This window comes from Streptococcus mitis, assembly GCF_946190065.1.
GTDB classification, from domain to species: Bacteria; Bacillota; Bacilli; order Lactobacillales; family Streptococcaceae; genus Streptococcus; species Streptococcus mitis_DE.
In genome coordinates this window covers 1-56,822 of the sequence record NZ_CAMHZD010000002.1, presented here as the reverse complement: position 1 = coordinate 56,822, position 56,822 = coordinate 1, and the positions used below count along the sequence as shown (strand labels likewise).

Genomic DNA, 56,822 nt, shown 5'->3' with positions numbered 1-56,822 from the left:
GGTTGAAATTGGAGTGTATCCATGTGAAGTTTTGGGATGGAGTAGCAGTGAGATAACGTTGTTGCCAGAGTTGACTTACCAGCACCAGAATATCCGATAATTGCGATTTTCATTTTCTATCTTTTCCAATTTGGAGACAAAAAAACAGCCTCTATGGACTGTTTCTTATTTAGCAAGTTTAGCTGAAAGACGAGCTTTGTCGCGGCTTGCTTTGTTTTTGTGAATCAAACCTTTAGTTTCTGCTTTATCGATAGCTGAGCTAGCAGCACGGAAAAGTTCTTCAGATGGGTTTGCTTCGAAAGCTTTGATAGCAGTACGCATAGCTGATTTTTGAGCTGAGTTCTTTTCGTTTTGTTTAACGTTCAATTCAGCGCGTTTGATAGCTGATTTAATGTTTGCCAATGTTCTTACCTCCATATTTACTAACTATACCATTATATCTGAAAACTTACGTTTTGACAAGGGAAAATTATTTTTTTAAGTAAATTTCATCGATTTCATGGTTCTTTGTTTTATGAAGAATCACTTCCGCACGATTTCTAGTTGGTTCAATATAATTTTGCAGATTTGTGAGATTGATACTGGTCCAGACCTGATGAGCAAAGGCCTCCACTTCCCCAATCGGCATTTGAGTAAAACGATAATAGTAGCTATCAGGGTCGTTTTGGGCTAGGCTCAGCATTTTCAAGAAACGATCAAGATACCAACTCTCGATGTCATCTACTGAGGCATCAACATAGATTGAAAAGTCAAAAAAGTCAGTGATATAGAGACGCTCGTTTTGTGGATTCTGAAAAACATTAATCCCCTCAACAATTACAAAGTCTGCAGCTTTGACGCTTTGTTTTTCCTCAGGTACGATGTCGTAGACTTCATGAGAATAGACAGGAATATCCACATCTTGTCCATTTTTGATGCGGTCCAAGAAGTTGAGAAGAGCTTCCATATCATAGCTTTCAGGAAATCCCTTACGATTTAAAATCCCTTGTTCAATCAAGGTCTGGTTGGGGTAGAGAAAGCCGTCAGTTGTTACCAACTCAACTGTAGCATCTGTAAGGGTACGGGATAGTAGGATTTGAAGTAAGCGGCTGGTTGTAGATTTTCCAACGGCAACACTACCAGAAACTCCAATGATAAAAGGCTGGGATTTACTTTCACGTTGAAGGAAAATCCCTTTTGAAAAGGCCAAATCATCCTTGGTACGCTTGTAAATCTGGATGAGATGGGCTAGGGGAAGATAGACATCGGTTACATCCTGCAGGCTAATCTGGTCATTAAAACTCTTGATGGATTCTAATTCCTCTTCTGTCAAAGGAGGTGTCGTCTTTCGATGTAAAGATTGCCAAGTCTGGCGACTGATTTTTTCAAAATGTAAAAATTCGTTGGTCATGTGTTTTCCCCTAGATATTTTGTCTATCATACCATAAAAAGCTAAAAAAATAAAGCGGTTTCTTGATGATAGTAATCAAATATCGTATAATAGAGATAGATAGAGACTGAACAATTTAATGATGAAGTAGGAGATAGATTCTACTGATTTATGAGCTAATAAAAGGAGGATTTTTAGTTCACAACATATAGGAGGTGTACTATGAAAATCTTAAAACATTACATATTGGAACTCTGTTTTATTTTAAGTTTTGCACTACCTTTTTTAAAAGGGGCGAATGCGGATAATGGTAGACGCTTTGTGGAAATCTATTACGGTTTTACTTTTTTGATGGAACATGCTATTGTAACAGCTGTCTTTATCTGTTCGCTCTTGCTTGCTTTCTTCCTAAAAAAACGGTGGACGAAATGGCTTGCTGCTGGTAGTTATGCCTTTTTAGTCCTATGGATTGCTACAGAGGGTTATTTCTTCCGCATGTCACTGGAAGATTTGATACGACTTTGGACAAGTTGGGAAATCCTGACACAAACGTATCAGTTGGGCTTTTATCTAAACATCCTGTTGGGAATTTTGTTGATAATAAAGTATTTGAATGTTAAGCATTAGAAATAATATAGGTGATAAACTTTTTGTTTTTATCTGGACTATGATATTTCTAGTTCTAAAATGCTTTATCATTTACTTATAAGTGTTGAAAGAGATTGAAGAAAAGGTCTTCTTGACTAGCTTTTTCAGTCTTTTTCGTTTTATTAGCAATTTGTAAACGATTTACAATTTAAGTCAAATTATGGTAAAATAGTTTCATGAGTAAAATGTATTATGCAGAGAATCCTGACGCTGCTCACGACATTCATGAGTTGAGAGTAGAGTTGTTGGGACAAAAAATGACCTTTTTGACGGATGCGGGTGTTTTTAGCAAGAAAATGGTTGACTTTGGAAGTCAACTATTGCTCAAGTGTCTTGAGGTCAACCAAGGTGAGACTGTCCTTGATGTAGGCTGTGGTTATGGGCCTCTGGGCTTGTCCTTAGCTAAGGCTTATGGAGTTCAGGCGACCATGGTCGATATTAATAATCGTGCCTTGGATTTGGCGCGACAAAATGCTGAACGAAATAAAGTAGAAGCGACGATTTTCCAGTCTAATATTTATGAACAAGTGGAAGGAAAATTTGACCATGTCATTTCCAACCCCCCTATCCGTGCAGGCAAGCAAGTGGTTCATGAAATCATTGAGAAAAGTAAAGATTTCTTGGAAATTGGTGGAGATTTGACCATCGTTATACAGAAAAAACAAGGGGCTCCAAGTGCCAAGTCCAAGATGGAAGATGTGTTTGGTAATTGTGAAATCGTCAAAAAAGATAAGGGATACTATATCCTTAGAAGTGTGAAAGAATGAGAGCAGTTGATTTAATCCAAAAAAAACGAGATGGTCAAGAGCTGACTTCAAGTGAAATTGAATGGCTAGTTGAAGGCTATGTGTCAGGAACTGTTCCTGATTATCAGATGTCTGCCTTTGCTATGGCTGTTTATTTCAAAGGAATGACGACTCGAGAAATCTCTGACCTAACTATGAAAATGGTTCAGACAGGTCAAGAGTTTGATTTATCTGCTATTGATGGGGTTAAGGTTGACAAGCATTCTACTGGGGGTGTTGGTGATAAGGTGACCTTGATTTTGGCTCCTCTTGTTGCAAGCTTTGGAGTTCCAGTCGCGAAAATGAGTGGTCGTGGTCTCGGTCATACTGGTGGAACAATTGATAAATTGGAGTCCATTAAGGGATATCAAGTAGAACGCAGTCAAGAGGATTTTATTGCACAGGTGCAAGATATTGGAGTATCTGTCATTGGGCAATCAGATCAGCTGGTCAAAGCGGATAAGCTTCTCTACGCCCTCCGTGATGTGACCGCAACTGTCGACACGATTCCTTTGATTGCGAGTTCGGTGATGAGTAAGAAAATCGCGGCAGGAGCGGATGCTATTTTGCTAGACGTGACTGTCGGTGAGGGTGCCTTCATGAAGACGGTTGATGAGGCGCGTGAATTGGCTCAAACCATGGTGGAACTTGGTAAGGCAGTTGGTAGAAAAACGGTAGCAGTCATTACGGATATGAGTCAACCTTTGGGACGAGCGATTGGAAATCGTCTGGAAATCCTTGAAGCACTTGAGATTTTACAAGGACAAGGCCGTCAGGATATTACCCACTTTATCTGTGAATTAGCTCAGATTATGCTTGGTCTGGCAAATGTAAACAAGACAGTTGAGGAAGTTCGCCAACATCTTGAAAATGGACAAGCGCTTGCTAAGTTTGAGGAGATGGTGCAAGCTCAAGGTGGAGATTTAGAAGATCTCTATCGTCCAGTCAATGTGTCCCATGTGGTGGAAATCCCTGCCCAGGAAACAGGTGTCATTTCAGCTCTTCCGGCCATGGAATTTGGCCTCTATGCTATGAGACTGGGTGCTGGCCGTGCAGTCAAGACTGATGATTTGGACTATGAAACTGGAATTGTTTTTGAAAAGAAGGTTGGAGACTCCGTTCAAAAGGGAGAAATTGTGGCAAAAGTATACACAAATGGAAAAATTTCTCCTCAGCTAGTTACAGATTTTCAAAAATATGTTAAAATAAATGATAGGGTGCAAAGTTTACGAGAAATTATAGAAATTATCTCATAAACGACAGGAGAATCCGTATATGAAATTAAATAAATATATCGATCATACGCTTTTGAAGCAAGATGCGACAGGAAAACAAATTGATTGTTTGTTGTCTGAAGCTAGAGAGTATGATTTTGCCAGTGTTTGCGTTAATCCGACCTGGGTTGAACATGCTAAAAAAGGGCTTGAAGGCACAGATGTCAAGGTCTGTACAGTGGTTGGTTTCCCACTAGGAGCAACAACTTCAGCCGTGAAAGCATTTGAAACCAAAGAAGCTATCCAAAATGGCGCAGATGAGATTGATATGGTGATCAATGTTGGTGCTCTCAAATCAGGAAATCTTGATTTGGTTGAATCAGACATCCGTGCTGTTGTAGAATCAAGTGGTGACAAGTTGGTTAAAGTCATTATTGAAGCTTGCTTATTGACAGACCAAGAAAAAGTTGTGGCTTGTCAATTAGCCCAAAAAGCGGAAGCTGATTTTGTCAAAACATCTACTGGCTTTTCAACTGGTGGCGCTACGATAGCAGATGTTACATTAATGCGTGAAACAGTTGGACCTGATATGGGTGTCAAGGCTGCTGGTGGAGCTCGTTCTTATGCAGATGCTCTTGCCTTTGTCGAAGCAGGTGCGACCCGTATCGGAACGTCAGCTGGTGTAGCCATTTTAAAAGGAGAATTGGCATATGGCGAGTACTGAGTTGATTGAACTAGCAATTGAAACCAGCAAACATGCCTATGTCCCCTATTCTCACTTTCCTATCGGAGCAGTTTTAGTGGCAAAAGACGGAAGTGTTTACACGGGAGTGAATATCGAAAATGCTAGCTATCCTTTGACCAATTGCGGTGAGAGAACAGCCATTTTTAAGGCTATATCTGAAGGACAAAGAGAATTTTCAGAATTGATTGTCTATGGACAGACTGAAAAACCAATCTCACCATGTGGTGCTTGTCGCCAAGTAATGGTCGAATTTTTTGAACAAGATCTAAAAGTGACTTTAGTCGCAAAAGATAAATCGACGGTCGAGATGACGGTCGGGGAGTTACTTCCATACTCTTTTACAGACTTAAACTAGTCTGAGTCGCTCTCTGAGTGGCACGGTCCTTGTGGCCAACCAATCCATACTTGCAACATCGTTGCACATCTTATTTAGGAGGTTCAGTAATGAACAAGAAACAATGGCTAGGCCTTGGTCTAGTTGCAGTGGCAGCAGTTGGACTTGCTGCATGTGGTAACCGCTCTTCTCGTAACGCAGCTTCATCTTCTGATGTGAAGACAAAAGCAGCAATCGTCACTGATACTGGTGGTGTTGATGACAAATCATTCAACCAATCAGCTTGGGAAGGTTTGCAAGACTGGGGTAAAGAACACAATCTTTCAAAAGATAAAGGTTTCACTTACTTCCAATCAACAAGTGAGGCTGACTACGCTAACAACTTGCAACAAGCGGCTGGAAGCTACAACCTAATCTTCGGTGTTGGTTTTGCCCTTCACAATGCGGTTGAAGAAGCAGCAAAAGACCACTCTGATTTGAACTATGTCTTGATTGATGATGTGATTAAAGATCAAAAGAATGTTGCTAGCGTAACGTTTGCTGATAACGAAGCTGCTTACCTTGCGGGTGTTGCAGCAGCTAAAACAACTAAAACAAAACAAGTTGGTTTTGTAGGTGGTATTGAGTCTGAAGTTATCTCACGTTTTGCAGCTGGATTTAAAGCTGGTGTTGAGTCAGTAGATCCATCTATCAAAGTACAAGTTGACTACGCAGGTTCATTTGGTGATGCTGCTAAAGGTAAAACAATTGCAGCAGCACAATACGCAGCTGGTGCAGACGTTGTTTATCAAGCAGCAGGTGGAACAGGTGCTGGTGTCTTTGCAGAAGCAAAATCACTCAACGAAAGCCGTCCTGAAAATGAAAAAGTTTGGGTTATCGGTGTTGACCGTGACCAAGTAGCAGAAGGTAAGTACACTTCTAAAGATGGTAAAGAATCAAACTTCGTTCTTGTATCTACTTTGAAACAAGTTGGTACAACTGTAAAAGATATTGCTAACAAAGCAGAAAAAGGTGAATTCCCTGGCGGTCAAGTGATCGTTTACTCATTGAAAGATAAAGGGGTTGACTTGGCAGTAACAAACCTTTCAGAAGAAGGTAAAAAAGCTGTTGAAGATGCTAAAGCTAAAATCCTTGATGGAAGCGTAAAAGTTCCTGAAAAATAATGGATGGAAGTCATTTCTTAGGAAGCGGCCCTCGGCCGCTTTTTTAAGAGTTGAGACAAAGTCATTTTGTCTCAGTAAAGCTTGCTACTAGGCAAACTAGCAAGTTTTATTGAAATAAAATAAGACTCTGAAAGGAAGAGCACATGGCACACGAAAATGTCATTGAGATGCGTGATATTACCAAGGTGTTTGGTGAATTTGTTGCCAACGACAAAATCAACCTGCACCTACGAAAAGGTGAAATTCATGCACTTTTAGGAGAAAATGGGGCTGGTAAGTCCACGCTCATGAACATGTTAGCAGGGCTTCTTGAACCAACTAGTGGTGAAATTGTGGTCAACGGTCAAGTTGTCAATCTCGATTCACCATCTAAAGCGGCTAGCTTGGGAATCGGAATGGTTCACCAGCACTTTATGTTGGTAGAAGCCTTCACAGTGGCTGAAAACATCATTTTAGGTAGTGAATTGACTAAAAATGGTGTGCTAGATATCGCTGGAGCTAGCAAAGAAATCAAGGCTCTTTCTGAACGTTATGGCTTAGCTGTTGACCCTTCTGCCAAGATAGCAGATATCTCAGTTGGAGCCCAACAACGTGTAGAAATTTTAAAAACCCTTTATCGGGGGGCTGATATCCTTATCTTTGACGAACCAACGGCTGTCTTGACTCCATCAGAAATTGATGAGTTGATGGCTATTTTGAAAAATCTTGTCAAAGAAGGAAAATCAATTATCTTGATCACCCACAAGTTAGACGAGATTCGCGCAGTTTCTGACCGCGTTACAGTTATCCGTCGTGGGAAATCAATTGAAACTGTCGAAATTGCAGGGGCTACCAATGCTGATTTGGCAGAAATGATGGTAGGTCGTTCTGTTTCCTTTAAAACAGAGAAGCAAGCCTCTCAACCAAAAGAAGTAGTCTTGTCTATTAAAGACTTGGTGGTCAATGAAAATCGCGGTGTCCCAGCTGTGAAAAATCTTTCCTTGGATGTTCGTGCTGGAGAGATTGTTGGTATTGCAGGGATTGATGGAAATGGTCAGTCTGAACTGATTCAAGCCATTACAGGTCTTCGCAAGGTTGAATCTGGTAGCATTGAGCTAAAAGGAGATTCAATTGTAGGATTGCCCCCACGTCAGATTACAGAATTGAGTGTTGGGCACGTTCCAGAAGACCGTCACCGTGATGGCTTGATTTTGGAAATGATGATTTCTGAAAATATTGCCCTTCAAACCTACTACAAAGAACCACATAGTAAAAATGGAATTTTGAACTATTCAAATATTACTTCTTATGCTAAAAAGCTAATGGAAGAGTTTGATGTTCGTGCTGCCAGCGAATTTGTTCCTGCAGCTGCACTCTCAGGAGGAAATCAACAAAAAGCAATTATTGCTCGTGAAATTGATCGAGATCCTGATCTCCTTATCGTCAGCCAGCCAACTCGTGGTTTGGATGTCGGTGCCATTGAATATATCCACAAACGCTTGATTGAAGAGCGTGATAATGGTAAGGCTGTTCTTGTTGTCAGTTTTGAATTGGATGAGATTTTAAACGTCTCAGACCGTATTGCCGTTATCCACGATGGTAAGATTCAAGGTATTGTATCACCAGAAACAACCAATAAACAAGAACTTGGTGTCTTGATGGCTGGTGGAAACTTGGGAAAGGAGAAGAGTGATGTCTAAAAAATTACAACAAATTTCGGTTCCCTTGATTTCTGTCTTCCTAGGAATTTTGCTCGGAGCCATTGTCATGTGGATCTTCGGTTATGACGCTATTTGGGGCTATGAAGAATTGTTCTATACAGCCTTTGGTAGTCTGCGTGGGATTGGAGAAATCTTCCGCGCCATGGGGCCTTTGGTCTTGATTGGTCTTGGCTTTGCCGTTGCCAGTCGTGCAGGTTTCTTTAACGTTGGGCTTCCTGGTCAGGCTTTGGCTGGTTGGATTCTCAGTGGTTGGTTTGCCTTGTCGCATCCAGATATGCCACGCCCCTTGATGATTTTAGCAACCATCGTGATTGCCTTGATTGCTGGTGGAATTGTCGGAGCTATTCCAGGTATTCTGAGAGCCTATCTAGGGACGTCAGAGGTTATCGTAACTATCATGATGAACTACATCGTTTTGTATGTAGGGAATGCCTTTATCCATGCCTTCCCTAAAGACTTCATGCAAAGTACAGATTCGACCATTCGTGTTGGATCTAATGCAACCTACCAGACACCTTGGTTGTCTGAGTTGACTGGTAACTCACGGATGAATATTGGTATTTTCTTTGCTATCATTGCCGTTGTAGTTATTTGGTTCATGCTCAAGAAAACGACTCTTGGTTTTGAAATTCGTGCAGTTGGTCTTAATCCACATGCTTCAGAATATGCTGGTATTTCTGCAAAAAGAACGATTATCCTCTCAATGATTATTTCAGGTGCTTTGGCAGGTCTTGGTGGAGCTGTTGAAGGGCTTGGAACCTTCCAGAACGTCTATGTTCAAGGGGCATCTTTAGCTGTCGGATTTAACGGGATGGCGGTTAGTCTGCTTGCGGCCAACTCACCAATTGGTATTCTCTTTGCAGCCTTCCTATTTGGTGTTCTCCAAGTTGGAGCCCCAGGTATGAATGCGGCGCAGGTACCGTCTGAGCTTGTCAGCATTGTAACAGCGTCTATTATCTTCTTTGTCAGTGTTCATTACCTTATCGAACGCTTTGTCAAACCGAAAAAACAAGTTAAAGGAGGTAAGTAAAGATGTCTATTACAACCTTGCTCACCCTCTTGGTGTCTTCTATGCTGATTTACTCAGCTCCCCTCATCTTTACAAGTATTGGTGGTGTTTTCTCTGAACGTGGTGGTGTGGTAAACGTCGGCCTTGAAGGAATTATGGTTATGGGTGCCTTTTCTGGAGTTGTCTTTAACCTTGAATTTGCTGAACAATTTGGAGCAGCAACTCCATGGCTATCCTTGCTTGTAGCAGGATTGGTTGGTGGTATTTTCTCTATCATCCACGCAGCAGCGACGGTTCATTTCCGTGCAGACCATGTTGTCAGCGGTACGGTATTGAACTTAATGGCGCCAGCCTTGGCAGTTTTCTTGGTTAAAGTTCTTTATAACAAAGGACAAACCGACAACCTAAGTCAGACTTTTGGACGCTTTGATTTTCCAGTCTTGGCTAATATCCCAGTCATTGGTGATATCTTCTTCAAGTCAACTAGTCTACTTGGTTATCTGGCCATTGCCTTCTCATTCCTTGCTTGGTTTATTCTCTTTAAGACTCGCTTTGGTCTTCGTCTCCGCTCTGTCGGTGAACACCCTCAAGCAGCGGATACCTTGGGAATCAACGTCTACAAGATGAGATACTTAGGAGTTATCATTTCAGGTTTCCTAGGTGGAATTGGTGGAGCGATTTATGCTCAATCCATCTCAGTTAACTTCTCAGTGACAACTATTGTTGGACCTGGATTTATCGCCCTTGCTGCAATGATCTTTGGGAAATGGAATCCAATCGGAGCCATGCTATCTAGTCTCTTCTTTGGACTTTCACAAAGTTTGGCTGTTATCGGCTCTCAATTGCCATTCCTACAAGGAGTGCCTGCGGTTTACCTTCAAATCGCACCTTACGTTTTGACAATTCTTGTCTTGGCAGCCTTCTTTGGGAAAGCAGTTGCACCAAAAGCAGATGGTATCAACTATATCAAATCAAAATAAGCATACAAAAAACGTCAGTACTGTACTGACGTTTTATTTTTTAGGATGTTGATGGGTTAGGTTCAATCCCCAAGGGACCAAATTTTCAGTTTTATTTTTTATACGCGTGATATTATCCTTATGTCGAATGATAATCAAGCTAGCAAGTGCTAGGATAATAGCGATGAAGAGAGGATCATAGTGACTCAGGATAAAACCAAAAAGTGGAAAGAGTAGAACTCCAATGACAGCCGCGATAGATGCTGTGACACTAGACAGTGAAATCATACTACCAAGATAGAGGGTTCCAAAGAAAACAACCGCAAGGTAGAGACAGAAAACAGGCGCAAATCCGAAAATCACTCCCGCACTGGTTGCGACAGCCTTACCACCTTTAAATCCTGCAAAGATAGGGAAAGTATGACCAATAACAGCCAAAAGTCCAAAGATAAGAGGTGAAACACCTTGCAGATGAAAAATAATCGGAAGAAGCGTTGCTAGGGTTCCTTTGAAAAAGTCAATGACAAAGGTTGCCATGCCAGCTTTCTTACCTAAAATGCGGAAGGTATTGGTCGTTCCAGTGTTACCAGAACCATGTTCGCGCAGATTGATTTGAAAAAATACTTGTCCAATCCAGAGACCAGACGGAATCGAACCCAGCAGATAGGCTAGGATTAATAAAACTATTGTAATCATACTCCTATTATATCATGAAATGGAGAAGAAAGGCAGAGAATCTCTTCTGAAATTGTCACAGCGGAGAAAGAAAAATTTTGCAAAATCCTTAGAAAACTTGTAGAATAGTAAAGATGAACGAATAGGAGGTTCCTTGTGTCAAAAAAGGAAATCAATATTAATAATTATAATGATGACGCCATTCAGGTGCTAGAAGGGTTGGATGCGGTTCGAAAACGTCCGGGGATGTATATCGGATCGACCGATGGTGCTGGTCTCCATCACCTGGTCTGGGAAATCGTCGATAATGCTGTTGATGAGGCCTTGTCTGGATTTGGTGACCGTATTGATGTGACCATTAATAAAGACGGCAGTTTAACGGTTCAAGACCATGGTCGTGGGATGCCGACAGGTATGCACGCTATGGGAATTCCAACTGTAGAGGTTATCTTTACCATCCTTCATGCCGGAGGAAAATTTGGTCAAGGTGGTTATAAGACATCAGGTGGACTTCACGGGGTGGGTTCTTCCGTCGTTAATGCCCTATCTAGTTGGCTGGAGGTTGAAATCACACGTGATGGTGTAGTTTACAAGCAACGTTTTGAAAATGGTGGCAAACCTGTTATGACTTTGAAGAAAATCGGTACGGCGCCTAAGTCTAAGACGGGTACCAAGGTTACGTTTATGCCTGATGCGACGATCTTCTCTACGACAGATTTCAAGTACAATACCATTTCAGAGCGCCTCAATGAATCAGCTTTTCTCTTAAAAAATGTGACCTTATCTCTGACGGACAAACGAACAGATGAAGCGATTGAATTCCACTATGAGAATGGGGTTCAGGACTTTGTTTCTTATCTGAACGAAGATAAGGAAACCTTGACGCCTGTTCTCTATTTTGAAGGTGAGGATAATGGTTTTCAAGTGGAAGTCGCCCTTCAGTACAATGATGGATTTTCAGATAACATCTTGTCCTTTGTCAATAACGTTCGCACCAAGGATGGTGGAACACATGAGACAGGACTCAAGTCTGCTATCACTAAGGTCATGAATGACTACGCGCGTAAGACAGGTCTTCTCAAGGAAAAAGATAAAAACCTTGAAGGCTCAGACTATCGTGAGGGACTAGCGGCCGTTCTTTCTATTCTTGTTCCTGAAGAACACCTTCAGTTTGAAGGTCAGACTAAGGATAAACTAGGCAGTCCACTAGCTCGCCCAGTTGTTGATGGGATTGTAGCTGATAAGTTGACCTTCTTCCTTATGGAAAATGGGGAATTGGCTTCTAACCTCATCCGCAAGGCTATCAAGGCGCGTGATGCTCGCGAAGCGGCACGTAAGGCGCGTGATGAGAGCCGAAATGGGAAGAAGAATAAAAAAGACAAAGGCTTGTTGTCTGGGAAATTGACCCCAGCCCAGTCTAAGAATCCAGCCAAGAATGAACTCTATCTAGTCGAGGGGGATTCTGCCGGTGGCTCTGCCAAACAAGGCCGTGACCGCAAGTTCCAGGCTATTCTGCCTCTTCGTGGTAAGGTTATCAATACAGCCAAGGCCAAGATGGCGGATATCCTCAAAAATGAAGAAATTAACACCATGATTTATACCATCGGTGCGGGTGTCGGAGCAGACTTCTCTATTGAGGATGCTAACTACGACAAGATTATTATTATGACCGATGCGGATACCGACGGTGCCCACATCCAGACCTTGCTCTTGACATTTTTCTACCGTTACATGCGTCCGCTAGTTGAGGCAGGACATGTTTATATTGCCCTTCCACCTCTTTACAAGATGTCAAAAGGGAAAGGAAAGAAAGAAGAAGTGGCCTACGCTTGGACGGACGGTGAACTAGAAGAACTCCGCAAACAATTTGGTAAAGGTGCTACACTCCAACGTTATAAAGGTCTCGGTGAGATGAACGCCGACCAGCTCTGGGAAACAACCATGAATCCAGAAACTCGCACCCTCATCCGTGTCACCATCGAAGACCTAGCACGTGCCGAACGCCGTGTCAATGTCCTCATGGGAGACAAGGTTGAACCACGCCGTAAGTGGATTGAAGATAATGTCAAGTTTACGCTGGAAGAAGCGACAGTGTTTTAAGTCACTTTTTAATGAATGGGTATTGACATGAGAACTGAAACAGAAATGCTCGATGTAATTTTACAAACTGCTAAAAACTTAAAAGTAGAAGCTGTGGCCATGTCTGGTTCACGGATAAACCCAAAGGCCCCAAAAGATGAATTTCAAGACTATGACGTGGTCTATGTCGTGGATGATTTAGATAATCTGACGAGCGACCTTTCTTGGTTGGAGCAGTTTGGCAAACGCATTATCGAGCAAGAGGTTAGATTGGGACATCGCCGTTTATTTCTTATGCTCTTTGAGGATGGTAACCGCATTGATTTGACCCTCTGCCCCAAAGAGCATATCAAGGAGTGGGTGGATAGTGAGGCAGGATTCACTGTTTTGGAAGACCCAGAACATTTATTTGAACCCTATTCCCCAAATCTAGAGCGTTTCTGGATACATCAAGCTAGTGAGACGGATTTTAAAAATTCTTGCAATGAATTTTGGTGGGTATCAGCCTACGTGATCAAAGGAATTTATCGAAAGCAACTTATCTATGCGACCGACCATCTCTACGGTATTTGTCAACAAGAACTCTTGAAGGTCTTGACTTGGCAAGTGGTAAGTGACAGGGGAAAGGTCGACATTGGAAAGAATTATAAGTATCTCTTTAACTATTTACCTGATGAGAAAGAGAAGGAATTCTTTGCTCTACTTGATTTTTCAAGTATAGAGAAACTTACTCAGTCTTTGTTTGCTACGATGCAACTTTTTCATCAAGAAGCTCAATTCTTTGCTCAAAAGATGGGTTTTGACTATGATACGGAAGTGGCTGAGAATATGATTGAGTATGCTGAGGAAAGAGTGAAGAAGTTTGGGAATAACTAGAAAAATGAAAAAGCGAGAGGAGAAGACTCATGATTGAAAAAGTGGAACGCCTCATTACAGAGGTTAATCGTATTCATAGAGAATATTCTAAAGATTATTTTGAAACGGGTAAGGTGGAAAAAATCAATCTCAAGCATACATTTTCAAAAGTTCCGACTAAAGCGATTTTGGCCTACCGTCTGAATTTACATGAGTCAATTAATGATTATCTGATGAAAGCGGATGTCCAAGATATTGCCTATGTATATCGTGTCAAAACTTCTGAGTCTATTTTAGATAAAATTACACGTTTTTCAGAGCGTCAAGAGGGCTATCCTGTGAATTCAATTCTTAATGATATTTTTGGTGCTCGTATGATTTTAAGTTCCAAAGAGATAGCTCAAGTCATGGATAAATTAGATGATTGGCAAGAGATTTACGGACTAAAAAACTGGTATTTACGTGATAAAGATGGCTATGTCGGCATTCATATCTATTTTAAAAATAAAAGTAATTTTTATTACCCATGGGAACTCCAACTTTGGGATAAGAAAGATGTAGATAGTAATATTGCCAGCCATATCAAATATAAACGAGGATTTGTGGAGTAGACATTTCAAGTGGAAATGACGATACAGGAATTGGATGAAACTCACTTACTCTATATTTTTTCTTTTTCCATAATATTTACTCTCCATTCTTCGAAAGGAGTTGAACACGCCCTAAATGCTATGCGAAAACTCCTTATTACTAACTGAAGCAACAAATTTTAAATACTTTAAACTACAGAAAGGATAGTTTAGTTACTTATCGTAACTGAACACGGGACTAAGACTTAAGAAAAAAGAGAAATCGACTTGGGTTCATAGAACCTTACATCGATTTCCTATTTTTCTACAGAAATTTTCGGCAAGCCGAATTGTCCCTTTGTATCTTATGTCTAACATTCAAAACATGTCCCTGGAGGACATCATGGGAGAGCGCTTTGGTCGCTACTCCAAGTACATTATTCAAGACCGAGCTTTGCCAGATATTCGTGATGGGTTGAAGCCGGTTCAACGTCGTATTCTTTATTCGATGAATAAGGATGGCAATACCTTTGACAAGAGCTATCGTAAGTCGGCTAAGTCTGTCGGTAATATCATGGGGAATTTCCACCCACACGGTGACAGTTCTATCTATGATGCCATGGTCCGTATGTCTCAGGACTGGAAGAACCGTGAGATTCTAGTCGAAATGCACGGTAATAACGGTTCTATGGACGGAGATCCGCCTGCGGCTATGCGTTATACTGAGGCGCGTTTGTCTGAGATTGCGGGTTATCTTCTTCAGGATATCGAGAAAAAGACCGTTCCTTTTGCTTGGAACTTTGACGATACCGAGAAAGAGCCGACAGTCTTGCCAGCAGCCTTTCCAAACCTCTTGGTCAATGGTTCGACTGGGATTTCGGCTGGTTATGCCACAGACATTCCTCCCCATAATTTGGCTGAGGTCATCGATGCAGCGGTTTACATGATTGACCACCCAACTGCAAAGGTTGATAAACTCATGGAATTCTTGCCTGGACCAGACTTCCCGACTGGAGGGATTATCCAGGGTCGTGATGAAATCAAGAAGGCCTATGAAACTGGGAAAGGGCGCGTAGTTGTTCGTTCCAAGACGGAGATTGAAAAGCTAAAAGGTGGTAAGGAACAAATTGTTATTACTGAGATTCCTTATGAAATCAACAAGGCCAATCTAGTCAAGAAAATCGATGATGTTCGTGTCAATAACAAGGTAGCTGGGATTGCTGAGGTTCGGGACGAATCTGACCGTGACGGTCTTCGTATCGCTATCGAACTCAAGAAAGACGCCAATACGGAGCTGGTTCTTAACTATCTCTTTAAGTACACAGACCTGCAAATCAACTATAACTTTAATATGGTGGCGATTGATAATTTCACACCTCGTCAGGTTGGGATTGTCCCAATCTTGTCCAGCTATATCGCCCACCGCCGTGAAGTCATTTTGGCGCGTTCACGCTTTGACAAAGAAAAGGCTGAGAAACGTCTCCATATTGTCGAAGGTTTGATTCGTGTGATTTCGATTTTAGACGAAGTCATTGCCCTTATCCGTTCATCCGAGAATAAGGCTGACGCCAAGGAAAACCTCAAGGTCAGCTATGATTTTACAGAGGAGCAGGCTGAGGCTATCGTAACCTTGCAACTTTACCGTTTGACCAATACAGATGTGGTTGTCTTGCAGGAAGAAGAAGCAGAACTTCGTGAGAAGATTGCTATGCTGGCGGCTATTATTGGTGATGAACGAACTATGTACAATCTCATGAAGAAAGAGCTTCGTGAGGTTAAAAAGAAATTTGCGACTCCGCGTTTGAGCACTTTAGAAGACACTGCGAAAGCAATCGAGATTGATACAGCTAGTTTGATTGCCGAGGAAGATACCTACGTCAGCGTGACCAAGGCAGGTTACATCAAGCGTACCAGCCCACGTTCCTTTGCCGCTTCAACGCTGGAAGAAATTGGCAAACGTGATGATGACCGTTTAATCTTTGTTCAATCTGCCAAGACAACCCAGCATCTTTTGATGTTCACGACTCTTGGAAATGTCATTTATCGACCAATCCATGAATTGGCAGACATTCGCTGGAAGGACATCGGAGAGCATCTGAGCCAGACTATTACAAACTTTGAAACTAACGAAGAAATCCTTTATGTGGAAGTCGTGGATCAGTTTGATGATGCGACAACCTACTTTACTGCGACTCGTCTTGGTCAAATCAAACGTGTAGAACGCAAAGAATTCACCCCATGGCGGACCTACAAGTCTAAGTCTGTTAAGTATGCTAAGCTTAAAGACGAGACAGACCAGATTGTGGCAGTGGCTCCAATTAAACTGGATGATGTTCTCTTGATTAGCCAAAATGGTTATGCACTGCGTTTCAATATTGAAGAGGTTCCGGTTGTCGGTGCCAAGGCAGCAGGTGTCAAGGCTATGAACCTGAAAGAAGATGATGTCCTCCAATCGGCCTTTATCTGTAATACCTCGTCCTTCTACCTCTTGACTCAGCGTGGAAGTTTGAAACGTGTTTCTATTGACGAAATTCCAGCAACCAGCCGTGCCAAACGAGGATTACAAGTCTTACGTGAGTTGAAAAACAAACCGCACCGTGTCTTCTTGGCTGGTGCAGTTGCAGAACAAGGTTTCATCGGTAATCTCTTCAGTACAGAAGTAGAAGAGAACAACCAAACTCTGCTTGTTCAATCAAACAAAGGAACAATCTATGAAAGCCGATTGCAAGACTTGAACCTGTCAGAAAGGACTAGCAACGGAAGCTTCATTTCTGACACGATTTCAGATGAAGAAGTTTTTGACGCCTATCTTCAGGAAACTTATACAGAATTTGAATCTAAAAAATGATAAAAACAATGAAAAGCTTTTCATTGAGAAATTTGTTAAGTTATAGATTTAAGAATTGAATTTGATTATATATACAAAAACGAACAGTGCTGATTCCCAACTGATAGAGACTGAAGCCTGTTCGTTTTCTTGTTTTTAGTGGTATAGACCGCTTTGTATTTAGATGTGAAATTATTAACATATGAACAACTATACAAATTGAGCTAATAAAAAATAATATTTTTTAAGAAAACGCTTGCATCTATAATATTTTTTATGTTATACTCTTATTGTTTCAAGAAAGCGCGTTCAAGAAATAATTCGTTTAAATATATATAGGAGTTTTGTATGTCTCGAAACAAACAAGATAAAGGATTTCGTTTTTCTATTCGTAAACGTAGCGTTGGAGTATGTGGTGTTGCCATTGCAACATTTTTGCTAGGTTCTGGCCTTGTATTTCAAACAAATGTAGTAAAAGCAACAGAACCAAGCGTTGCTGCAGTTGCTGGTGAAAATATTGCTGCTCATAAGTCTGCAAGTCAGAGTTCGACTGCTTATGAAGGGGAGGCTTCTAGAGCAGTTGACGGTAATCGTGATAATGCCTGGAACAATCGTTCAGTTACTCATACAGATTTTCAAGATCATTCTTGGTGGAAAGTTGATCTAGTAAAAGAAGAAGGTGTGGGAACTGTTCGTATTTACAATCGTGGAGATGGAGTTGTAGCTAATCGTTTATCTAATTTTGATGTTATTTTATTAGATAAAGATGGTAAGGAAGTAACTCGTCAACATGTCGATAGCTTAAACAATCAACCAACAGTTGATGTTCAATTCTCAGGAGTTAATGCACGGTATGTAAAAATTGAATTAAATAAATCTAAAACTCCTCTTAGTTTGGCAGAAGTTGAAGTATATCGTGCTGTAAAAGAAGAAAAAGTAGTAACAGATAAGAAAACAGAAAACCAAGTTAAAACAGAAAGTAAAGATAAAAAAGATTATACTGCAGAGCTAAATAACTATTTATTTGGTTTAAATTACGATAAACTAAATATTTTAACTAGAAAAGGCGAAGCATTAGAAAATTACACTAATACAAGCACAAAACAACAAGGAAATGAATTTGTGGTTGTCGAAAAAGTGAAGAAAAACCTTTCTAATGGTTCTGCAGATGTTGCCATTAATGGTAACGGAGATATTTTCCTAGGTGCTTTGTTTAAAGCAAATCAAGACCTTCTAGAAAATAAACCACAACAAATTAGTTTAGATCGTAGCAAAGGTAGAATTAGTGTTGATTTACCAGGAATGGTAGGCGGAGATAGCTATGTAGATGCTAACCCAACTGCAAGTGGTATGCAGGAAGGTGTGAATACCTTGTTAAACCGTTGGCATGAAAAATATGCTGCGAAAAATCCTGCTCCAGCACGTATGCAGTACGAATCAACTTCTGCTTACAGCATGAATCAATTGAAAGCAAAATTCGGAAGTGATTTTGAAAAAGTCGGTGTTAATTTGAAAATTGATTTTGAGGCTGTGAACAAGGGTGAAAAACAAATCGAAGTTGTTGATTTTAAACAAATTTACTATACTGCTAACTTTGATGCTCCAAAAAATCCATCAGATGTATTTGCTTCAGGAGTAACGGTTGATCAATTGAAAGCACGTGGAATTGATGAAAAAACACCTCCTGTATACGTTTCAAGCGTTTCATACGGACGTCAAATGTATGTCAAATTTGAAACAACAAGCAAGAGTACAGAGTTGAAAGCGGCAATCAATGCTGTCATCAAAGGAGTGCCTATTAAACCAGAATCTGAATGGGCACGTGTCTTGAAGAACACAACTGTAACAGTTTCAATCGTAGGTGGAAATGCTGATGGCGCTGCACGTGTTGTGACAGGTACAGTAGAAGATTTGAAGAAATTGATTCAAGAAGGAGCTACTTTCAGTACACAAAATCCTGCTGTTCCAATTTCTTATAAGACTGCATTCTTGAAAGATAATCAAGTAGCCACAATTCAAAGTAATACAGACTACATTGAAACTAAAGTGACTTCATACAAAAATGGTTACCTCAATTTACAGCATAAGGGAGCTTACATTGCTCGTTACTATGTTTACTGGGATGAAGTAACTTATGATAAGGATGGAGTTGAAAGCATTCGCTCACGTCAATGGGAAGATAATGGTAAAAACAGAACAGCTGGCTTCCAAACTGAACTTCAATTTAAAGGAAATGTACGTAATATACGCGTGAAGATTCAAGAAAAAACAGGTCTTGTTTGGGAACCATGGCGTACAGTTTATAATCGCACAGACCTTCCTCTTGTTCAAAAACGTACAATTATTAATTCAGGTACAACACTAAGACCAAAATACGATGAAAAAGTTGAAAATAACTAATTTTTCACTTGTAAAAGGAATCAGTTCTAAGAGCTGGTTCTTTTTATTGAAGAAATTTTCTGAAAATTACAAAATATGCTTGCTATTTTAGAAAAATAGTGTAGAATATAAGAAATAGGTTTTTAGAATAAGGAGTGGAATATGACAGTAACGATTGATTGGGAAAACCTTGGTTTTTCCTATATGAAATTACCTTATCGCTATATTGCTCATTTTAAAAATGGACAATGGGATCAAGGAGGGCTTACAGAGGATGCGACTTTGCATATTTCAGAGTCTTCTCCAAGTCTTCACTATGGACAACAAGCATTTGAAGGTTTGAAAGCTTATCGTACTAAGGATGGCAGTGTTCAACTGTTCCGTCCTGATGAAAATGCCAAACGCTTGCAACGTACCTGTGACCGTCTCTTGATGCCACAAGTTCCAACAGAAATGTTTGTTGAAGCTTGTAAAGCAGTTGTCTGTGCGAATGAAGAATACGTACCACCATACGGAACAGGTGGAACCCTATATCTTCGTCCTCTTTTGATTGGTGTCGGAGATATTATTGGGGTAAAACCAGCAGAAGAATACATTTTCACCATCTTTGCTATGCCAGTTGGAAATTACTTTAAAGGTGGATTGGTTCCAACCAACTTCTTGATTCAGGATGAATACGACCGTGCAGCACCAAATGGTACAGGTGCGGCTAAGGTTGGTGGAAACTATGCTGCAAGTCTCTTGCCAGGGAAATTGGCCAAGTCACGTCATTTCTCAGATGTTATCTATCTAGATCCTTCAACACATACAAAGATTGAAGAAGTCGGTTCAGCTAACTTCTTTGGAATTACGGCTGATAATGAATTTGTAACACCATTGAGTCCTTCTATCTTGCCATCTATTACTAAGTATTCTTTGCTTTATTTGGCAGAACACCGCTTGGGCTTAACTCCTATTGAGGGAGATGTCCCAATTGATAACCTTGACCGTTTTGTAGAGGCAGGTGCCTGTGGTACAGCAGCAGTTATTTCACCAATTGGTGGAATTCAGCACGGTGATGATTTCCATGTATTCTATAGTGAAACAGAAGTTGGCCCTGTGACTCGTAAACTCTATGATGAATTGACAGGTATTCAGTTTGGTGATATTGAAGCGCCAGAAGGTTGGATTGTAAAAGTAGATTAAAATAAACTAAAGGAGATTTTTTATGAAATCGAAAAAGTGGCTCTTAACAGCAGGAGTGGTCCTGAGCACAACAGCTCTTTTAGTAGCTTGTGGAAAAGCTGATAAAGAAGCAGATGCACCGACAACATTCTCATATGTCTATGCAGTAGATCCTGCATCTTTGGACTATAGTATAGCGACTCGTACTTCTACAACAGATGTCATCGGGAACGTGGTTGATGGTTTGATGGAAAACGACCAATACGGAAATGTTATTCCTTCCCTGGCTGAAGATTGGTCTGTCTCAAAAGATGGTTTGACTTATACCTATAAACTACGTAAAGGGGTTAAATGGTACACTTCAGAAGGTGAAGAATACGCCGAAGTAACAGCCCATGACTTTGTAACAGGACTAAAACACGTGGCCGACGGTAAGTCAGACGGTGTCTCTCTTATCCAAAATTCAATCAAGGGATTGGATGCCTACATGACTGGTGAGACGAATGATTTCTCTACAGTTGGTGTCAAAGCTTTGGATGATTACACAGTTGAATATACCCTAAACAAACCTGAAAGTTTCTGGAACTCTAAAGTCACAACAGCAACGATGTTGCCTGTAAATGAAGAGTTTTTGAAGGCATCAGGTAAAGATTATGGAGCAGTTACTCCAGCAGGGATTCTCTACAACGGTCCTTATATCTTGAAGACCCTAACTTCTAAATCGTTGATTGAATACGAGAAAAATCCAAATTATTGGGATAAAGAAAAGGTAAAAATAGAGAAGATTAAATTGACTTACTACGATGGTTCTGATCAGGAATCCTTGATCCGTAGTTTCTCATCTGGTGCCTATACGACAGCTCGTCTCTTCCCAAGTAGCTCAAACTTTGCTTCAACTTTGGAACAATACGGAGATAAAATCACTTATAGCCCACAGGATTCAAGTAGTTATTACTTCACCTTTAACGTAAATCGTCAGTCATATAATAAAACTGCGAAAACAAGTGAAGAGCAAAAAACTTCAACTAAAGAAGCTATGCTGAATAAGAACTTCCGTCAGGCTATCAACTTTGCCTTTAACCGCCATTCTTATGCTGCACAGCTAAATGGTGAAGACGGTGCGGACAAGATTATTCGTAACAGTCTAGTTCCAGATAACTTTGTGCAAGCAGGTGGTAAGAACTTTGGTCAAATCGCTCAAGCAGAGTTGGTGAACTATGGTGACCAATGGAAAGGTGTTGAGCTAGTTGACGGTAAGGATTCTATCTACAACCATGACAAGGCTAAAGCAGCCTTTGAAAAAGCTAAGAAAGACTTGGAATCTAAAGGGGTAACTTTCCCAATTCACTTGGATGTCCCAGTTGAACAAACAGATACTATTGCTGTTCAGCAAAGTAACTCTTTCAAACAGTCTATCGAATCAACTCTTGGTGCTGAAAATGTTGTCATCGACGTTCTTCAAATGACAGATAATGAAAAGGAAACAATCACTTCACAAGCGCGTGTTCCTTCTCAAAAAGACTATGATTTGAACAGTACAGGATGGGCTCCAAGTTATCAAGACCCAGCATCTTACTTGAATATCATGGATCCTAAATCAGGTTCTGCTATGAAACACCTTGGTATTACTAAAGGGAAAGATAAGGATGTTGTAGCTAAACTTGGTTTGGACCAATATAAGAAATTATTGGATGATGCAGATTCAGAAACTACAAATCTTGAAGAACGCTATGAAAAATATGCCAAGGCTCAAGCTTGGTTGACAGATAGTTCATTATTGATGCCGACAGCGTCATCTGGTGGTTCTCCAGTTGTAAGTAATGTCGTGCCATTCTCAAAACCGTACTCACAAGTTGGTATTAAGGGTGATCCATATATCTTTAAAGGAATGAAATTGCAAAAAGATATCGTTACAACAAAAGAATATGAAGAAGCACTGAAAAAATGGCAAAAAGAAAAATTGGAATCAAACGGTAAGTACCAAAAAGAACTAGAAAAACACATTAAATAAAGCAGAAAACTCTATATCAGACTTGGAATGATATAGAGTTTTTTCTTGCTAGTTTTGGGATTTTCTTGTAAAATAGAAAAAGTGAAGAGAGGTATGAAATGAGTAAGAAAGATAAAAAAATCGAAATTCAAGTAGCAGATGCCAAAGTTAAGGTAGGAAAAGACAGTTTTGAAGGTTATACATTGACCATTGGTAAAAAAGTTATCGGAGAAATTGCCGAATTAGATGGACAATTTGCCATTATAAAGAATGGGAATGTCGATAGTTTTTATAAAAAATTGGAAAAAGCTGTGGAAATTTTGATTGAAAATTATAATTTAGCAAAATAAGTCTTGTTTTTTTGAAATTTTCATGATATAATAGTTCATGTTGATTGTAGGAGAGATAGCGAAGAGGCTAAACGCGGCGGACTGTAAATCCGCTCCTTCGGGTTCGGGGGTTCGAATCCCTCTCTCTCCATTTCATCAATGGGGTATAGCCAAGCGGTAAGGCAAGGGACTTTGACTCCCTCATGCGTTGGTTCGAATCCAGCTACCCCAGTTCTTAGGTAATGATCAAGATAAAAAGCAAAATATCTTAGGGTATTTTATTTTTATAATTGAAAGACGTGAACGATATGAACATGTCCTTGCGGGTGCTTAGGAAAAAAATTATAAGTATGTCAAGTTTAAGAAAAACTTGATTGTTGGAGGATTTTTTAGATGAACGAATTTGAAGATTTGCTAAATAGCGTTAGCCAAGTTGAGACTGGTGATGTTGTTAGTGCTGAAGTATTGACAGTTGATGCGACTCAAGCTAACGTTGCAATCTCTGGAACTGGTGTCGAAGGTGTCTTGACTCTTCGCGAATTGACAAACGATCGCGATGCAGATATCAATGACTTTGTTAAAGTAGGAGAAGTATTGGATGTTCTTGTACTTCGTCAAGTAGTTGGTAAAGATACTGATACAGTTACATACCTTGTATCTAAAAAACGCCTTGAAGCTCGCAAAGCATGGGACAAACTTGTTGGTCGCGAAGAAGAAGTTGTTACTGTTAAAGGAACTCGTGCCGTTAAAGGTGGACTTTCAGTAGAATTTGAAGGTGTTCGTGGATTTATCCCAGCTTCAATGTTGGATACTCGTTTCGTACGTAACACTGAGCGTTTTGTAGGTCAAGAATTTGACGCTAAAATCAAAGAAGTTGACGCTAAAGAAAACCGCTTCATCCTTTCACGTCGTGAAGTTGTTGAAGCAGCTACAGCAGCAGCTCGCGCTGAAGTATTCGGTAAATTGGCTGTTGGTGATGTTGTAACTGGTAAAGTTGCTCGTATCACAAGCTTCGGTGCTTTCATCGACCTTGGTGGTGTTGACGGATTGGTTCACTTGACTGAATTGTCACACGAACGTAACGTATCACCAAAATCAGTTGTAACTGTTGGTGAAGAAATTGAAGTGAAAATCCTTGATCTTAACGAAGAAGAAGGACGTGTATCACTTTCACTTAAAGCAACAACACCTGGACCATGGGATGGCGTTGAGCAAAAATTGGCTAAAGGTGATGTAGTAGAAGGAACAGTTAAACGTTTGACTGACTTCGGTGCATTTGTTGAAGTATTGCCAGGTATCGATGGACTTGTTCACGTATCACAAATTTCACACAAACGTATTGAAAATCCAAAAGAAGCTCTTAAAGTTGGTCAAGAAGTTCAAGTTAAAGTTCTTGAAGTTAACGCAGATGCAGAGCGCGTATCACTTTCTATCAAAGCTCTTGAAGAGCGTCCAGCTCAAGAAGAAGGACAAAAAGAAGAAAAACGTGCTGCTCGTCCACGTCGTCCAAAACGTCAAGAAAAACGTGATTTCGAACTTCCAGAAACACAAACAGGATTCTCAATGGCTGACTTGTTCGGTGATATCGAACTTTAATCAAATTGAAAATTCATAAAATCCTTTGTTTCCTAAACAAGGGATTTTTCTTTTGTCTGTAAGTCTTTTTTGATATAATAGTTCTATGTTAGAATCAGAAAAACAATCACGTTATCAAATGTTAAATGAGGAGTTCTCTTTTTTATTGGATGGTGAAACCAATGTTTTGGCTAATCTTTCCAATGCCAGTGCTCTTCTAAAATCACGCTTTCCTAATACCGTATTTGCAGGCTTTTATCTGTTCGATGGAGAGGAATTGATTTTAGGTCCCTTCCAAGGAGGTGTTTCCTGCATCCGTATTGCACTGGGAAAAGGTGTTTGTGGGGAGGCAGCTCATTTTCAGGAAACTGTTCTGGTTGGTGATGTAAGGACTTATCCCAACTATATTTCTTGTGATAGTCGAGCTAAAAGTGAAATTGTTGTGCCGATGGTAAAGAATGGTCAATTACTTGGAGTTCTGGATCTGGATTCTTCAGAGATTGATGATTATAATGCTATGGATCGAGATTATTTGGAACAATTTGTCGCTATTTTGCTTGAAAAAACAGAATGGGACTTTACAATGTTTGGGGAGAAAGCCTAATGTATCAAGCACTTTATCGAAAATATAGAAGTCAAAACTTCTCCCAGTTGGTTGGTCAAGAAGTTGTGGCTAAGACTCTTAAACAAGCAGTAGAACAAGAGAAAATAAGTCATGCCTATCTTTTTTCTGGTCCACGTGGAACGGGAAAAACCAGTGTAGCCAAGATTTTTGCCAAAGCTATGAACTGTCCAAATCAAGTGGGTGGTGAACCTTGCAATAACTGCTATATTTGTCAGGCAGTGACGGACGGTAGTTTAGAAGATGTCATCGAAATGGATGCGGCCTCTAATAATGGGGTAGATGAAATTCGTGAAATTCGTGATAAATCTACTTACGCTCCTAGCCTTGCTCACTATAAGGTTTATATCATAGATGAGGTTCATATGCTGTCTACAGGGGCTTTTAATGCTCTCCTAAAGACACTAGAAGAGCCAACACAGAATGTGGTCTTTATTTTGGCCACTACTGAATTGCACAAGATTCCTGCCACTATTCTATCCCGTGTGCAACGTTTTGAGTTTAAATCAATTAAGACACAGGACATTAAGGAGCATATCCACTATATCTTAGAAAAAGAAAATATCAGTTCTGAACCAGAGGCTGTGGAAATCATTGCCAGACGGGCGGAAGGTGGAATGCGAGACGCCTTGTCTATTTTGGATCAAGCCCTGAGTTTGACACAGGGAAATGAATTGACGACTGCTATCTCTGAAGAAATTACAGGGACTATTAGTCTATCAGCCTTGGATGATTATGTGGCTGCCTTGTCTCAACAGGATGTTCCCAAGGCTTTGTCTTGTTTGAATCTTCTTTTTGACAATGGTAAGAGCATGACTCGTTTTGTGACCGACCTTTTACACTATTTAAGAGACTTGTTAATTGTCCAAACAGGTGGAGAAAACACTCATCATAGTCCAGTCTTTGTAGAAAATTTGGCACTTTCTCAAGAAAATCTGTTTGAAATGATTCGCTTAGCGACAGTCAGTTTAGCAGATATTAAGTCTAGTTTGCAGCCTAAGATTTATGCTGAGATGATGACTATCCGTTTAGTAGAGATTAAGCCTGAACCAGCTCTTTCTGGGGTAGTTGAACATGAAATTTCTGCATTGAGACAGGAAGTTGCCCGTCTCAAACAAGAACTCGCAAATGTGGGAACTGTAGCTAAGCCAATCAGTCCAGTACCTAGTCGTCCAACAGCAGGCAAAACAGTCTATCGTGTGGATCGTAATAAAGTTCAATCTATCCTACAAGAGGCCGTCGAAAATCCTGATTTAGCACGTCAAAATCTGATTCGCTTACAGAATGCCTGGGGAGAGGTGATTGAAAGTCTAGGTGGGCCTGATAAGGCTTTGCTAGTTGGTTCTCAACCGGTTGCGGCCAATGAACACCATGCTATTCTTGCTTTTGAGTCTAACTTCAATGCTGGTCAAACCATGAAACGAGACAATCTCAACACCATGTTTGGCAATATCCTCAGTCAGGCAGCAGGTTTTTCACCTGAGATTTTAGCCATTTCCATGGAGGAATGGAAAGAAGTTCGCGCAGCCTTTTCAGCCAAAGCCAAATCTTCCCAAACTGAAAAAGAAGCAGAAGAAAGCCTGATTCCAGAAGGATTTGAATTTTTGGCTGATAAAATGAAGGTAGAGGAAGACTAAAGAAAGATTTCATGATACAATAAGTTTATGCATAGACAACAATTTATTATCATCGCGCTGTTTACAGCTGCTGAGACCTATTTTTTCAATGAAGCCTGGATGACTGGTCGCTATATTATGGCAGCCTTTTGGGCCATTTTGCTTTTTAGAAATTTCCGAGTCAGTTACTTGATGGGCAAGATTGTAGATGTCATTGACCAGCACTTGAAAGGAAAAGACTAGTCCTCAGCTTCTAGACAAAATCAAAGCCTTTTAGGCTTTTTTTTGTTATACTATAAAAGTATATTTATTGACCTTTTACCGTATTTGCTAGGGAAATCAAGTATGTTTCCAGTAAGAACTGTAAAGGCTTTGAAAAAGAAAGGAACTATCATGTCAGTATTAGAGATCAAAGATCTTCACGTTGAGATTGAAGGAAAAGAAATTTTAAAAGGGGTTAACCTGACCCTTAAAACAGGAGAAATTGCCGCTATCATGGGACCAAATGGTACTGGTAAATCAACTCTTTCTGCCGCTATCATGGGAAACCCGAACTATGAAGTAACAAAGGGTGAAGTCTTGTTTGACGGTGTTAATATTCTTGAGTTGGAAGTAGATGAGCGTGCGCGAATGGGACTTTTCCTTGCTATGCAATACCCATCAGAAATTCCTGGAATTACTAACGCTGAATTTCTTCGTGCAGCCATGAATGCTGGTAAAGAAGACGATGAGAAGATTTCAGTTCGTGAGTTCATTACTAAACTGGATGAGAAAATGGAATTGCTCAACATGAAAGAAGAAATGGCTGAGCGTTACCTCAACGAAGGTTTCTCTGGCGGTGAGAAAAAGCGTAATGAAATTCTTCAACTTTTGATGTTGGAACCAACTTTCGCTCTTTTGGATGAGATTGACTCTGGTCTTGATATTGATGCTCTTAAAGTCGTTTCTAAAGGTGTGAATGCTATGCGTGGTGAAGGCTTTGGTGCTATGATTATCACTCACTACCAACGTCTTTTGAACTACATCACACCTGATGTAGTACACGTGATGATGGAAGGTCGTGTTGTCCTTTCAGGTGGTCCAGAACTGGCAGCGCGTTTGGAACGCGAAGGATACGCAAAATTAGCTGAAGAACTTGGCTACGACTACAAGGAAGAATTGTAATTCCCTCGTATCTTTTAGGAGAAGTAAATGACTAAAGAAAATATTAAACTTTTTTCAGAAATGCACGCTGAACCAAGCTGGTTGGCTGACCTCCGTCAAAAAGCTTTTGATAAGATTGAGAGTTTAGAATTACCAGTTATTGAGCGTGTCAAATTCCACCGTTGGAATCTGGGGGATGGAACGATTACAGAAAATGAGCCATCAGCAAATGTTCCAGATTTCACTGCACTAGATAACCACTTGAAATTGGTGCAAGTAGGAACTCAAACTGTTTTTGAGCAAACTCCAGTTGAGTTGGCTGAACAGGGTGTCGTCTTTACAGACTTCCACTCAGCTTTAGAAGAAATTCCAGAGCTTATTGAGGAATTCTTCATGTCATCTGTTAAGTATGACGATGATAAATTAGCAGCCTACCATACAGCTTATTTCAATAGTGGTGCTGTTCTCTACATTCCTGATAATGTTGAAATTAAAGAGCCAATCGAAGGCATTTTCTACCAAGATAGTGATAGTGATGTGCCGTTTAACAAGCATATTATGATTATCGCTGGTAAGAACAGTAAAATTAGCTATCTTGAACGTTTAGAGTCACGCGGCGAAGGAAGTGCCAAAGCAACTGCTAATATAACAGTAGAAGTCATTGCTCGTTCAGGTGCTCAAGTCAAGTTTGCTGCGATCGACCGTCTAGGTGAAAACGTCACTGCCTACATTAGCCGTCGTGGTAAATTAGGCAACGATGCAAGCATTGACTGGGCGATTGGTGTTATGAACGAAGGCAACGTCGTTGCTGATTTTGATAGTGACTTGATTGGTAACGGTAGCCATGCTGACCTTAAAGTCGTAGCTCTATCAAGTGGCCGTCAGGTGCAAGGGATTGATACTCGCGTAACCAACTACGGCTGCAACTCAATTGGTAATATCCTACAACATGGTGTTATTCTTGAGAAAGCGACTTTGACTTTCAATGGTATTGGCCACATCATCAAGGGTGCCAAGGGAGCAGATGCCCAACAAGAAAGTCGTGTTCTTATGCTTTCAGACCAAGCGCGTTCAGATGCCAACCCAATCCTTTTGATTGATGAAAATGACGTAACTGCAGGACACGCGGCTTCTATCGGTCAGGTAGATCCAGAAGACATGTACTACCTCATGAGCCGTGGCTTGGATAAGGCAACTGCAGAGCGTTTGGTTGTTCGTGGTTTCCTTGGCTCTGTTATCGTTGAGATTCCAGTCAAAGAAGTTCGTGATGAGATGATTGCAACTATCGAAGAAAAATTGTCAAAACGCTAAGGGGAAGCCTATGTTAGATGTAGAGATGATTCGTAAGGATTTTCCAATTTTAGACCAGATTGTCAACGATGAACCATTGGTCTATTTGGACAATGCTGCGACGACACAAAAACCACAAGCAGTTCTGGAAACGATTAATCGCTACTATGAACAGGATAATGCAAATGTTCACCGGGGTGTTCATACCTTGGCAGAACGGGCGACAGCTTCTTATGAGGCGGCTCGTGAAACCATTGCTAAGTTTATCAATGCAGGTTCTACAAAGGAAGTTCTCTTTACCAGAGGAACGACAACCAGTCTTAACTGGGTGGCGTGCTTTGCGGAGGAAGTCTTGACTGAGGGAGACCAGGTCTTGATTTCTGTTATGGAACACCATTCCAATATCATTCCTTGGCAAGAAACTTGTCGCAAGACAGGAGCTGAACTTGTCTATGTCTATCTCAAGGATGGAGCTCTGGATATGGATGATTTGCGAGCTAAATTGACTGATAGAGTCAAGTTTGTTTCCCTTGCTCACGCCTCAAATGTTCTGGGTGTGGTCAATCCAATCAAAGAAATCACTCAATTAGCTCATCAAGTTGGAGCCATTATGGTGGTGGATGGTGCTCAATCTACGCCTCATATGAAGATTGATGTTCAGGACTTGGATGTGGACTTCTTTGCCTTTTCAGGTCACAAGATGGCTGGTCCGACTGGAATCGGTGTTCTTTACGGCAAAGAAAAGTATCTGGAACAAATGTCACCAGTAGAATTTGGCGGCGAAATGATTGATTTCGTTTATGAAGAATCTGCTAGTTGGAAGGAATTACCTTGGAAATTCGAGGCAGGAACTCCTAACATGGCAGGTGCGATTGGACTTGCTGCTGCAGTAGATTATCTTGAAAAGATTGGTATGGATGCCATTGAAGCCCATGAACAGGAACTGATTGAATACGTCTATCCAAAACTGCAGGCGATTGAAGGATTGACCATTTATGGTTCGCAGGACTTGGCTCAACGTTCAGGTGTCATTGCCTTTAACCTAGGTGACCTTCATCCGCACGACCTTGCGACTGCTTTGGATTATGAAGGAGTGGCTGTTCGCGCAGGTCACCATTGCGCTCAACCCTTGCTTCAGTATTTGGATGTTCCAGCAACAGCTCGTGCAAGTTTTTATATCTATAATACCAAGGCAGATTGTGACAAGCTAGTCGATGCCTTACAAAAGACAAAGGAGTTTTTCAATGGCACTTTCTAAACTAGATAGTCTTTATATGGCAGTGGTAGCGGACCATTCGAAAAATCCACATCACCAAGGAAAGTTGGAAGATGCTGAACAAATCAGTCTCAACAATCCGACCTGTGGAGATGTCATCAATCTCTCTGTCAAGTTTGATGCAGATGATCGTTTGGAGGATATCGCTTTTCTAAACTCAGGCTGTACCATCTCAACTGCCTCTGCTAGTATGATGACAGACGCAGTTTTGGGCAAAACCAAACAAGAAATCTTAGAACTTGCGACTATTTTTTCTGAGATGGTTCAAGGGCAAAAAGATGAGCGCCAAGACCAACTTGGTGACGCAGCCTTCTTGTCAGGTGTTGCCAAATTCCCTCAACGAATCAAGTGTGCAACCCTAGCTTGGAATGCTCTTAAGAAAACAATCGAAAATCAAGAAAATCAGTAAGGCAAGTTTCTTTTGTCTTATGAATCAGTAGAAATGAAGAATGAAAGAAAGGATATTATGGCTGAAGAAAGAGTAGAACCAAAACCAATTGACCTTGGTGAATATAAATTTGGTTTCCATGATGATGTAGAGCCTGTCCTATCGACAGGAAAAGGATTGAATGAAGATGTCATTCGTGAGCTATCAGCTGCAAAGGGAGAACCTGAGTGGATGTTAGAGTTCCGTTTGAAGTCTTATGAAACTTTCAAAAAAATGCCCATGCAAACTTGGGGAGCAGACTTGTCAGAGATTGATTTTGATGACTTGATCTACTACCAAAAACCATCTGATAAACCAGCCCGTTCATGGGATGAAGTTCCTGAAAAAATCAAGGAAACCTTTGAACGTATTGGGATTCCGGAAGCTGAGCGTGCTTATCTAGCAGGTGCCTCTGCCCAGTACGAGTCAGAAGTGGTTTACCACAACATGAAGGAAGAGTTCCAAAAATTGGGGATTATCTTTACAGATACGGATTCTGCCCTCAAGGAATACCCAGACTTGTTTAAACAATACTTTGCTAAGTTGGTACCGCCAACAGATAACAAGTTGGCTGCCCTTAACTCAGCAGTATGGTCTGGTGGAACCTTTATCTACGTACCAAAAGGAGTCAAGGTAGATATTCCACTTCAAACTTACTTCCGTATCAACAACGAAAATACTGGTCAGTTTGAACGTACCTTGATTATCGTTGATGAGGGAGCAAGTGTCCATTACGTAGAAGGATGTACAGCACCGACTTATTCAAGTAACAGCTTGCACGCTGCCATTGTAGAAATCTTTGCCTTGGATGGAGCTTACATGCGCTATACAACCATCCAAAACTGGTCTGATAACGTATATAACTTGGTAACCAAACGTGCCAAAGCCTTGAAAGATGCAACTGTTGAGTGGATTGATGGAAACTTGGGTGCCAAAACGACTATGAAATATCCATCTGTATACTTAGATGGAGAAGGAGCGCGCGGTACCATGCTCTCTATCGCCTTTGCTAATGCTGGGCAACACCAAGATACTGGTGCTAAGATGATCCATAATGCTCCACATACCAGCTCGTCCATCGTGTCTAAATCCATCGCTAAAGGTGGAGGAAAGGTTGACTACCGTGGACAAGTAACCTTTAACAAGAACTCTAAGAAATCTGTTTCTCACATTGAGTGTGATACCATTATCATGGATGACTTGTCAGCATCAGATACTATTCCATTTAATGAAATTCACAACTCGCAAGTCGCTTTGGAACACGAAGCCAAGGTTTCAAAAATTTCAGAAGAACAACTCTATTACCTCATGAGTCGTGGATTGTCAGAATCAGAGGCAACTGAAATGATTGTTATGGGATTTGTAGAACCCTTCACAAAAGAACTTCCAATGGAGTATGCTGTTGAGCTTAACCGCTTGATCAGCTACGAAATGGAAGGGTCAGTTGGGTAATAGGAACTAGGAGAAGCAAATGGGATTCTTAAAAAAATTATTTGGTAATATCGAGAAAGCGAATAAAGGCGAAATTTCTGCCGAGGAAATTGTTCCACCTTTCACAATTGATTTGGTAGAAGAAGCTGATGATTATTGGAGACAAATGGAAGAAAATCTCCTTATAAACGCTGTAAAGGCTGTTGGTGGTCCAGAGGCAGTGGAACGTGCTTTTGTTCTTACCAATTTTAAGAAAAATCAAGAAACCTTTGAGCTCTTTTATCAGGTGGATGGTCAATTACTTTCTTGGCGAGAGATGGACGCAAGTGTTGTAGATAAAATCAGCAATCAACTTCTTCCACAAGCATCAGAAGTTGCACAAGCAGTAAATGAGAATTATGAAGAGGCAAATGTACCGGTAATCGACTACGCTATGCTTCAGTTTGAAACTGCAACCATGGCTTGGTTTGGACGGAAGCTTACAACAGCTTCTCCTGAAGCCAAATTGATTTTTGAAGAATTGGTATCTGGTTGGCGCGCTATTTTGGAAAAAGAAGTACTAAATCGTCCATTGGATAGTGACCGTCCGTTTCCCTATTATGAAGTTTAAAAAACAAATATAATGAATTGAAACTGGAATAGTACACTGTGATTTCTAAAACATTTTTAGAAATTAGTTTTCTGTCCCAATAAATTTGTTCAGTTTTTATTTCATTTCACTATAAAATAAAAAATCGCGGTTTAAAATCGCGATTTTTTATAATTTTTCATTGATGAAGCGGATAAACTGATTCCACCAAACTTTTAAGAAGAAGGCTTTTTCAACTTTCTTTTCCGCTACCATTTCGAAACTAGGACGTTCTGTGGTAATGTAACCTTGACCAATCAAGTCCTTGTCTTCATAAGTCAAATGTCCAACCACTGTTCCGGCTTCAAGTGGTGCTGGGATTGCTTTAGAATCAGGTGTGAATTGAACAGATTGGGAAGATTGACTTCCAACACGTTCAATTAAAGAGATATCATCTTTGGCAACGGCAGTGACTGTATCTTCTTTTCCATCTTGTACTGGGGCTTTGCTATCTTGGTAGGCATCGCCTTTTTGAACGATTTTGCGAAGCATGAATGTAGAAGAAATATAATCCATTAGTGAAGATGTAGCTGTAAAACGAGCGTAAGGATTATTGTCCTGATGGTCTGCATTCAAAACAACTGTGATAACCCTCATCCCTTTTTCAACAGTAGTACCAACAAAAGATTCACCAGCTTTGTCTGTTGTTCCTGTCTTGAGTCCGTCAAAACCACCTCGATGAGCAGGCATGCCTTCTAACATGTAGTTTGTCGAAGTGATTGTCATTCCAGCAAAAGTAGAAGAAGGTTTTTTCGTGATTTCCAAGACTTGTGGGTATTTTTTGATGAGATTGCGAGCAACGATAGCGACATCATAAGCACTGAGCTTGTTTTCATCATCTTTTTTAGATCCTGGGTAAATGTTATCCCCTAAAGTCTCATTGTTAAGACCCGTCGTATTGACAACAGTGGCATCCTGAATGCCCCATTCCAAGAGCTTTGCCCTCATCATATCGACGAAATCTTTTTCTGAGCCAGCAATTTTTTCAGCTAACGCAATAGCTGCACTGTTAGCACTGGATACTAGGGTTGCTTCCAGTAGTTGTTCGACGGTATAATTACGAGCCTCCATAGGAACGTTACTCGCTTCAGAATTTGTCGTTAATTTGTATGGATAATCAGAGATATCTACCGGAGTTGATAGTGTAATACTACCGTTTTCCAAGGCTTCATAGACAAGATAAACAGTAATCAATTTTGTGATCGAAGCAATTTCAACTGGCTGGGTTGCATCTTTCTCATAGAGAATTTTACCGGTATTTGCCTCAACAGCAATTGCATGTTTAGCAGCAATATTAAAATCTTGAGCATCAACAGTAGATGCTGCCCCAATAACGGAAAGGCTTAGGAGAGTTAAAATTATTTTTTTCATAGTAAGTTTATTCTATCATAAAGAAAAAAATATTCCCAGTTTCATGATATAAGAAAGAAGCTTTTTTGAAAGTGTGGTAAAATAGATGAATGGAGGTACTTCATGTTTCGTAAGAATAAATTATTTTTTTGGACCAGTGAGATTTTACTATTAACCATCATCTTTTATTTATGGAGACAGATGGGTGGGATTATAACGCCTTTTGTAAGTGTCGCAAACACTATAATGATTCCCTTTCTTTTAGGTGGTTTTTTATATTATTTGACCAATCCTATTGTAAATTTTTTACAAAAGTATTTCAAAATTAACCGTATCATTGGTATTCTACTAACCTTGTGCGCCTTGGTTTGTGGGCTAGTTATTGGGGTCGTCTATCTCTTACCGATTTTGATTAATCAGCTGACAAGTTTGATTGCTACAAGTCAGACAATCTACAGTCGTCTGCAAGATTTGATTATCGATTTATCCACTTATCCAGCCTTTCAAAATTTAGATATTCAAGCGACTATTCAACAGTTAAATCTCTCTTATGTAGATATTCTACAGAATATCCTAAATAGTGTAACGAATAGTGTTGGAAGTGTCTTATCTGCGCTCTTTAGTACTGTTTTGATTATTATCATGACACCTGTATTTTTAATTTATTTTTTGTTAGATGGCCACAAATTCTTGCCGATGCTTGAGCGTACTGTTTTAAAGCGAGATAAGTTGCATATTACAGGTCTTTTAAAAAATTTGAATACTACAATTGCTCGATATATTAGTGGAGTTGCTATTGATGCGATTATTATTGGTTGTTTGGCCTTTATCGGATATAGCGTGATTGGTTTGAAATACGCTTTGGTCTTTGCCATCTTTTCAGGATTGGCCAATCTCATTCCTTATGTTGGACCAAGTATTGGTTTGATTCCGATGATTATCGCCAATGTCTTTACTGATCCTCATAGAATGCTGATTGCAGTTGTTTATATGTTGATTATTCAACAAGTAGATGGGAACATCCTTTACCCTCGAATCGTTGGTGGAGTGATGAAGGTTCATCCAATTACGATTTTAGTATTACTTTTGTTATCAAGTAATATCTATGGTGTCATTGGCATGATTGTCGCAGTACCAACCTATTCTATCTTAAAAGAAATTTCTAAGTTTTTATCACGTTTGTATGAAAATCATAAAATAATGAAAGAACGAGAAAGAGAATTAGCTAAGTAAAAATCAGGAAATTCCTGATTTTTCTTTTTCATTAAAGAAGTGATGGGAGTAGAAATACCGTTTAGATTAGTAGATTAAGAATAATTCACAAAAACTTTGTAAAACACTTGCAATTTAGCTGAAATTTGATAAAATAGTAAGGAAAGTTAGACTGTATTGCCTACTGTCTATCTATAAAATATATTTTATTGGAGGCTTTTACTCAAATGGCAAAAGAAAAATACGATCGTAGTAAACCACACGTTAACATTGGTACTATCGGACACGTTGACCACGGTAAAACTACCCTAACTGCAGCTATCACAACTGTTTTGGCACGTCGCTTGCCTTCATCAGTTAACCAACCTAAAGACTATGCGTCTATCGATGCTGCTCCAGAAGAACGCGAACGCGGTATCACAATCAATACTGCGCACGTTGAGTACGAAACTGAAAAACGTCACTACGCTCACATCGACGCTCCAGGACACGCGGACTACGTTAAAAACATGATCACTGGTGCCGCTCAAATGGACGGAGCTATCCTTGTAGTAGCTTCAACTGACGGACCAATGCCACAAACTCGTGAGCACATCCTTCTTTCACGTCAGGTTGGTGTTAAACACCTTATCGTCTTCATGAACAAAGTTGACTTGGTTGACGACGAAGAATTGCTTGAATTGGTTGAAATGGAAATCCGTGACCTATTGTCAGAATACGACTTCCCAGGTGACGATCTTCCAGTTATCCAAGGTTCAGCTCTTAAAGCTCTTGAAGGTGACACTAAATACGAAGACATCGTTATGGAATTGATGAACACAGTTGATGAGTACATCCCAGAACCAGAACGTGACACTGACAAACCATTGCTTCTTCCAGTCGAAGACGTATTCTCAATTACTGGACGTGGTACAGTTGCTTCAGGACGTATCGACCGTGGTATCGTTAAAGTCAACGACGAAATCGAAATCGTTGGTATCAAAGAAGAAACTCAAAAAGCAGTTGTTACTGGTGTTGAAATGTTCCGTAAACAACTTGACGAAGGTCTTGCCGGAGATAACGTAGGTGTCCTTCTTCGTGGTGTTCAACGTGATGAAATCGAACGTGGACAAGTTATCGCTAAACCAGGTTCAATCAACCCACACACTAAATTCAAAGGTGAAGTCTACATCCTTACTAAAGAAGAAGGTGGACGTCACACTCCATTCTTCAACAACTACCGTCCACAATTCTACTTCCGTACTACTGACGTTACAGGTTCAATCGAACTTCCAGCAGGTACTGAAATGGTAATGCCTGGTGATAACGTGACAATCGACGTTGAGTTGATCCACCCAATCGCCGTAGAACAAGGTACTACATTCTCTATCCGTGAGGGTGGACGTACTGTTGGTTCAGGTATGGTTACAGAAATCGAAGCTTAATTCGATTTAGTTCCCAGAAGAACAATTATTTAAGTCAGACACTAAAAGAATCTTGCTTTGCAAGGTTCTTTTTTTCTGATATTGAACTAAAATTGAAGAATTGTACACAAAAAGCTCTATACACTTGATGGGCATAGAGCAAACGGAGCTTTATCTGATATAGAGTTCTTGGTTTTTCAAGACAATTTCACGTACACTTGCAAACTTCTTAAGTTTTTTGATTTCTTCTGGATGAGTGACGAGAGTGATAACGTAACCTTCCTTGCCCATACGACCAGTACGGCCAGCACGGTGAGTGTAGGTTTCGCTATCTCTAGGAACATCAAAGTTTACGACACATTCGAGGCTATCGATATCAATTCCACGAGCCAGAAGGTCTGTTGCGAGAAGTAGGGTTAGTTGCTTGTCTTTAAACTTTTCTAAGATGACTTTTCTGAACTTGACATTGACATCACTAGCGAGGGAAACAGCCAAGATATCCCGATACTGTAGTTTTTCTTCTGCACTTCCAAGGTCTGATAGGCTGTTAAAGAAGACAAGACCTCGGAAATCCTCTACATGAGCCAGTTTTCGTAGCATATCCACTCGGTGACGTTGATCTACCTGCATGTAGAAATGCTGGATATTGTCCAGTTTTTGATCAGAGAGATCAATGGTTCGCGTGCTAGATGCAATCTTTTCTTGGTCAAACTTGGTCGTCGCACTCATGTAGACCAGTTGGTGGTCACGCGGTGCGTAGTGAGTGATTTTCTCAACAAAGTGTATCTGAGAATCATCTAGTAATTGGTCAAATTCATCCAGGATGATGGTTTCCACATTCATCATCTTGATTTTTTTCAATTTAATCAACTCAAAGATACGGCCAGGTGTTCCAATCAGAATTTCTGGTCCTTTTTTTAGGCGCTCAATTTGACGTTTCTGACTTGAACCTGATAAGAAGAGCTGGGCAGTCAAGCCGATAGCTTCTGCCCACGTTTTACACACTTCAAAAATCTGTCCAGCAAGTTCTGTATTTGGTGCTAGAATCAAGAGTTGTTGGGCTTTTTTCTTTTGTAGTCTGAGAAGACTTGGTAAGAGATAAGCGAGGGTCTTGCCTGTTCCTGTTGGGCTTACTCCTAGAAGATTTTCACCTGCAAGAAGGGGCTCAAATAGTTGAGTTTGAATGGGGGTGAATTCTTGGAAAGCGAGTTGGTCACTTAGTTCTTGCCATTCAGTCGGTAGTTTGGTTTTCATTTTTCTGCCTCAAATCTAATGCCAGCAGTCTGGCGCATGGTATATAGTAGCTCATGAACAGAACTTGCATCTTCCAGCCAAGTTTGGTAGAGATTCAGATCTGGTTGTTGGATCATTTGTGCAAATGCAGCGACTTCTACAGTCATCGTATGAGGAGCCTGTTGAATAGGAAGCTGGATTTGATTGCTTTGGTGGTCGGTAAAAATAGCCGAGCGAACATGCTCGATGGTGTTGAGGGTCAAGGTACCATCTGTCGTATAAATTTCGCAAGGAAGATTGGAAGTGATGTTTTTCCCAGCCTTGATATGAACTTGAAAATCAGGGTAAAAGAGGATTCCGTCTCCATTCAGGTCCATGCTATTGTCAAGCTGTTGAGCCTGATAGGTCGCGTTCTCAGCTTTTCCAAAGAGACGAACGGCAGCGTAGAGGGGATAAATCCCCAAATCCATGAGAGCACCGCCAGCAAAACGATCTGAGAAGACATTAGGTGTCTCCCCAGCCAACAAGTTAGGCATTTTGGAAGAATACTTAGCATAGTTGAAATCTGCCCCTAAAATTTGCTTGTCTGCTAAAAAGTTTTTGATAGTTATAAAAGCTTTTTCATGGTAATTGCGAGCTGCTTCGAATATAAAACAGTGATTTTTCTCAGCTGTATGTCTCAAATCTAGCCATTCTTGTGGCTGAGTGACAGCTGGTTTTTCAAGAATGACGTGTTTACCTGCAGACAAGGCAGCTTTTGCCTGAGCAAAATGCAAGGAATTTGGACTGGCAATATAGACCACATCAAAGGAGCTCTTGAAGAAGTCTTCTAATTGATCAAAGAGTTGGATATCCTGATAGCGAGAAGCAAAGGTTGCCGCAGTTTCTAGTTTTCTAGAATAGACTGCGACCAGCTTGTATTCTCCACTGGTATGGGCTGCTTCTATGAAGTGGTGGCTGATAGCCCCTGTTCCGATGACACCTAATTTAAGCATAGTTACTCCTTTTCCAATTTCAAATCCTTCTTTCATTATAACATAGATAGACAGGACTATCCAACAGAGGGGAAAAAATTTCAAATAAGCTACTAGGTCTTTTCCAAAGAAAGTGGTACAATAATGAGATGAGTAAATGAAATGGGAGGGAAAATGAGGTTATTACCGATAAGAAAAATATCACGTCAGTCTAAGAGGCTAGCGCTTTTTTTGACTTTTTGTGCAGGTTATGTAGATGCCTATACGTTTATTGTGCGAGGGAACACTCTTGTAGCTGGACAAACTGGGAATGTCGTCTTTCTTTCAGTAGAATTAATCCAAAATAATGTTTCAGATGTTAGGGACAAGGTTCTCACCTTGCTAGCTTTTATGATGGGGGTCTTTTTATTAACTGTTTATAAGGAAAAATTGAGAATTGTGAAAAAACCGATTCTGTCACTGATTCCTTTGGCAATCTTATCAATCATTATTGGTTTTGTGCCGCAAACTGTGGATAATATCTATCTAGTACCACCCTTGGCCTTCTGTATGGGACTGGTGACAACTGCTTTTGGAGAAGTGTCGGGTATTGCCTATAATAACGCTTTTATGACAGGAAATATCAAGCGGACCATGCTGGCTTTTGGAGATTATTTCCGAACCAAGCACACACCTTTTTTGCGTGAAGGATTTATATTTGTTAGCCTGCTTAGTAGTTTTGTCCTTGGCGTTGTCTTTTCAGCCTATTTGACGATTTTCTATCATGAAAAGACTATTCTTGGTGTTCCTATTATGATGAGTATTTTTTACCTCAGTATGCTTTTTGCCTCGTGGCGGAAAAAAGTAAAAGAAAAAGCTTCATTTTAGGTGTTATTACTTGTAAGAAAATAGGAGATATGCTATACTTGAAGAGTTGACTATGCACGTTCCTGTGCAACCGCACGAACATCGTTGCTCGTCGTATAACAAATTTAAACTTCGTCATTGTCGCCTTGCCTAACATAAGTTATGCCTTCGGCTCAATTCCTAGTTTATTCTTTGTTATACTTAGAGCTCTTCTTTTAAGTGGTTCGTCCCACGATGCTAGGCGAGTCTTCACAAAAAATTCGGGGAAACCCATAAAAATCATAGGAGGTGCATAATGAGCACATACGCAATTATCAAAACTGGCGGAAAACAAGTTAAAGTTGAAGTTGGTCAAGCAGTTTACGTTGAAAAATTGAACGTTGAAGCTGGTCAAGAAGTTACTTTTAACGAAGTTGTTCTTGTTGGTGGTGAAAACACTGTTGTCGGAACTCCACTTGTTGCTGGAGCTACTGTAGTTGGAACTGTTGAAAAACAAGGAAAACAAAAGAAAGTTGTTACTTACAAGTACAAACCTAAAAAAGGTAGCCACCGTAAACAAGGTCACCGTCAACCATATACTAAAGTTGTCATCAACGCAATCAACGCTTAATTTTAAGGAGAACACATGATACAGGCAGTCTTTGAGAGAGCCGAAGATGGCGAGCTGAGGAGTGCGGAAATTACTGGACACGCCGAGAGTGGCGAATACGGCTTAGATGTCGTGTGTGCATCGGTTTCTACGCTTGCCATTAACTTTATCAATTCCATTGAAAAATTTGCAGGCTATGAACCAATCTTAGAATTAAACGAAGATGAAGGTGGCTATCTGATGGTTGAAATTCCAAAAGATCTTCCTTCACACCAGAGAGAAATGACCCAGTTATTCTTTGAATCATTTTTCTTAGGTATGGCAAACTTATCGGAGAACTCTTCAGAGTTCGTCCAAACCAGAGTTATCACAGAAAACTAACACGGAGGAAAACATTATGTTAAAAATGACTCTTAGCAACTTGCAACTTTTCGCCCACAAAAAAGGTGGAGGTTCTACATCAAACGGACGTGATTCACAAGCAAAACGTCTTGGAGCTAAAGCAGCTGACGGACAAACTGTAACAGGTGGATCAATCCTTTACCGTCAACGTGGTACACACATCTACCCTGGTGTAAACGTTGGACGTGGTGGAGACGATACTTTGTTCGCTAAAGTTGAGGGCGTAGTACGCTTTGAACGTAAAGGACGCGATAAAAAACAAGTTTCTGTTTACCCAATCGCAAAATAAAAAGGTCCAGTGAACCTTTTTATCCCGAGCCTTGAAGTATAAAGGCGAGGAAGCTAGAAGTAGCATTAAATAAGGCTTTCCGAGATTTCGGAGAGCCTCTTTTTTTGTTTTGGTACCCACGCTGGTACCCATATTTAAAATCCTATATATGAAGCGAACTTGTTAGCTACTTTATCTGTTGTTGAAAAATTATAATCTAGTAGAATTTTTACAGTAATGAATTTTATAAAGGAATAAGATATTGCAAAAATTGCTAAGGTTTGATATTATAATTTTATCTTAGTGAGCTAGCAGAAATATGGAAAGGATGTGAAGCTGTATGAAAAAGATGATCACCATGATAGTCTGTTCAATCTCATTTCTTGTTCTATCTGCTTGTGTCAGTAAGAAAAAACTTATTCTTCCTGAACCTGAAACGGTCTCTGTAATTTCCTTGAAGAAAAAAATTTCTGAAGATGTTAAAACTATAAACAAGAGAGAAGAAATTTCAAAATTGATTGAGGAGATACAGAAACAGTCCAAATCTACAACTTTTGAGAGTTTCAATGATCAACCGACAAATGATAAAGATTACATCATTATCAAATTCACTCATCAGAATGAGGAAAAGGATAGTGTAGCCTATCTATACACTATGAAAGAAAAACAGTTTATTGAACAACCTTATGTTGGGATTTGGGAAGTAAGTCCAGATATAGCGAATAGGGTTGAAGAAGCTTATTCTAGTTGATTTATAGAATAAAAGAAATTTTTAGAGAGTTTTCTTGTATCATGTTTTAAACGGTAAATCAACAAGATTTGCTGTTTTTATTTGTTTGAAATAAAATGAGGACTGAAAAAAGATATCATTCTAATTCTTGTATTGAGGTATTAGAGTATTCGCTTAGACTTGAAAATTTCCAGACTTTTTTCCTTTTTGGAAAACTTCTAAAATATGGTATAATGAAAAGATAAAGAAGTTGGGGGTAGAAGATGAACATTCAACAATTACGCTATGTTGTGGCTATTGCGAATAGCGGTACTTTTCGTGAAGCTGCTGAAAAGATGTATGTTAGTCAGCCGAGTCTGTCTATTTCTGTTCGTGATTTGGAAAAAGAGTTGGGCTTTAAGATTTTCCGTCGGACCAGCTCAGGGACTTTCTTGACCCGTCGTGGTATGGAATTCTATGAAAAAGCGCAAGAATTGGTTAAAGGATTTGATATTTTTCAAAATCAGTATGCCAATCCTGAGGAAGAAAAAGATGAATTTTCAATTGCTAGTCAGCACTATGACTTCTTGCCACCAACCATTACGGCTTTCTCAGAGCGCTATCCTGACTATAAGAACTTCCGTATTTTTGAATCAACTACTGTTCAAATCTTAGACGAAGTAGCCCAAGGGCATAGTGAGATTGGGATTATCTACCTTAACAATCAAAATAAAAAGGGTATTATGCAACGGGTTGAAAAGCTAGGCTTAGAGGTCATTGAATTGATTTCCTTCCATACCCACATTTATCTCCGCGAGGGGCATCCTTTGGCTCAGAAAGAGGAATTGGTTATGGAGGATTTAGCTGATCTACCAACGGTTCGTTTCACTCAAGAGAAAGATGAGTACCTTTATTATTCAGAGAACTTTGTTGATACCAGTGCGAGCTCGCAGATGTTCAATGTGACAGACCGTGCTACTTTGAATGGTATTTTGGAGCGGACGGACGCTTATGCAACAGGTTCCGGATTTTTAGATAGTGACAGTGTCAATGGGATTACAGTCATTCGTCTCAAGGATAACCTAGATAATCGCATGGTCTATGTTAAACGTGAAGAAGTGGAGCTGAGTCAAGCTGGGACTCTCTTTGTAGAAGTCATGCAAGAATATTTTAATCAGAAGAGGAAATCATGAAAAAAAGAGGAATAGTGGCAGTCATTGTACTACTTTTGATTGGGCTTGATCAGTTGGTAAAATCCTATATCGTCCAGCAGATTCCACTGGGTGAAGTACGCTCTTGGATTCCCAATTTCGTTAGTTTGACCTACCTGCAAAATCGAGGTGCAGCCTTTTCTATCTTACAAGATCAGCAGTTGTTATTCGCTGTCATTACCCTGGTTGTCGTGGTAGGTGCCATTTGGTATCTACATAAACACATGGAGGACTCATTCTGGATGGTCTTGGGTTTGACCTTGATTATCGCAGGTGGTCTTGGAAACTTTATTGACAGGGTAAGTCAGGGCTTTGTTGTGGATATGTTTCACTTGGACTTTATCAATTTTGCAATTTTCAATGTGGCAGATAGCTATCTGACTGTTGGAGTGATTATTTTATTGATTGTAATGCTAAAAGAGGAAATAAATGGAAATTAAAATTGAAACTGGTGGCCTGCGTTTAGATAAGGCTTTGTCGGATTTGACAGAATTATCACGTAGTCTCGCGAATGAACAAATCAAATCAGGACAGGTCTTGGTTAATGGTCAAGTCAAGAAAGCTAAATACACAGTTCAAGAGGGTGATATCGTCACTTACCATGTACCAGAGCCGGAGGTCTTAGAGTATGTGGCTGAGAATCTTCCGCTAGATATCATCTACCAAGATGAGGATGTGGCCGTCGTTAACAAACCTCAGGGGATGGTGGTGCATCCGAGTGCTGGTCATACTAGTGGAACTCTAGTAAATGCCCTTATGTATCATATTAAGGACTTGTCGGGTATCAATGGGGTTCTACGCCCAGGAATTGTTCATCGTATTGATAAGGATACGTCTGGCCTTCTCATGATTGCTAAAAATGATGAGGCGCATCTAGCACTTGCCCAAGAACTCAAGGATAAGAAGTCTCTCCGCAAATATTGGGCGATTATTCATGGGAATTTGCCTAATGATCGCGGTGTGATTGAAGCGCCGATTGGCCGTAGTGAAAAAGACCGGAAGAAACAGGCTGTGACTGCTAAAGGAAAGCCTGCAGTGACCCGTTTCCACGTCTTAGAACGCTTTGGTGATTATAGCTTGGTAGAGTTGCAGCTAGAGACAGGTCGCACTCATCAGATTCGTGTCCATATGGCTTATATTGGCCATCCAATCGCTGGTGATGAAGTTTATGGTCCTCGTAAGACTTTGAAAGGACATGGACAATTTCTTCATGCCAAGACTCTAGGATTTACTCATCCGAGAACAGGTGAGACCTTAGAATTTACAGCAGATATCCCAGAGATTTTTAAGGAAACATTGGAGAGATTGAGAAAGAATTAGACGTGAAAAAAGGTTGAGATGACTTGTCTCGACCTTTTTCCTATCAACTCTTTTCTATTTCCTGCCATTCATGTTATAATGGATAAATATGAAGAATCGGAGTGAGACTATGAAATACAAACGGATTGTCTTTAAGGTGGGGACTTCTTCTCTGACGAATGAGGATGGAAGTTTATCACGTAGTAAGGTAAAGGCTATTACCCAGCAGTTGGCTATGCTGCACGAGGCTGGTCATGAATTGATTTTGGTGTCTTCAGGTGCCATTGCGGCTGGTTTTGGGGCCTTAGGATTTAAAAAGCGTCCGACTAAGATTGCTGATAAACAGGCTTCAGCAGCGGTAGGACAGGGTCTTTTGTTGGAAGAATACACAACCAATCTTCTCTTGCGCCAAATCGTTTCTGCACAAATCTTGCTGACCCAGGATGATTTTGTGGATAAGCGCCGTTATAAGAATGCCCATCAGGCTTTGTCAGTTCTACTTAGCCGTGGGGCGATTCCTATTATTAATGAGAATGACAGTGTCGTTATTGATGAGCTCAAGGTTGGGGACAATGATACTCTGAGTGCGCAGGTAGCGGCCATGGTCCAAGCTGACCTTTTGGTCCTCTTGACAGACGTAGACGGTCTCTATACTGGAAATCCTAATTCAGATCCAAGAGCCAAACGCTTGGAGCGAATCGAGACCATCAATCGTGAGATTATTGATATGGCTGGTGGTGCCGGTTCTTCAAACGGAACTGGGGGCATGCTGACAAAAATCAAAGCTTCCACCATTGCGACGGAATCAGGAGTTCCTGTTTTTATCTGCTCATCCTTGAAGGCGGATGCCATGATTGAAGCAGCTGAGGAGACCAAGGATGGTTCCTACTTTGTTGCGCAAGAGAAGGGACTTCGTACCCAAAAACAATGGCTTGCCTTCTATGCTCAGAGTCAAGGTTCTATTTGGGTTGATAAAGGGGCTGCAGAAGCTCTCTCTCAACATGGAAAGAGTCTTCTCTTATCTGGTATCGTTGAAGCAGAAGGATCCTTTTCTTACGGTGATATCGTGACAGTATTTGACAAGGAAAGTGGAAAATCACTTGGAAAAGGACGCGTGCAATTTGGTGCATCTGCTTTGGAGGATATGTTGCGTTCTCAAAAAGCCAAGGGAGTCTTGATTCACCGTGATGACTGGATTTCCATTACTCCTGAAATCCAACTACTCTTTACAGAATTTTAGAGGTAAACTATGGTAAGTACACAAGAACAATTTGAACAGGTACAGGCTGTTAAAAAATCGATCAACACAGCTAGTGAAGAGGTGAAAAACCAAGCTTTGCTAGCCATGTCTGATCATTTATTAGTAGCTACTGAGGAAATTTTAGCGGCCAATGCCCTTGATATGGAGGCGGCCAAGGGTAAAATCTCAGATGTGATGTTGGATCGTCTTTATTTGGATGCAGGGCGCATAGAAGCAATGGCAACTGGGATTCGTGAAGTGGTTGCTTTACCAGATCCAATCGGTGAAGTTTTAGAAACAAGTCAGCTTGAAAATGGCTTAGTGATCACCAAAAAACGTGTGGCTATGGGTGTTATCGGTATTATCTATGAAAGTCGTCCAAATGTGACGTCTGACGCGGCTGCTCTGGCTATCAAGAGTGGGAATGCGGTTGTTCTTCGTAGTGGGAAGGATGCCTATCAAACAGCCCATGCCATTGTCACAGCCTTAAAGAAGGGCTTGGAGACAACGACTATTCACCCAGATGTGATTCAACTAGTGGAAGATACTAGCCGTGAAAGTAGCTACGCCATGATGAAGGCAAAGGGCTATCTAGACCTTCTTATTCCTCGTGGAGGAGCTGGCTTGATTAATGCGGTGGTCGAAAATGCGATTGTACCTGTTATCGAGACAGGAACTGGTATTGTCCATGTTTATGTGGATAAGGATGCAGATGAAGACAAGGCTCTGTCTATCATCAATAATGCCAAAACCAGTCGTCCTTCTGTCTGCAATGCCATGGAGGTTCTACTTGTTCATGAAGACAAGGCAGCAAGCTTCCTTCCTCGCTTGGAGAAAGTTCTGGTTTCAGAGCGTAAAGAAGCTGGGTTGGAACCAATTCAATTCCGCTTGGATAGCAAAGCAAGCCAGTTTGTTTCAGGTCAAGTAGCTGAGGCCCAAGACTTTGACACCGAGTTTTTAGACTATGTGCTAGCTGTTAAGGTTGTGAGCAGTTTAGAAGAAGCGGTTGAGCATATTGAAGCCCACAGTACCCATCATTCGGACGCAATTGTGACGGAAAATGCAGATGCGGCAGCTTACTTTACAGATCAAGTGGACTCTGCAGCGGTTTATGTCAATGCCTCAACTCGTTTCACAGATGGTGGCCAATTTGGTCTGGGTTGTGAAATGGGAATTTCTACTCAGAAACTGCACGCACGTGGTCCCATGGGCTTGAAGGAATTGACTAGCTACAAATATGTGGTTACTGGTGACGGACAGATAAGGGAGTAAGAGATGAAGATTGGATTTATCGGTTTGGGGAATATGGGTGCTAGTTTGGCCAAGTCTGTTTTGCAGGCCAAGACGGGTGCTCAGATTCTCCTTGCCAATCGTAGTCAAGCTAAGGTGGATGCTTTCATCGCCAACTTCGGTGGTCAGACTTCTAGCAATGACGAAATCTTTGCAGAAGCAGATGTGATTTTTCTAGGAGTTAAGCCTGCTCAGTTTTCTGAACTGCTTTCTCAATACCAGACCATCCTTGAAAAAAGAGAAAGTCTTCTTTTGATTTCCATGGCAGCTGGATTGACTTTAGAAAAACTAGCAAGTCTTATCCCAAATCAACACAGAATTATTCGTATGATGCCAAATACTCCTGCTTCTATCGGTCAAGGAGTGATTAGCTATGCCTTGTCTTCTAATTGCAGGGCTGAGGACAGTGAGCTATTTTGTCAGCTTTTATCCAAGGCTGGTCTCTTGGTTGAACTGGGAGAAGGCTTAATCGACGCAGCGACAGGTCTTGCAGGCTGTGGACCGGCCTTTGTCTATCTCTTTATCGAAGCCTTGGCAGATGCAGGTGTTCAGACGGGATTGCCACGGGAAATAGCACTGAAAATGGCAGCCCAAACTGTGGTAGGAGCTGGGCAATTGGTCCTAGAAAGCCAAGAACATCCTGGGGTCTTAAAAGATCAAGTTTGTAGCCCAGGCGGTTCGACTATCGCTGGTGTAGCAAGCCTAGAAGCGCATGCTTTTCGAGGAACGGTCATGGATGCAGTTCATCAAGCCTACAAACGAACACAAGAACTGGGTAAATAAGAGGTAGTTTTGTCTGCCTCTTTTATGGTGGTTGATACTCTTCGAAAATCAAATTCAAACCATGTCAACGTCGCCTTGCCGTAGATATATGTAACTGACTTCGTCAGTCTTATCTACAACCTCAAAGCAGTGCTTTGAGCAACCTGCGGCTAGTTTCCTAGTTTGCTCTTTGATTTTCATTGAGTATGAAATGAGAAGACAAAAAGATTGTCACAAACCCCTATTTTTTTGATAGAATAGAAGTAGTAAAAAAGAAATGAGTTAGACATGTCAAAAGGATTTTTAGTCTCTCTTGAGGGACCAGAGGGAGCAGGAAAGACCAGTGTTTTAGAGGCTCTGCTCCCAATTTTAGAGGAAAAAGGGGTAGAGGTGCTGACAACCCGAGAACCTGGTGGAGTCTTGATTGGGGAGAAGATTCGGGAAGTAATTTTGGATCCGAGTCATACTCAGATGGATGCGAAGACAGAACTCCTTCTCTATATCGCCAGTCGCAGGCAGCACTTGGTGGAAAAAGTTCTTCCAGCACTTGAAGCTGGTAAGTTGGTCATTATGGACCGCTTCATTGATAGTTCTCTTGCCTATCAGGGATTTGGTCGTGGCTTAGATATTGATGCCATTGATTGGCTAAATCAGTTTGCGACAGATGGCCTTAAACCTGATTTGACACTCTATTTTGACATCGAGGTGGAAGAAGGACTAGCTCGCATTGCTGCTAATAGCAATCGCGAGGTCAATCGTTTGGACTTGGAAGGTTTGGACTTGCATAAAAAAGTCCGTCAAGGCTATCTTTCTCTTCTGGACAAAGAAGGAAATCGCATTGTCAAGATTGATGCTAGTCTCCCTTTGGAGCAAGTTGTGGAAACTACCAAGGCTGTCTTGTTTGACAGAATGGGCTTGGCCAAATGAAACAAGATCAACTAAAGGCCTGGCAGCCAGATCAGTTTGACCGCTTTGTCCGTATCCTAGAACAAGACCAGCTCAATCACGCCTATCTCTTTTCAGGTTTCTTTGGAAGCTTGGAAATGGCGCAATTTTTAGCTAAGAGCCTCTTTTGTACAGATAAAGTAGGTGTGTTGCCATGTGAGAAATGTCGGAATTGTAAGCTGATCGAACAGGGAGAGTTTCCAGATGTTACCTTGATTAAGCCAGTCAATCAGGTCATCAAGACAGAACGCATTCGGGAATTGGTGGGACAGTTTTCTCAAGCAGGGATTGAAAGCCAGCAGCAGGTCTTTATTATCGAGCAAGCTGAGAAGATGCACCCCAACGCAGCCAATTCTCTGCTCAAGGTCATAGAAGAACCCCAGAGTGAGGTTTATATTTTCTTCTTGACCAGCGATGAGGAAAAGATTTTACCGACAATCCGAAGTCGGACCCAGATTTTCCACTTTAAAAAGCAAGAAGAAAAGCTCATCTCGCTCTTAGAACAAATGGGATTGGTTAAGAAAAAGGCGATCCTTTTAGCTCAGTTTAGTCAATCGCGAGCTGAAGCAGAGAAGTTAGCCAATCAGGCAAGCTTTTGGACCTTGGTTGATGAAAGTGAACGCCTGCTGACTTGGTTAGTGGCTAAGAAAAAAGAAAGTTATTTGCAAGTTGCCAAACTAGCTAGCTTGGCAGATGATAAGGAAAAACAAGATCAGGTTTTACGGATTCTTGAAGTCCTTTGTGGACAAGATATCCTACAAGCAAGAGTAAGACTGATTTTACAAGATTTGTTAGAAGCTAGAAAAATGTGGCAAGCCAATGTCAGCTTTCAAAATGCCATGGAATATCTGGTCTTAAAAGAAATGTAAACTCATACTCTTCGAAAATCTCTTCAAACTACGTTAACGTCGCCTTGCCGTATAGATGTTACTGACTTCGTCAGTCTTATCCGGCAACCTCAAAGCAGTGCTTTGAGCAGCTTGCGGCTAGTTTCCTAGTTTGCTCTTTGATTTTCATTTAGTATTAAAAATGAACGATATAGAAAGGAAAGGGCTGTTTTATGGACAAAAAAGAATTATTTGATGCACTAGATGATTTTTCCCAACAGTTATTGGTAACCTTAGCCGATGTGGAAGCCATCAAGAAAAATCTCAAGAGCCTAGTAGAGGAAAATACAGCTCTTCGCTTGGAAAATAGTAAGTTGCGCGAACGCTTGGGTGAGGTGGAAGCAGATGCTCCCGTCAAGGCCAAGCATGTTCGCGAAAGTGTCCGTCGGATTTATAAAGATGGTTTTCACGTTTGTAATGATTTTTATGGTCAACGTCGAGAACAGGACGAAGAATGTATGTTCTGTGATGAGTTGTTATACAGGGAGTAGGCATGCAGATTCAAAAAAGTTTTAAGGGACAGTCTCCCTATGGCAAGCTGTATCTAGTGGCAACGCCGATTGGCAATCTAGATGATATGACTTTTCGCGCTATTCAGACCTTGAAAGAAGTGGATTGGATTGCTGCTGAAGACACGCGCAATACAGGTCTTTTGCTCAAGCATTTTGATATTTCCACCAAGCAAATCAGTTTTCATGAGCACAATGCCAAAGAAAAAATTCCTGATTTAATTGGTTTCTTGAAAGCAGGACAAAGTATTGCTCAGGTATCCGATGCGGGTCTGCCTAGTATTTCTGACCCAGGGCATGATTTGGTTAAGGCTGCCATTGAGGAAGATATTGCTGTTGTTACAGTTCCTGGTGCCTCTGCAGGGATTTCTGCCTTGATTGCCAGTGGCCTAGCGCCACAGCCACATATCTTTTACGGTTTTTTACCCAGAAAATCAGGCCAGCAAAAGCAATTTTTCGACTTGAAAAAAGACTATCCAGAAACCCAGATTTTCTATGAATCTCCCCATCGTGTGGCAGATACGTTAGAAAATATGCTAGAAGTCTATGGTGACCGCTCGGTCGTCTTGGTTAGAGAATTGACCAAAATCTATGAAGAATACCAAAGAGGTACAATTTCTGAATTGCTGGAAAGCATCTCTGAAACGCCACTTAAGGGAGAATGCCTTCTCATTGTTGAAGGTGCCAGTCAGGATGTGGAGGAAAAAGACGAGGAGGACTTGTTCTTAGAAATCCAAGTCCGCATCCAGCAAGGCATGAAGAAAAATCAAGCTATCAAGGAAGTAGCTAAGATTTACCAGTTGAATAAAAGCCAGCTATACGCTGCCTATCACGATTGGGAAGAAAATCAAGAAAATGACTAAACAGGGAAGTTTGCCTTCTTCCCTTTTTTTGTTATACTAGTAGAAGAAAAAATAGAAAGATTTGTGGGTGTTAAACAAGCCAGTGCCTTGTTTTGATATGAACTTAGGTTCCACCCAAAGAGGTATTAGTGTCGTGTCTCAATCTTATATCAATGTTATCGGTGCTGGTTTGGCAGGTTCTGAAGCAGCCTACCAAATCGCAGAGCGTGGTATTCCAGTTAAACTTTATGAAATGCGTGGTGTCAAGTCAACACCTCAACACAAAACAGACAATTTTGCAGAGTTGGTTTGTTCCAATTCTCTACGTGGAGATGCTTTGACAAATGCAGTGGGTCTTCTCAAGGAAGAAATGCGTCGCTTGGGTTCTGTTATTTTGGAATCTGCTGAGGCTACACGTGTTCCTGCAGGTGGTGCTCTTGCGGTGGACCGTGATGGATTCTCCCATATGGTGACCGAAAAAGTGGCTAACCACCCCTTGATTGAAGTGGTGCGTGATGAAATTACAGAATTGCCGACAGATGTTATTACAGTTGTGGCGACTGGTCCTTTGACCAGTGATGCCTTGGCTGAAAAGATTCATGCCCTTAATGATGGCGATGGTTTCTATTTCTACGATGCGGCAGCACCTATTATCGATGTCAACACTATCGATATGAGCAAGGTTTATCTCAAGTCTCGTTATGATAAGGGAGAAGCCGCTTATCTCAACGCTCCAATGACCAAGCAGGAGTTTATGGATTTCCATGAAGCCTTGGTCAATGCAGAAGAAGCACCGCTCAATTCTTTTGAAAAAGAAAAGTATTTTGAAGGCTGTATGCCTATAGAAGTCATGGCCAAACGTGGCATCAAAACCATGCTTTATGGTCCTATGAAACCAGTCGGTCTTGAGTATCCAGACGACTACACAGGACCTCGTGATGGAGAATTCAAAACACCTTATGCGGTGGTTCAGCTTCGTCAGGACAATGCGGCTGGTAGCCTCTACAATATCGTCGGTTTCCAGACCCACCTCAAATGGGGAGAACAAAAACGAGTCTTCCAAATGATTCCTGGTCTTGAAAATGCTGAGTTTGTCCGTTATGGGGTCATGCACCGCAATTCTTACATGGATTCACCAAATCTTCTTGAGCAAACCTATCGTTCTAAGAAACAGCCAAACCTCTTCTTTGCTGGTCAGATGACGGGTGTGGAAGGCTATGTTGAGTCAGCAGCGTCAGGCTTAGTTGCGGGTATTAACGCTGCTCGACTCTTCAAGGGAGAAAGCGAGGCTATTTTCCCAGAAACAACAGCGATTGGAAGCTTAGCTCATTACATCACCCATGCGGACAGCAAACATTTCCAACCAATGAATGTCAATTTCGGAATTATCAAGGAGTTGGAAGGCGAACGTATCCGTGATAAGAAGGCTCGTTATGAAAAAATTGCAGAGCGTGCCCTTAGTGACTTAGAGGAATTTTTAACAGTCTAATTTTTTTGAAAGAATTGCTCATGATACTATAAAAATCTTAGAAATTGTGATAAAATAGGTAGGATAAAAAAGGAGAGTGAAAATGGCGAATCCCAAGTATAAACGTATTTTAATCAAGTTATCAGGTGAAGCCCTTGCCGGTGAACGTGGCGTAGGGATTGATATCCAAACAGTTCAAACAATCGCAAAAGAGATTCAAGAAGTTCATAGCTTAGGTATCGAAATTGCCCTTGTTATTGGTGGAGGAAATCTTTGGCGTGGAGAACCTGCAGCAGAAGCAGGTATGGATCGCGTTCAGGCAGATTACACAGGAATGCTTGGGACTGTTATGAATGCTCTTGTGATGGCAGATTCATTGCAACAAGTTGGGGTTGATACACGTGTTCAAACAGCTATTGCCATGCAACAAGTGGCAGAGCCTTATGTCCGTGGACGTGCCCTTCGTCACCTTGAAAAAGGCCGTATCGTTATCTTTGGTGCCGGAATTGGTTCACCTTACTTCTCAACAGATACAACAGCGGCCCTTCGTGCAGCTGAAATCGAAGCAGATGCTATTCTTATGGCTAAAAACGGTGTCGATGGTGTTTACAATGCCGATCCTAAGAAAGACAAGACAGCCGTTAAGTTTGAAGAATTGACCCACCGTGACGTTATCAATAAAGGTCTTCGTATCATGGACTCAACAGCTTCAACCCTCTCAATGGATAACGACATTGACTTGGTTGTCTTCAACATGAACCAACCAGGCAACATCAAACGTGTCGTATTTGGTGAAAATATCGGAACAACAGTTTCAAATAATATCGAAGAAAAGGAATAAGAAAGAATATGGCTAACGCAATTATTGAAAAAGCTAAAGAGAGAATGACCCAGTCTCACCAATCACTTGCTCGTGAATTTGGTGGTATCCGTGCTGGCCGTGCCAATGCAAGCTTGCTTGACCGTGTACATGTAGAATACTATGGAGTAGAAACTCCTCTTAACCAAATCGCTTCAATTACGATTCCAGAAGCGCGTGTTTTGTTGGTAACACCATTTGACAAGTCTTCATTGAAAGACATCGAACGTGCTTTGAACGCTTCTGATCTTGGTATCACACCAGCTAACGACGGTTCTGTGATTCGTTTGGTTATCCCTGCTCTCACAGAAGAAACTCGTCGTGACCTTGCTAAAGAAGTGAAGAAGGTTGGCGAAAATGCAAAAGTGGCTGTCCGCAATATCCGTCGCGATGCTATGGACGAAGCTAAGAAACAAGAAAAAGCAAAAGAAATCACTGAAGACGAATTGAAGACTCTTGAAAAAGACATTCAAAAAGTAACAGACGATGCTGTCAAACACATCGACGACATGACTGCCAACAAAGAGAAAGAACTTTTGGAAGTCTAAAAATAAACAGAAAAACTCAGTTGGCATTGCTGGCTGAGTTTTATTCGAAAGAAGGAAATATGAATACAAATCTTGCAAGTTTTATCGTTGGACTGATCATCGATGAAAACGACCGTTTTTACTTTGTGCAAAAGGATGGTCAAACCTATGCTCTTGCTAAGGAAGAAGGTCAACATACAGTAGGGGATACGGTCAAAGGTTTTGCATACACGGATATGAAGCAAAAACTCCGCCTGACAACCATAGAAGTGACTGCCACTCAGGACCAATTTGGTTGGGGAACTGTAACGGAAGTTCGTAAAGACTTGGGTGTCTTTGTGGATACAGGCCTTCCTGACAAGGAAATCGTTGTGTCACTCGATATTCTACCTGAGCTTAAGGAACTTTGGCCTAAGAAGGGCGACCAACTCTACATCCGTCTTGAAGTGGACAAGAAAGACCGTATCTGGGGACTCTTGGCTTATCAAGAAGACTTCCAACGTCTGGCTCGTCCTGCCTACAACAACATGCAGAATCAAAACTGGCCAGCCATTGTTTACCGCCTCAAGCTGTCAGGAACTTTTGTTTACCTGCCAGAAAATAACATGCTTGGTTTTATCCATCCTAGTGAGCGCTACGCAGAACCACGTTTGGGGCAAGTTCTAGATGCGCGTGTCATTGGTTTCCGTGAAGTGGACCGCACTCTGAACCTCTCCCTCAAACCACGTTCTTTTGAGATGTTGGAAAATGATGCCCAGATGATTTTGACTTACTTGGAAAGCAATGGCGGTTTCATGACCTTAAACGATAAGTCATCCCCTGAGGACATCAAGGCAACCTTTGGCATTTCTAAAGGTCAGTTTAAGAAAGCACTCGGTGGCTTGATGAAGGCTGGCAAAATCAAGCAAGACCAGTTTGGGACTGAATTGATTTAGGGAGACTTATGAGAAAATCATTTTACACTTGGCTCATGACTGAGCGCAATCCTAAAAGTAACAGTCCCAAGGCTATCTTGGCAGATCTAGCCTTTGAAGAGTCAGCCTTCCCAAAACACACAGATGATTTTGATGAGGTGAGTCGCTTTTTGGAAGAGCATGCCAGTTTCTCTTTCAACCTAGGTGACTTTGATGCCATCTGGCAAGAATACATAGAACACTAGCATTTATTCACTGGGTTTGGGCTAGTAATTTCTCCATCCCTTTGCTATAATAAAAAGAAATAAAAGGATTAGAGAGGTTCTTTATTTGAAGGAACATTCAATTGACATTCAACTGAGTCATCCAGATGACCTGTTTCATCTTTTTGGTTCCAATGAACGCCATCTTCGTTTGATGGAAGAAGAGCTTGATGTGGTGATTCATGCTCGTACGGAGATTGTGCAGGTTTTGGGAGAAGAGGCTACCTGTGAGGAAGCTCGTCAGGTTATTCAGGCTTTGATGGTCTTGGTCAATCGGGGAATGACCGTTGGCACGCCAGATGTGGTGACTGCGATTAGCATGGTCAAAAACGATGAAATTGACAAGTTTGTCGCCCTTTACGAAGAAGAAATCATTAAGGATAATACTGGGAAGCCTATCCGTGTTAAAACATTGGGTCAAAAACTGTATGTTGACAGTGTCAAACAGCACGATGTGACCTTTGGAATTGGGCCTGCAGGGACAGGGAAAACCTTTCTCGCAGTGACCTTGGCAGTGACAGCCCTTAAACGTGGGCAAGTCAAGCGGATTATCCTAACTCGTCCAGCAGTTGAGGCAGGAGAGAGTCTTGGATTTCTTCCGGGTGATCTCAAGGAGAAGGTGGATCCTTACCTTCGACCTGTTTACGATGCCTTGTACCAGATTCTGGGGAAAGACCAAACAACTCGTCTTATGGAGCGTGAAATTATCGAGATTGCGCCCCTTGCCTATATGCGTGGACGGACCTTGGATGATGCCTTTGTCATTCTCGATGAGGCGCAAAATACAACCATCATGCAGATGAAGATGTTCTTGACGCGTTTAGGCTTTAATTCTAAGATGATTGTCAATGGAGATATTAGTCAGATTGACTTGCCACGTAATGTCAAGTCTGGTTTGATTGATGCTCAAGAGAAACTCAAGAATATTCACCAGATTGACTTTGTTCATTTTTCAGCCAAGGATGTGGTTCGCCATCCAGTTGTCGCTCAAATTATCCGAGCCTATGAACCATCTCCAGTTAAAAAAGAAGAGAGTGAAGAATTAGAGCCTCAACCTCTATCTGAAGGATAGTTCTTTTGTACTTAAAGTTATCTCAATGCTAAATCTATAGTTGATTGAAGCTAGAATAGTACGTTGTGACTACTAAAACATTTCTAGAAATTAATTTGACTTTCCTGATTGATTTGTTTATATCTTATTTCAATCTACTATAAGTTTGCTTTTTAAATGTTTTATTCAATATCCTTGTATGAGATTAGAAACTTTTCAAGTGGTGGAATCCTATGGAATCAATCTTTTTAAAACTATCCCAGTATCCAATAATGGAGACTGAGCGTTTATTGCTTAGACCTGTAACTTTGGATGATGCGGAAGCAATGTTTGACTATTCCTCGGACAAGGATAATACACGTTACACTTTTCCCACCAATCAAAGCTTGGAAGAAACCAAGAATAATATTGCTCAGTTCTACTTGGCCAATCCCTTAGGACGTTGGGGAATAGAACTAAAAAGCAATGGCAAATTTATCGGAACCATTGATTTGCACAAGATTGATCCTGTTCTTAAGAAGGCAGCTATTGGTTACATTATCAATAAAAAATATTGGAATCAAGGTTTGACGACAGAAGCCAATCGTGCCGTGATTGAGCTTGCTTTTGAGAAGGTTGGAATGAACAAGTTGACCGCCCTTCACGATAAGGACAATCCTGCATCTGGAAAGGTCATGGAGAAATCAGGCATGCGTTTTTCCCATGCAGAACCATATGCTTGTATGGACCAGCATGAAGAAGGCCGAATCGTTACAAGAGTTCATTATGTCTTGACCAAGGAAGACTATTTTGCAAATAAATAAGCAGTTGAAAAGAAATTTTGGCTCTTTGTCAACTGTAGTGGGTTGAAGAAAAGCTAAGCTCTAGAAAGGACAGATTTAGTCCTTTCTTTTTTGGCTCTTTGTCAACTGTAGTGGGTTGAAGAAAAGCTAAGCTCTAGAAAGGACAGATTTAGTCCTTTCTTTTTT

At 40.9% G+C, this 56,822-nt stretch carries 58 protein-coding genes, 2 tRNA genes and 1 pseudogene (1 of these 61 running past the window's edge); 53 read left to right on the top strand and 8 right to left on the bottom strand.

Annotated elements, in window-relative coordinates; all coding sequences use genetic code 11:
- The 3 genes from OCF96_RS01365 to coaA all read right to left on the bottom strand — a co-directional run.
- Nucleotides 1-113: the beginning of a DNA topology modulation protein gene (locus OCF96_RS01365; RefSeq protein ID WP_143952236.1), read on the bottom strand. It extends 412 nt beyond the left edge of the window; only the first 113 of its 525 coding nucleotides appear in the window; it begins with the start codon at nucleotides 111-113; its stop codon lies beyond the left edge, outside the window.
- 52 nt (nucleotides 114-165) lie between these two features.
- A complete protein-coding gene (rpsT, locus tag OCF96_RS01360) occupies nucleotides 166-402 on the bottom strand; it encodes a 30S ribosomal protein S20 (protein ID WP_001274000.1) in 237 nt (78 codons plus the stop codon).
- A gap of 67 nt (nucleotides 403-469) precedes the next feature.
- Nucleotides 470-1,390, bottom strand: a complete 921-nt coding sequence (gene coaA / locus OCF96_RS01355; RefSeq protein WP_000180516.1) for a type I pantothenate kinase — start codon at nucleotides 1,388-1,390, stop codon at nucleotides 470-472.
- 201 nt (nucleotides 1,391-1,591) lie between these two features.
- Between coaA and OCF96_RS01350 the strand changes: the two genes are divergently transcribed.
- The 9 genes from OCF96_RS01350 to OCF96_RS01310 all read left to right on the top strand — a co-directional run bounded on the left by OCF96_RS01350 (nucleotide 1,592) and on the right by OCF96_RS01310 (nucleotide 9,947).
- Nucleotides 1,592-1,996 carry a hypothetical protein gene (locus OCF96_RS01350; RefSeq protein ID WP_261445334.1) on the top strand — a complete coding sequence of 135 codons (405 nt, stop codon included), beginning with the start codon at nucleotides 1,592-1,594 and terminating at the stop codon, nucleotides 1,994-1,996.
- Between the two features lie 197 nt (nucleotides 1,997-2,193).
- Entirely contained in the window at nucleotides 2,194-2,784 is a 591-nt protein-coding gene (locus OCF96_RS01345; protein ID WP_315898941.1) for a class I SAM-dependent methyltransferase, read from the top strand.
- Nucleotides 2,781-4,058, top strand: a complete 1,278-nt coding sequence (locus OCF96_RS01340; protein WP_261445327.1) for a pyrimidine-nucleoside phosphorylase — start codon at nucleotides 2,781-2,783, stop codon at nucleotides 4,056-4,058. Before OCF96_RS01345 ends, OCF96_RS01340 begins: the two co-directional genes overlap by 4 nt.
- A 19-nt stretch (nucleotides 4,059-4,077) precedes the next feature.
- Complete coding sequence (gene deoC / locus OCF96_RS01335; protein ID WP_261445324.1) at nucleotides 4,078-4,740, top strand: deoxyribose-phosphate aldolase; 663 nt, start codon at nucleotides 4,078-4,080, stop codon at nucleotides 4,738-4,740.
- Nucleotides 4,727-5,116, top strand: a complete 390-nt coding sequence (locus OCF96_RS01330; protein ID WP_261445323.1) for a cytidine deaminase — start codon at nucleotides 4,727-4,729, stop codon at nucleotides 5,114-5,116. The genes deoC and OCF96_RS01330 overlap by 14 nt, the downstream gene beginning before the upstream one ends.
- 89 nt (nucleotides 5,117-5,205) lie before the next feature.
- On the top strand, nucleotides 5,206-6,258 hold the full coding sequence (locus tag OCF96_RS01325; RefSeq protein ID WP_033681961.1) for a BMP family lipoprotein: 1,053 nt from the start codon (nucleotides 5,206-5,208) through the stop codon (nucleotides 6,256-6,258).
- Nucleotides 6,259-6,401: 143 nt separating this feature from the next.
- Nucleotides 6,402-7,937 (top strand): ABC transporter ATP-binding protein, encoded by a 1,536-nt coding sequence (locus OCF96_RS01320; RefSeq protein ID WP_033684970.1) that lies wholly within the window; start codon nucleotides 6,402-6,404, stop codon nucleotides 7,935-7,937.
- A complete protein-coding gene (locus OCF96_RS01315; RefSeq protein ID WP_049550861.1) occupies nucleotides 7,930-8,988 on the top strand; it encodes an ABC transporter permease in 1,059 nt (352 codons plus the stop codon). Before OCF96_RS01320 ends, OCF96_RS01315 begins: the two co-directional genes overlap by 8 nt.
- Nucleotides 8,989-8,990: 2 nt before the next feature.
- Complete coding sequence (locus OCF96_RS01310; RefSeq protein ID WP_023940960.1) at nucleotides 8,991-9,947, top strand: ABC transporter permease; 957 nt, start codon at nucleotides 8,991-8,993, stop codon at nucleotides 9,945-9,947.
- A gap of 33 nt (nucleotides 9,948-9,980) precedes the next feature.
- On the opposite strand, the gene plsY is transcribed toward OCF96_RS01310, so the two are convergent.
- On the bottom strand, nucleotides 9,981-10,622 hold the full coding sequence (gene plsY, locus OCF96_RS01305; protein ID WP_033683461.1) for a glycerol-3-phosphate 1-O-acyltransferase PlsY: 642 nt from the start codon (nucleotides 10,620-10,622) through the stop codon (nucleotides 9,981-9,983).
- Nucleotides 10,623-10,757: 135 nt separating this feature from the next.
- Between plsY and parE the strand changes: the two genes are divergently transcribed.
- The 20 genes from parE (at nucleotide 10,758) to OCF96_RS01205 (ending at nucleotide 32,783) form a co-directional block, all read left to right on the top strand.
- Nucleotides 10,758-12,701 (top strand): DNA topoisomerase IV subunit B, encoded by a 1,944-nt coding sequence (parE, locus tag OCF96_RS01300; RefSeq protein ID WP_261445292.1) that lies wholly within the window; start codon nucleotides 10,758-10,760, stop codon nucleotides 12,699-12,701.
- Between the two features lie 27 nt (nucleotides 12,702-12,728).
- Nucleotides 12,729-13,556: an aminoglycoside 6-adenylyltransferase gene (locus OCF96_RS01295; protein ID WP_254753700.1), complete on the top strand. Its 828-nt coding sequence runs from the start codon at nucleotides 12,729-12,731 to the stop codon at nucleotides 13,554-13,556.
- Nucleotides 13,557-13,585: 29 nt separating this feature from the next.
- Nucleotides 13,586-14,146, top strand: coding sequence for a nucleotidyltransferase family protein (locus OCF96_RS01290; RefSeq protein WP_254753699.1), 561 nt, complete (start codon nucleotides 13,586-13,588; stop codon nucleotides 14,144-14,146).
- A 325-nt stretch (nucleotides 14,147-14,471) separates the two neighbouring features.
- Nucleotides 14,472-16,952: a DNA topoisomerase IV subunit A gene (gene parC / locus OCF96_RS01285; RefSeq protein WP_261445283.1), complete on the top strand. Its 2,481-nt coding sequence runs from the start codon at nucleotides 14,472-14,474 to the stop codon at nucleotides 16,950-16,952.
- Between the two features lie 327 nt (nucleotides 16,953-17,279).
- Nucleotides 17,280-19,331, top strand: coding sequence for a thiol-activated cytolysin family protein (locus tag OCF96_RS01280; protein WP_261121471.1), 2,052 nt, complete (start codon nucleotides 17,280-17,282; stop codon nucleotides 19,329-19,331).
- Between the two features lie 141 nt (nucleotides 19,332-19,472).
- Nucleotides 19,473-20,495 carry a branched-chain amino acid aminotransferase gene (locus OCF96_RS01275; RefSeq protein WP_261048299.1) on the top strand — a complete coding sequence of 341 codons (1,023 nt, stop codon included), beginning with the start codon at nucleotides 19,473-19,475 and terminating at the stop codon, nucleotides 20,493-20,495.
- Nucleotides 20,496-20,517: 22 nt separating this feature from the next.
- Nucleotides 20,518-22,485 (top strand): peptide ABC transporter substrate-binding protein, encoded by a 1,968-nt coding sequence (locus OCF96_RS01270; protein ID WP_261048300.1) that lies wholly within the window; start codon nucleotides 20,518-20,520, stop codon nucleotides 22,483-22,485.
- 98 nt (nucleotides 22,486-22,583) lie between these two features.
- Nucleotides 22,584-22,814, top strand: coding sequence for a DUF2969 domain-containing protein (locus tag OCF96_RS01265; RefSeq protein ID WP_000037110.1), 231 nt, complete (start codon nucleotides 22,584-22,586; stop codon nucleotides 22,812-22,814).
- A gap of 49 nt (nucleotides 22,815-22,863) precedes the next feature.
- Nucleotides 22,864-22,944, top strand: a tRNA-Tyr gene (locus tag OCF96_RS01260).
- A 9-nt stretch (nucleotides 22,945-22,953) separates the two neighbouring features.
- Nucleotides 22,954-23,025, top strand: a tRNA-Gln gene (locus OCF96_RS01255).
- 161 nt (nucleotides 23,026-23,186) lie between these two features.
- Entirely contained in the window at nucleotides 23,187-24,389 is a 1,203-nt protein-coding gene (gene rpsA / locus OCF96_RS01250; protein ID WP_001001631.1) for a 30S ribosomal protein S1, read from the top strand.
- Nucleotides 24,390-24,474: 85 nt separating this feature from the next.
- Entirely contained in the window at nucleotides 24,475-24,972 is a 498-nt protein-coding gene (locus OCF96_RS01245; RefSeq protein ID WP_261048302.1) for a GAF domain-containing protein, read from the top strand.
- Nucleotides 24,972-26,627: a DNA polymerase III subunit gamma/tau gene (gene dnaX / locus OCF96_RS01240; RefSeq protein WP_261445278.1), complete on the top strand. Its 1,656-nt coding sequence runs from the start codon at nucleotides 24,972-24,974 to the stop codon at nucleotides 26,625-26,627. The genes OCF96_RS01245 and dnaX overlap by 1 nt, the downstream gene beginning before the upstream one ends.
- Before the next feature lie 27 nt (nucleotides 26,628-26,654).
- Entirely contained in the window at nucleotides 26,655-26,849 is a 195-nt protein-coding gene (locus tag OCF96_RS01235) for a DUF3272 domain-containing protein (protein WP_061589973.1), read from the top strand.
- A gap of 150 nt (nucleotides 26,850-26,999) precedes the next feature.
- On the top strand, nucleotides 27,000-27,770 hold the full coding sequence (gene sufC / locus OCF96_RS01230; RefSeq protein ID WP_000114489.1) for a Fe-S cluster assembly ATPase SufC: 771 nt from the start codon (nucleotides 27,000-27,002) through the stop codon (nucleotides 27,768-27,770).
- Between the two features lie 27 nt (nucleotides 27,771-27,797).
- Nucleotides 27,798-29,060, top strand: coding sequence for a Fe-S cluster assembly protein SufD (gene sufD, locus OCF96_RS01225; protein ID WP_201058140.1), 1,263 nt, complete (start codon nucleotides 27,798-27,800; stop codon nucleotides 29,058-29,060).
- Between the two features lie 10 nt (nucleotides 29,061-29,070).
- A complete protein-coding gene (locus OCF96_RS01220) occupies nucleotides 29,071-30,297 on the top strand; it encodes a cysteine desulfurase (RefSeq protein ID WP_261445268.1) in 1,227 nt (408 codons plus the stop codon).
- Nucleotides 30,284-30,724, top strand: a complete 441-nt coding sequence (gene sufU, locus OCF96_RS01215; protein ID WP_261050123.1) for a Fe-S cluster assembly sulfur transfer protein SufU — start codon at nucleotides 30,284-30,286, stop codon at nucleotides 30,722-30,724. Before OCF96_RS01220 ends, sufU begins: the two co-directional genes overlap by 14 nt.
- Before the next feature lie 57 nt (nucleotides 30,725-30,781).
- Nucleotides 30,782-32,194, top strand: coding sequence for a Fe-S cluster assembly protein SufB (gene sufB, locus OCF96_RS01210; protein WP_000797053.1), 1,413 nt, complete (start codon nucleotides 30,782-30,784; stop codon nucleotides 32,192-32,194).
- A 19-nt stretch (nucleotides 32,195-32,213) separates the two neighbouring features.
- Nucleotides 32,214-32,783: a hypothetical protein gene (locus OCF96_RS01205; protein ID WP_049543484.1), complete on the top strand. Its 570-nt coding sequence runs from the start codon at nucleotides 32,214-32,216 to the stop codon at nucleotides 32,781-32,783.
- Between the two features lie 147 nt (nucleotides 32,784-32,930).
- Here OCF96_RS01205 and pbp3 read toward each other — a convergent pair whose 3' ends face one another.
- Complete coding sequence (gene pbp3, locus OCF96_RS01200; RefSeq protein WP_261445257.1) at nucleotides 32,931-34,172, bottom strand: D-alanyl-D-alanine carboxypeptidase PBP3; 1,242 nt, start codon at nucleotides 34,170-34,172, stop codon at nucleotides 32,931-32,933.
- 102 nt (nucleotides 34,173-34,274) lie between these two features.
- Between pbp3 and OCF96_RS01195 the strand changes: the two genes are divergently transcribed.
- Both OCF96_RS01195 and tuf read left to right on the top strand, forming a co-directional pair.
- A complete protein-coding gene (locus OCF96_RS01195; protein WP_023947789.1) occupies nucleotides 34,275-35,384 on the top strand; it encodes an AI-2E family transporter in 1,110 nt (369 codons plus the stop codon).
- A 206-nt stretch (nucleotides 35,385-35,590) separates the two neighbouring features.
- Entirely contained in the window at nucleotides 35,591-36,787 is a 1,197-nt protein-coding gene (gene tuf / locus OCF96_RS01190; RefSeq protein WP_001040726.1) for an elongation factor Tu, read from the top strand.
- Between the two features lie 150 nt (nucleotides 36,788-36,937).
- Here the strand turns inward: tuf and OCF96_RS01185 are convergent, their stop codons facing one another.
- Nucleotides 36,938-38,020 (bottom strand): DEAD/DEAH box helicase, encoded by a 1,083-nt coding sequence (locus OCF96_RS01185; protein ID WP_261445250.1) that lies wholly within the window; start codon nucleotides 38,018-38,020, stop codon nucleotides 36,938-36,940.
- Nucleotides 38,017-38,994: a Gfo/Idh/MocA family protein gene (locus tag OCF96_RS01180; protein WP_261445247.1), complete on the bottom strand. Its 978-nt coding sequence runs from the start codon at nucleotides 38,992-38,994 to the stop codon at nucleotides 38,017-38,019. Before OCF96_RS01180 ends, OCF96_RS01185 begins: the two co-directional genes overlap by 4 nt.
- Nucleotides 38,995-39,147: 153 nt before the next feature.
- Here OCF96_RS01180 and OCF96_RS01175 point away from each other — a divergent pair, with 153 nt between their 5' ends.
- From OCF96_RS01175 to OCF96_RS01155, 5 genes are all read left to right on the top strand, one after another.
- On the top strand, nucleotides 39,148-39,840 hold the full coding sequence (locus OCF96_RS01175) for a YoaK family protein (protein WP_261445244.1): 693 nt from the start codon (nucleotides 39,148-39,150) through the stop codon (nucleotides 39,838-39,840).
- Between the two features lie 274 nt (nucleotides 39,841-40,114).
- Nucleotides 40,115-40,429, top strand: a complete 315-nt coding sequence (gene rplU, locus OCF96_RS01170; protein WP_000109141.1) for a 50S ribosomal protein L21 — start codon at nucleotides 40,115-40,117, stop codon at nucleotides 40,427-40,429.
- Nucleotides 40,430-40,444: 15 nt separating this feature from the next.
- Nucleotides 40,445-40,789 (top strand): ribosomal-processing cysteine protease Prp, encoded by a 345-nt coding sequence (locus OCF96_RS01165; protein ID WP_000613699.1) that lies wholly within the window; start codon nucleotides 40,445-40,447, stop codon nucleotides 40,787-40,789.
- Between the two features lie 16 nt (nucleotides 40,790-40,805).
- Nucleotides 40,806-41,099 carry a 50S ribosomal protein L27 gene (gene rpmA / locus OCF96_RS01160; protein WP_006149998.1) on the top strand — a complete coding sequence of 98 codons (294 nt, stop codon included), beginning with the start codon at nucleotides 40,806-40,808 and terminating at the stop codon, nucleotides 41,097-41,099.
- Between the two features lie 319 nt (nucleotides 41,100-41,418).
- Complete coding sequence (locus OCF96_RS01155) at nucleotides 41,419-41,829, top strand: DUF5301 domain-containing protein (protein WP_261081141.1); 411 nt, start codon at nucleotides 41,419-41,421, stop codon at nucleotides 41,827-41,829.
- 175 nt (nucleotides 41,830-42,004) lie between these two features.
- Here the strand turns inward: OCF96_RS01155 and OCF96_RS10250 are convergent.
- Nucleotides 42,005-42,079 (bottom strand): annotated as a pseudogene (locus OCF96_RS10250) (AraC family transcriptional regulator); the annotation flags it as partial.
- On the opposite strand from OCF96_RS10250, the gene OCF96_RS01145 reads away from it, so the two are divergent.
- The 17 genes from OCF96_RS01145 (at nucleotide 42,072) to OCF96_RS01065 (ending at nucleotide 56,657) form a co-directional block, all read left to right on the top strand.
- Nucleotides 42,072-42,980: a LysR family transcriptional regulator gene (locus OCF96_RS01145; RefSeq protein ID WP_001025697.1), complete on the top strand. Its 909-nt coding sequence runs from the start codon at nucleotides 42,072-42,074 to the stop codon at nucleotides 42,978-42,980. The pseudogene OCF96_RS10250 and the gene OCF96_RS01145 sit on opposite strands and share 8 nt — an antisense overlap.
- Entirely contained in the window at nucleotides 42,977-43,438 is a 462-nt protein-coding gene (gene lspA / locus OCF96_RS01140) for a signal peptidase II (protein WP_261081142.1), read from the top strand. The genes OCF96_RS01145 and lspA overlap by 4 nt, the downstream gene beginning before the upstream one ends.
- A complete protein-coding gene (locus tag OCF96_RS01135) occupies nucleotides 43,428-44,318 on the top strand; it encodes an RluA family pseudouridine synthase (protein ID WP_261081143.1) in 891 nt (296 codons plus the stop codon). Before lspA ends, OCF96_RS01135 begins: the two co-directional genes overlap by 11 nt.
- A gap of 109 nt (nucleotides 44,319-44,427) precedes the next feature.
- On the top strand, nucleotides 44,428-45,537 hold the full coding sequence (gene proB, locus OCF96_RS01130; protein ID WP_261445224.1) for a glutamate 5-kinase: 1,110 nt from the start codon (nucleotides 44,428-44,430) through the stop codon (nucleotides 45,535-45,537).
- A gap of 9 nt (nucleotides 45,538-45,546) precedes the next feature.
- Complete coding sequence (locus OCF96_RS01125; RefSeq protein ID WP_261121570.1) at nucleotides 45,547-46,809, top strand: glutamate-5-semialdehyde dehydrogenase; 1,263 nt, start codon at nucleotides 45,547-45,549, stop codon at nucleotides 46,807-46,809.
- Nucleotides 46,810-46,812: 3 nt separating this feature from the next.
- Entirely contained in the window at nucleotides 46,813-47,610 is a 798-nt protein-coding gene (gene proC / locus OCF96_RS01120) for a pyrroline-5-carboxylate reductase (RefSeq protein WP_261081146.1), read from the top strand.
- A gap of 267 nt (nucleotides 47,611-47,877) precedes the next feature.
- The gene (tmk, locus tag OCF96_RS01115; protein WP_173212309.1) at nucleotides 47,878-48,516 is read left to right on the top strand and encodes a dTMP kinase; all 639 of its coding nucleotides are present in this window, start codon (nucleotides 47,878-47,880) and stop codon (nucleotides 48,514-48,516) included.
- A complete protein-coding gene (locus tag OCF96_RS01110) occupies nucleotides 48,513-49,403 on the top strand; it encodes a DNA polymerase III subunit delta' (protein ID WP_261445206.1) in 891 nt (296 codons plus the stop codon). The genes tmk and OCF96_RS01110 overlap by 4 nt, the downstream gene beginning before the upstream one ends.
- A 191-nt stretch (nucleotides 49,404-49,594) precedes the next feature.
- Complete coding sequence (gene yabA, locus OCF96_RS01105) at nucleotides 49,595-49,912, top strand: DNA replication initiation control protein YabA (protein WP_000358227.1); 318 nt, start codon at nucleotides 49,595-49,597, stop codon at nucleotides 49,910-49,912.
- Between the two features lie 2 nt (nucleotides 49,913-49,914).
- Nucleotides 49,915-50,793, top strand: a complete 879-nt coding sequence (rsmI, locus tag OCF96_RS01100) for a 16S rRNA (cytidine(1402)-2'-O)-methyltransferase (protein WP_261445200.1) — start codon at nucleotides 49,915-49,917, stop codon at nucleotides 50,791-50,793.
- 133 nt (nucleotides 50,794-50,926) lie between these two features.
- Complete coding sequence (gene trmFO / locus OCF96_RS01095) at nucleotides 50,927-52,261, top strand: methylenetetrahydrofolate--tRNA-(uracil(54)-C(5))-methyltransferase (FADH(2)-oxidizing) TrmFO (protein WP_050223328.1); 1,335 nt, start codon at nucleotides 50,927-50,929, stop codon at nucleotides 52,259-52,261.
- Nucleotides 52,262-52,343: 82 nt separating this feature from the next.
- Nucleotides 52,344-53,081 (top strand): UMP kinase, encoded by a 738-nt coding sequence (gene pyrH, locus OCF96_RS01090; RefSeq protein ID WP_000002996.1) that lies wholly within the window; start codon nucleotides 52,344-52,346, stop codon nucleotides 53,079-53,081.
- An 8-nt stretch (nucleotides 53,082-53,089) separates the two neighbouring features.
- Nucleotides 53,090-53,647: a ribosome recycling factor gene (gene frr, locus OCF96_RS01085; protein WP_001262225.1), complete on the top strand. Its 558-nt coding sequence runs from the start codon at nucleotides 53,090-53,092 to the stop codon at nucleotides 53,645-53,647.
- Between the two features lie 59 nt (nucleotides 53,648-53,706).
- A complete protein-coding gene (cvfB, locus tag OCF96_RS01080; RefSeq protein ID WP_045606314.1) occupies nucleotides 53,707-54,561 on the top strand; it encodes an RNA-binding virulence regulatory protein CvfB in 855 nt (284 codons plus the stop codon).
- An 8-nt stretch (nucleotides 54,562-54,569) separates the two neighbouring features.
- Entirely contained in the window at nucleotides 54,570-54,785 is a 216-nt protein-coding gene (locus OCF96_RS01075) for a YozE family protein (RefSeq protein WP_001232083.1), read from the top strand.
- Between the two features lie 85 nt (nucleotides 54,786-54,870).
- Entirely contained in the window at nucleotides 54,871-55,875 is a 1,005-nt protein-coding gene (locus OCF96_RS01070) for a PhoH family protein (protein WP_261039278.1), read from the top strand.
- 212 nt (nucleotides 55,876-56,087) lie between these two features.
- Nucleotides 56,088-56,657 carry a GNAT family N-acetyltransferase gene (locus OCF96_RS01065; RefSeq protein WP_084927565.1) on the top strand — a complete coding sequence of 190 codons (570 nt, stop codon included), beginning with the start codon at nucleotides 56,088-56,090 and terminating at the stop codon, nucleotides 56,655-56,657.
- Nucleotides 56,658-56,822 lie beyond the last annotated feature (165 nt).

What these genes read in the sequence shown, in the direction of transcription:
- coaA (WP_000180516.1), bottom strand. Translation starts at nt 1,390, where the DNA reads ATGACCAACGAATTTTTACATTTTGAAAAAATCAGTCGCCAGACTTGG.
- OCF96_RS01350 (WP_261445334.1), top strand. Translation starts at nt 1,592, where the DNA reads ATGAAAATCTTAAAACATTACATATTGGAACTCTGTTTTATTTTAAGT.
- OCF96_RS01345 (WP_315898941.1), top strand. Translation starts at nt 2,194, where the DNA reads ATGAGTAAAATGTATTATGCAGAGAATCCTGACGCTGCTCACGACATT.
- OCF96_RS01340 (WP_261445327.1), top strand. Translation starts at nt 2,781, where the DNA reads ATGAGAGCAGTTGATTTAATCCAAAAAAAACGAGATGGTCAAGAGCTG.
- deoC (WP_261445324.1), top strand. Translation starts at nt 4,078, where the DNA reads ATGAAATTAAATAAATATATCGATCATACGCTTTTGAAGCAAGATGCG.
- OCF96_RS01330 (WP_261445323.1), top strand. Translation starts at nt 4,727, where the DNA reads ATGGCGAGTACTGAGTTGATTGAACTAGCAATTGAAACCAGCAAACAT.
- OCF96_RS01325 (WP_033681961.1), top strand. Translation starts at nt 5,206, where the DNA reads ATGAACAAGAAACAATGGCTAGGCCTTGGTCTAGTTGCAGTGGCAGCA.
- OCF96_RS01320 (WP_033684970.1), top strand. Translation starts at nt 6,402, where the DNA reads ATGGCACACGAAAATGTCATTGAGATGCGTGATATTACCAAGGTGTTT.
- OCF96_RS01315 (WP_049550861.1), top strand. Translation starts at nt 7,930, where the DNA reads ATGTCTAAAAAATTACAACAAATTTCGGTTCCCTTGATTTCTGTCTTC.
- OCF96_RS01310 (WP_023940960.1), top strand. Translation starts at nt 8,991, where the DNA reads ATGTCTATTACAACCTTGCTCACCCTCTTGGTGTCTTCTATGCTGATT.
- plsY (WP_033683461.1), bottom strand. Translation starts at nt 10,622, where the DNA reads ATGATTACAATAGTTTTATTAATCCTAGCCTATCTGCTGGGTTCGATT.
- OCF96_RS01295 (WP_254753700.1), top strand. Translation starts at nt 12,729, where the DNA reads ATGAGAACTGAAACAGAAATGCTCGATGTAATTTTACAAACTGCTAAA.
- OCF96_RS01290 (WP_254753699.1), top strand. Translation starts at nt 13,586, where the DNA reads ATGATTGAAAAAGTGGAACGCCTCATTACAGAGGTTAATCGTATTCAT.
- parC (WP_261445283.1), top strand. Translation starts at nt 14,472, where the DNA reads ATGTCTAACATTCAAAACATGTCCCTGGAGGACATCATGGGAGAGCGC.
- OCF96_RS01280 (WP_261121471.1), top strand. Translation starts at nt 17,280, where the DNA reads ATGTCTCGAAACAAACAAGATAAAGGATTTCGTTTTTCTATTCGTAAA.
- OCF96_RS01275 (WP_261048299.1), top strand. Translation starts at nt 19,473, where the DNA reads ATGACAGTAACGATTGATTGGGAAAACCTTGGTTTTTCCTATATGAAA.
- OCF96_RS01270 (WP_261048300.1), top strand. Translation starts at nt 20,518, where the DNA reads ATGAAATCGAAAAAGTGGCTCTTAACAGCAGGAGTGGTCCTGAGCACA.
- OCF96_RS01265 (WP_000037110.1), top strand. Translation starts at nt 22,584, where the DNA reads ATGAGTAAGAAAGATAAAAAAATCGAAATTCAAGTAGCAGATGCCAAA.
- rpsA (WP_001001631.1), top strand. Translation starts at nt 23,187, where the DNA reads ATGAACGAATTTGAAGATTTGCTAAATAGCGTTAGCCAAGTTGAGACT.
- OCF96_RS01245 (WP_261048302.1), top strand. Translation starts at nt 24,475, where the DNA reads ATGTTAGAATCAGAAAAACAATCACGTTATCAAATGTTAAATGAGGAG.
- dnaX (WP_261445278.1), top strand. Translation starts at nt 24,972, where the DNA reads ATGTATCAAGCACTTTATCGAAAATATAGAAGTCAAAACTTCTCCCAG.
- OCF96_RS01235 (WP_061589973.1), top strand. Translation starts at nt 26,655, where the DNA reads ATGCATAGACAACAATTTATTATCATCGCGCTGTTTACAGCTGCTGAG.
- sufC (WP_000114489.1), top strand. Translation starts at nt 27,000, where the DNA reads ATGTCAGTATTAGAGATCAAAGATCTTCACGTTGAGATTGAAGGAAAA.
- sufD (WP_201058140.1), top strand. Translation starts at nt 27,798, where the DNA reads ATGACTAAAGAAAATATTAAACTTTTTTCAGAAATGCACGCTGAACCA.
- OCF96_RS01220 (WP_261445268.1), top strand. Translation starts at nt 29,071, where the DNA reads ATGTTAGATGTAGAGATGATTCGTAAGGATTTTCCAATTTTAGACCAG.
- sufU (WP_261050123.1), top strand. Translation starts at nt 30,284, where the DNA reads ATGGCACTTTCTAAACTAGATAGTCTTTATATGGCAGTGGTAGCGGAC.
- sufB (WP_000797053.1), top strand. Translation starts at nt 30,782, where the DNA reads ATGGCTGAAGAAAGAGTAGAACCAAAACCAATTGACCTTGGTGAATAT.
- OCF96_RS01205 (WP_049543484.1), top strand. Translation starts at nt 32,214, where the DNA reads ATGGGATTCTTAAAAAAATTATTTGGTAATATCGAGAAAGCGAATAAA.
- pbp3 (WP_261445257.1), bottom strand. Translation starts at nt 34,172, where the DNA reads ATGAAAAAAATAATTTTAACTCTCCTAAGCCTTTCCGTTATTGGGGCA.
- OCF96_RS01195 (WP_023947789.1), top strand. Translation starts at nt 34,275, where the DNA reads ATGTTTCGTAAGAATAAATTATTTTTTTGGACCAGTGAGATTTTACTA.
- tuf (WP_001040726.1), top strand. Translation starts at nt 35,591, where the DNA reads ATGGCAAAAGAAAAATACGATCGTAGTAAACCACACGTTAACATTGGT.
- OCF96_RS01185 (WP_261445250.1), bottom strand. Translation starts at nt 38,020, where the DNA reads ATGAAAACCAAACTACCGACTGAATGGCAAGAACTAAGTGACCAACTC.
- OCF96_RS01180 (WP_261445247.1), bottom strand. Translation starts at nt 38,994, where the DNA reads ATGCTTAAATTAGGTGTCATCGGAACAGGGGCTATCAGCCACCACTTC.
- OCF96_RS01175 (WP_261445244.1), top strand. Translation starts at nt 39,148, where the DNA reads ATGAGGTTATTACCGATAAGAAAAATATCACGTCAGTCTAAGAGGCTA.
- rplU (WP_000109141.1), top strand. Translation starts at nt 40,115, where the DNA reads ATGAGCACATACGCAATTATCAAAACTGGCGGAAAACAAGTTAAAGTT.
- OCF96_RS01165 (WP_000613699.1), top strand. Translation starts at nt 40,445, where the DNA reads ATGATACAGGCAGTCTTTGAGAGAGCCGAAGATGGCGAGCTGAGGAGT.
- rpmA (WP_006149998.1), top strand. Translation starts at nt 40,806, where the DNA reads ATGTTAAAAATGACTCTTAGCAACTTGCAACTTTTCGCCCACAAAAAA.
- OCF96_RS01155 (WP_261081141.1), top strand. Translation starts at nt 41,419, where the DNA reads ATGAAAAAGATGATCACCATGATAGTCTGTTCAATCTCATTTCTTGTT.
- OCF96_RS01145 (WP_001025697.1), top strand. Translation starts at nt 42,072, where the DNA reads ATGAACATTCAACAATTACGCTATGTTGTGGCTATTGCGAATAGCGGT.
- lspA (WP_261081142.1), top strand. Translation starts at nt 42,977, where the DNA reads ATGAAAAAAAGAGGAATAGTGGCAGTCATTGTACTACTTTTGATTGGG.
- OCF96_RS01135 (WP_261081143.1), top strand. Translation starts at nt 43,428, where the DNA reads ATGGAAATTAAAATTGAAACTGGTGGCCTGCGTTTAGATAAGGCTTTG.
- proB (WP_261445224.1), top strand. Translation starts at nt 44,428, where the DNA reads ATGAAATACAAACGGATTGTCTTTAAGGTGGGGACTTCTTCTCTGACG.
- OCF96_RS01125 (WP_261121570.1), top strand. Translation starts at nt 45,547, where the DNA reads ATGGTAAGTACACAAGAACAATTTGAACAGGTACAGGCTGTTAAAAAA.
- proC (WP_261081146.1), top strand. Translation starts at nt 46,813, where the DNA reads ATGAAGATTGGATTTATCGGTTTGGGGAATATGGGTGCTAGTTTGGCC.
- tmk (WP_173212309.1), top strand. Translation starts at nt 47,878, where the DNA reads ATGTCAAAAGGATTTTTAGTCTCTCTTGAGGGACCAGAGGGAGCAGGA.
- OCF96_RS01110 (WP_261445206.1), top strand. Translation starts at nt 48,513, where the DNA reads ATGAAACAAGATCAACTAAAGGCCTGGCAGCCAGATCAGTTTGACCGC.
- yabA (WP_000358227.1), top strand. Translation starts at nt 49,595, where the DNA reads ATGGACAAAAAAGAATTATTTGATGCACTAGATGATTTTTCCCAACAG.
- rsmI (WP_261445200.1), top strand. Translation starts at nt 49,915, where the DNA reads ATGCAGATTCAAAAAAGTTTTAAGGGACAGTCTCCCTATGGCAAGCTG.
- pyrH (WP_000002996.1), top strand. Translation starts at nt 52,344, where the DNA reads ATGGCGAATCCCAAGTATAAACGTATTTTAATCAAGTTATCAGGTGAA.
- frr (WP_001262225.1), top strand. Translation starts at nt 53,090, where the DNA reads ATGGCTAACGCAATTATTGAAAAAGCTAAAGAGAGAATGACCCAGTCT.
- cvfB (WP_045606314.1), top strand. Translation starts at nt 53,707, where the DNA reads ATGAATACAAATCTTGCAAGTTTTATCGTTGGACTGATCATCGATGAA.
- OCF96_RS01075 (WP_001232083.1), top strand. Translation starts at nt 54,570, where the DNA reads ATGAGAAAATCATTTTACACTTGGCTCATGACTGAGCGCAATCCTAAA.
- OCF96_RS01065 (WP_084927565.1), top strand. Translation starts at nt 56,088, where the DNA reads ATGGAATCAATCTTTTTAAAACTATCCCAGTATCCAATAATGGAGACT.